The organism is Roseimicrobium gellanilyticum (genome assembly GCF_003315205.1).
Lineage (GTDB): Bacteria > Verrucomicrobiota > Verrucomicrobiia > Verrucomicrobiales > Verrucomicrobiaceae > Roseimicrobium > Roseimicrobium gellanilyticum.
This window is the reverse complement of record NZ_QNRR01000002.1, coordinates 908,857-966,527: the sequence shown is the minus strand read 5'-3', so window position 1 is coordinate 966,527 and position 57,671 is coordinate 908,857. Positions and strand designations below refer to the sequence as shown.

At 60.1% G+C, this 57,671-nt stretch carries 45 protein-coding genes (1 of these 45 running past the window's edge); 16 read left to right on the top strand and 29 right to left on the bottom strand.

The window, feature by feature from the left end:
* Positions 1 to 15,372: the 3' portion of an autotransporter-associated beta strand repeat-containing protein gene (locus tag DES53_RS09350; RefSeq protein ID WP_113957955.1), read on the top strand. Its footprint begins 2,661 nt before the window's first position; the window shows 15,372 of its 18,033 coding nt (coding positions 2,662-18,033); its start codon lies off the left edge, out of view; it ends in the stop codon at positions 15,370 to 15,372.
* A gap of 325 nt (positions 15,373 to 15,697) precedes the next feature.
* Here the strand turns inward: DES53_RS09350 and murA are convergent, their stop codons facing one another.
* The 4 genes from murA to DES53_RS09330 form a co-directional block, all read right to left on the bottom strand.
* Positions 15,698 to 16,966, bottom strand: a complete 1,269-nt coding sequence (gene murA / locus DES53_RS09345; protein ID WP_113957954.1) for a UDP-N-acetylglucosamine 1-carboxyvinyltransferase — start codon at positions 16,964 to 16,966, stop codon at positions 15,698 to 15,700.
* A gap of 31 nt (positions 16,967 to 16,997) precedes the next feature.
* Positions 16,998 to 17,876, bottom strand: coding sequence for a peptide chain release factor N(5)-glutamine methyltransferase (gene prmC / locus DES53_RS09340; RefSeq protein WP_113957953.1), 879 nt, complete (start codon positions 17,874 to 17,876; stop codon positions 16,998 to 17,000).
* Entirely contained in the window at positions 17,873 to 21,091 is a 3,219-nt protein-coding gene (secA, locus tag DES53_RS09335; protein ID WP_113957952.1) for a preprotein translocase subunit SecA, read from the bottom strand. The genes prmC and secA overlap by 4 nt, the downstream gene beginning before the upstream one ends.
* A gap of 306 nt (positions 21,092 to 21,397) precedes the next feature.
* Entirely contained in the window at positions 21,398 to 21,793 is a 396-nt protein-coding gene (locus tag DES53_RS09330; protein WP_113957951.1) for a hypothetical protein, read from the bottom strand.
* 290 nt (positions 21,794 to 22,083) lie between these two features.
* Between DES53_RS09330 and DES53_RS09325 the strand changes: the two genes are divergently transcribed.
* Positions 22,084 to 23,301 carry a low temperature requirement protein A gene (locus DES53_RS09325; RefSeq protein WP_113957950.1) on the top strand — a complete coding sequence of 406 codons (1,218 nt, stop codon included), beginning with the start codon at positions 22,084 to 22,086 and terminating at the stop codon, positions 23,299 to 23,301.
* 208 nt (positions 23,302 to 23,509) lie between these two features.
* On the opposite strand, the gene DES53_RS09320 is transcribed toward DES53_RS09325, so the two are convergent.
* The 3 genes from DES53_RS09320 to DES53_RS09310 all read right to left on the bottom strand — a co-directional run bounded on the left by DES53_RS09320 (position 23,510) and on the right by DES53_RS09310 (position 27,856).
* Positions 23,510 to 24,298: a tRNA nucleotidyltransferase/poly(A) polymerase family protein gene (locus DES53_RS09320; RefSeq protein ID WP_113957949.1), complete on the bottom strand. Its 789-nt coding sequence runs from the start codon at positions 24,296 to 24,298 to the stop codon at positions 23,510 to 23,512.
* Between the two features lie 63 nt (positions 24,299 to 24,361).
* Positions 24,362 to 25,747 carry an exosortase/archaeosortase family protein gene (locus tag DES53_RS09315; RefSeq protein ID WP_113957948.1) on the bottom strand — a complete coding sequence of 462 codons (1,386 nt, stop codon included), beginning with the start codon at positions 25,745 to 25,747 and terminating at the stop codon, positions 24,362 to 24,364.
* On the bottom strand, positions 25,748 to 27,856 hold the full coding sequence (locus DES53_RS09310; protein ID WP_170156974.1) for a VIT and vWA domain-containing protein: 2,109 nt from the start codon (positions 27,854 to 27,856) through the stop codon (positions 25,748 to 25,750).
* A gap of 209 nt (positions 27,857 to 28,065) precedes the next feature.
* Here DES53_RS09310 and DES53_RS09305 point away from each other — a divergent pair, with 209 nt between their 5' ends.
* The 5 genes from DES53_RS09305 (at position 28,066) to lysA (ending at position 35,438) form a co-directional block, all read left to right on the top strand.
* Positions 28,066 to 29,727 (top strand): NAD(P)/FAD-dependent oxidoreductase, encoded by a 1,662-nt coding sequence (locus DES53_RS09305; protein ID WP_113957946.1) that lies wholly within the window; start codon positions 28,066 to 28,068, stop codon positions 29,725 to 29,727.
* 201 nt (positions 29,728 to 29,928) lie between these two features.
* Positions 29,929 to 31,872: an asparagine synthase (glutamine-hydrolyzing) gene (gene asnB / locus DES53_RS09300; RefSeq protein ID WP_113957945.1), complete on the top strand. Its 1,944-nt coding sequence runs from the start codon at positions 29,929 to 29,931 to the stop codon at positions 31,870 to 31,872.
* Positions 31,873 to 32,031: 159 nt separating this feature from the next.
* A complete protein-coding gene (gene rplS, locus DES53_RS09295) occupies positions 32,032 to 32,403 on the top strand; it encodes a 50S ribosomal protein L19 (RefSeq protein WP_113957944.1) in 372 nt (123 codons plus the stop codon).
* A 164-nt stretch (positions 32,404 to 32,567) separates the two neighbouring features.
* Positions 32,568 to 33,887 carry a glycosyltransferase family 4 protein gene (locus tag DES53_RS09290; RefSeq protein ID WP_113957943.1) on the top strand — a complete coding sequence of 440 codons (1,320 nt, stop codon included), beginning with the start codon at positions 32,568 to 32,570 and terminating at the stop codon, positions 33,885 to 33,887.
* 264 nt (positions 33,888 to 34,151) lie between these two features.
* Positions 34,152 to 35,438, top strand: coding sequence for a diaminopimelate decarboxylase (gene lysA, locus DES53_RS09285; RefSeq protein ID WP_113957942.1), 1,287 nt, complete (start codon positions 34,152 to 34,154; stop codon positions 35,436 to 35,438).
* A gap of 10 nt (positions 35,439 to 35,448) precedes the next feature.
* Here lysA and DES53_RS09280 read toward each other — a convergent pair whose 3' ends face one another.
* Positions 35,449 to 35,694 (bottom strand): hypothetical protein, encoded by a 246-nt coding sequence (locus DES53_RS09280; protein WP_147263304.1) that lies wholly within the window; start codon positions 35,692 to 35,694, stop codon positions 35,449 to 35,451.
* Between the two features lie 581 nt (positions 35,695 to 36,275).
* On the opposite strand from DES53_RS09280, the gene DES53_RS09270 reads away from it, so the two are divergent.
* A complete protein-coding gene (locus tag DES53_RS09270) occupies positions 36,276 to 37,613 on the top strand; it encodes a hypothetical protein (RefSeq protein ID WP_113957939.1) in 1,338 nt (445 codons plus the stop codon).
* A 36-nt stretch (positions 37,614 to 37,649) separates the two neighbouring features.
* On the opposite strand, the gene DES53_RS09265 is transcribed toward DES53_RS09270, so the two are convergent.
* On the bottom strand, positions 37,650 to 37,865 hold the full coding sequence (locus tag DES53_RS09265) for a hypothetical protein (RefSeq protein WP_113957938.1): 216 nt from the start codon (positions 37,863 to 37,865) through the stop codon (positions 37,650 to 37,652).
* A gap of 92 nt (positions 37,866 to 37,957) precedes the next feature.
* The gene (locus DES53_RS09260; protein WP_113957937.1) at positions 37,958 to 38,506 is read right to left on the bottom strand and encodes a hypothetical protein; all 549 of its coding nucleotides are present in this window, start codon (positions 38,504 to 38,506) and stop codon (positions 37,958 to 37,960) included.
* Positions 38,507 to 38,727: 221 nt separating this feature from the next.
* Between DES53_RS09260 and DES53_RS09255 the strand changes: the two genes are divergently transcribed.
* Entirely contained in the window at positions 38,728 to 39,039 is a 312-nt protein-coding gene (locus DES53_RS09255; RefSeq protein ID WP_147263303.1) for a hypothetical protein, read from the top strand.
* 28 nt (positions 39,040 to 39,067) lie between these two features.
* Here DES53_RS09255 and DES53_RS09250 read toward each other — a convergent pair whose 3' ends face one another.
* Both DES53_RS09250 and DES53_RS32475 read right to left on the bottom strand, forming a co-directional pair.
* The gene (locus tag DES53_RS09250) at positions 39,068 to 39,544 is read right to left on the bottom strand and encodes a DUF2726 domain-containing protein (RefSeq protein WP_170156973.1); all 477 of its coding nucleotides are present in this window, start codon (positions 39,542 to 39,544) and stop codon (positions 39,068 to 39,070) included.
* A 733-nt stretch (positions 39,545 to 40,277) separates the two neighbouring features.
* Positions 40,278 to 40,502, bottom strand: a complete 225-nt coding sequence (locus tag DES53_RS32475) for a hypothetical protein (protein WP_147263302.1) — start codon at positions 40,500 to 40,502, stop codon at positions 40,278 to 40,280.
* A gap of 181 nt (positions 40,503 to 40,683) precedes the next feature.
* Here DES53_RS32475 and DES53_RS09235 point away from each other — a divergent pair, with 181 nt between their 5' ends.
* Both DES53_RS09235 and DES53_RS34025 read left to right on the top strand, forming a co-directional pair.
* A complete protein-coding gene (locus DES53_RS09235) occupies positions 40,684 to 40,998 on the top strand; it encodes a hydrolase (RefSeq protein WP_113957932.1) in 315 nt (104 codons plus the stop codon).
* An 80-nt stretch (positions 40,999 to 41,078) separates the two neighbouring features.
* Entirely contained in the window at positions 41,079 to 41,369 is a 291-nt protein-coding gene (locus DES53_RS34025) for an HflX-like GTP-binding protein (protein WP_113957931.1), read from the top strand.
* 66 nt (positions 41,370 to 41,435) lie between these two features.
* On the opposite strand, the gene aspS is transcribed toward DES53_RS34025, so the two are convergent.
* The gene (gene aspS, locus DES53_RS09225) at positions 41,436 to 43,259 is read right to left on the bottom strand and encodes an aspartate--tRNA ligase (RefSeq protein ID WP_113957930.1); all 1,824 of its coding nucleotides are present in this window, start codon (positions 43,257 to 43,259) and stop codon (positions 41,436 to 41,438) included.
* A gap of 194 nt (positions 43,260 to 43,453) precedes the next feature.
* Between aspS and DES53_RS09220 the strand changes: the two genes are divergently transcribed.
* On the top strand, positions 43,454 to 43,666 hold the full coding sequence (locus DES53_RS09220; protein ID WP_113957929.1) for a hypothetical protein: 213 nt from the start codon (positions 43,454 to 43,456) through the stop codon (positions 43,664 to 43,666).
* A 65-nt stretch (positions 43,667 to 43,731) separates the two neighbouring features.
* Here DES53_RS09220 and DES53_RS09215 read toward each other — a convergent pair whose 3' ends face one another.
* The 9 genes from DES53_RS09215 to DES53_RS09175 form a co-directional block, all read right to left on the bottom strand.
* Complete coding sequence (locus DES53_RS09215; RefSeq protein WP_113957928.1) at positions 43,732 to 44,196, bottom strand: hypothetical protein; 465 nt, start codon at positions 44,194 to 44,196, stop codon at positions 43,732 to 43,734.
* Between the two features lie 42 nt (positions 44,197 to 44,238).
* A complete protein-coding gene (locus tag DES53_RS09210; protein WP_113957927.1) occupies positions 44,239 to 44,889 on the bottom strand; it encodes an SIS domain-containing protein in 651 nt (216 codons plus the stop codon).
* A 129-nt stretch (positions 44,890 to 45,018) separates the two neighbouring features.
* A complete protein-coding gene (locus DES53_RS09205; protein WP_170156971.1) occupies positions 45,019 to 45,543 on the bottom strand; it encodes a dephospho-CoA kinase in 525 nt (174 codons plus the stop codon).
* 13 nt (positions 45,544 to 45,556) lie between these two features.
* A complete protein-coding gene (locus DES53_RS09200; protein ID WP_113957925.1) occupies positions 45,557 to 46,021 on the bottom strand; it encodes an NUDIX domain-containing protein in 465 nt (154 codons plus the stop codon).
* 7 nt (positions 46,022 to 46,028) lie between these two features.
* Entirely contained in the window at positions 46,029 to 46,697 is a 669-nt protein-coding gene (locus DES53_RS09195; protein WP_113957924.1) for an HAD family hydrolase, read from the bottom strand.
* Positions 46,694 to 47,155, bottom strand: coding sequence for an NUDIX domain-containing protein (locus DES53_RS09190; RefSeq protein ID WP_170156970.1), 462 nt, complete (start codon positions 47,153 to 47,155; stop codon positions 46,694 to 46,696). The genes DES53_RS09195 and DES53_RS09190 overlap by 4 nt, the downstream gene beginning before the upstream one ends.
* A 50-nt stretch (positions 47,156 to 47,205) precedes the next feature.
* Positions 47,206 to 47,658 carry a GNAT family N-acetyltransferase gene (locus DES53_RS09185; RefSeq protein ID WP_245958127.1) on the bottom strand — a complete coding sequence of 151 codons (453 nt, stop codon included), beginning with the start codon at positions 47,656 to 47,658 and terminating at the stop codon, positions 47,206 to 47,208.
* Between the two features lie 13 nt (positions 47,659 to 47,671).
* Positions 47,672 to 48,373 carry an HAD family hydrolase gene (locus DES53_RS09180; protein WP_113957921.1) on the bottom strand — a complete coding sequence of 234 codons (702 nt, stop codon included), beginning with the start codon at positions 48,371 to 48,373 and terminating at the stop codon, positions 47,672 to 47,674.
* Positions 48,370 to 48,816: a GNAT family N-acetyltransferase gene (locus tag DES53_RS09175; protein ID WP_113957920.1), complete on the bottom strand. Its 447-nt coding sequence runs from the start codon at positions 48,814 to 48,816 to the stop codon at positions 48,370 to 48,372. The genes DES53_RS09180 and DES53_RS09175 overlap by 4 nt, the downstream gene beginning before the upstream one ends.
* Before the next feature lie 121 nt (positions 48,817 to 48,937).
* On the opposite strand from DES53_RS09175, the gene DES53_RS09170 reads away from it, so the two are divergent.
* On the top strand, positions 48,938 to 49,231 hold the full coding sequence (locus DES53_RS09170; protein WP_113957919.1) for a hypothetical protein: 294 nt from the start codon (positions 48,938 to 48,940) through the stop codon (positions 49,229 to 49,231).
* 30 nt (positions 49,232 to 49,261) lie between these two features.
* Here DES53_RS09170 and DES53_RS09165 read toward each other — a convergent pair whose 3' ends face one another.
* The 4 genes from DES53_RS09165 to DES53_RS09150 are packed head-to-tail and all read right to left on the bottom strand — an operon-like array spanning position 49,262 to position 51,041.
* Positions 49,262 to 49,669 (bottom strand): tautomerase family protein, encoded by a 408-nt coding sequence (locus tag DES53_RS09165; RefSeq protein WP_113957918.1) that lies wholly within the window; start codon positions 49,667 to 49,669, stop codon positions 49,262 to 49,264.
* Positions 49,645 to 50,208 carry an AAA family ATPase gene (locus DES53_RS09160; protein WP_113957917.1) on the bottom strand — a complete coding sequence of 188 codons (564 nt, stop codon included), beginning with the start codon at positions 50,206 to 50,208 and terminating at the stop codon, positions 49,645 to 49,647. Before DES53_RS09160 ends, DES53_RS09165 begins: the two co-directional genes overlap by 25 nt.
* Before the next feature lie 10 nt (positions 50,209 to 50,218).
* Positions 50,219 to 50,626 (bottom strand): cytidine deaminase family protein, encoded by a 408-nt coding sequence (locus DES53_RS09155; RefSeq protein WP_113957916.1) that lies wholly within the window; start codon positions 50,624 to 50,626, stop codon positions 50,219 to 50,221.
* Entirely contained in the window at positions 50,598 to 51,041 is a 444-nt protein-coding gene (locus DES53_RS09150) for an ASCH domain-containing protein (protein ID WP_113958147.1), read from the bottom strand. The genes DES53_RS09155 and DES53_RS09150 overlap by 29 nt, the downstream gene beginning before the upstream one ends.
* A gap of 81 nt (positions 51,042 to 51,122) precedes the next feature.
* Here DES53_RS09150 and DES53_RS32890 point away from each other — a divergent pair, with 81 nt between their 5' ends.
* Positions 51,123 to 51,278, top strand: coding sequence for a hypothetical protein (locus DES53_RS32890; RefSeq protein ID WP_170156969.1), 156 nt, complete (start codon positions 51,123 to 51,125; stop codon positions 51,276 to 51,278).
* On the opposite strand, the gene DES53_RS09145 is transcribed toward DES53_RS32890, so the two are convergent.
* From DES53_RS09145 to DES53_RS09135, 3 genes are read right to left on the bottom strand one after another with little or no spacing between them, the layout of a single operon-like run.
* A complete protein-coding gene (locus DES53_RS09145; protein WP_113957915.1) occupies positions 51,269 to 51,514 on the bottom strand; it encodes a hypothetical protein in 246 nt (81 codons plus the stop codon). The genes DES53_RS32890 and DES53_RS09145 overlap by 10 nt on opposite strands.
* A 19-nt stretch (positions 51,515 to 51,533) precedes the next feature.
* Positions 51,534 to 51,932: a hypothetical protein gene (locus tag DES53_RS09140; RefSeq protein ID WP_113957914.1), complete on the bottom strand. Its 399-nt coding sequence runs from the start codon at positions 51,930 to 51,932 to the stop codon at positions 51,534 to 51,536.
* A 41-nt stretch (positions 51,933 to 51,973) separates the two neighbouring features.
* Positions 51,974 to 52,768, bottom strand: a complete 795-nt coding sequence (locus tag DES53_RS09135) for a ParA family protein (protein ID WP_113957913.1) — start codon at positions 52,766 to 52,768, stop codon at positions 51,974 to 51,976.
* Positions 52,769 to 52,836: 68 nt separating this feature from the next.
* Between DES53_RS09135 and DES53_RS09130 the strand changes: the two genes are divergently transcribed.
* A complete protein-coding gene (locus DES53_RS09130) occupies positions 52,837 to 56,382 on the top strand; it encodes a DEAD/DEAH box helicase (RefSeq protein ID WP_113957912.1) in 3,546 nt (1,181 codons plus the stop codon).
* 414 nt (positions 56,383 to 56,796) lie between these two features.
* Entirely contained in the window at positions 56,797 to 57,483 is a 687-nt protein-coding gene (locus DES53_RS09125) for a hypothetical protein (protein WP_113957911.1), read from the top strand.
* Positions 57,484 to 57,671 lie beyond the last annotated feature (188 nt).

Below are 57,671 nucleotides of genomic sequence, written 5' to 3'. Positions count from 1 at the left end.
ACGGTCATCATCACCAATGGCACGACAGCGGCGAATGCGCTGACCGTGAACTCACTGATTGGCAGTGGCACGGGCTCGCTTACGAAGTCCGGCACCGGCACTTTGATCATTGGTGGAGCAAACACCTACACGGGTAATACGAACATCAATGAGGGTACGGTGATTCTCTCCGGGGCCACGGCCTCGCTTGGCGTCATCAGTACTGCTGGTAACGTCACAACCCTGCGCCAGGGAGCCACCCTGGACATCAATGGTGCGGGTGTTGCAAACACCGTGGGCATTGGCGCGTTGAATGGTGCAGGCACCATTACCAATAGCGGTGCGGGTACGGCGACAGCTGGCACCCTCGCGATTGGCACTGCTGCCACTACGGGCAATGGCGTGTTCTCCGGTCTGTTGAAAAATGGAGCCGGCGTACTGCACGTCAGGAAGGATGGCACAGGCACACAGACACTGCTGGGCGCGAACACCTATAGTGGCGTCACCACCATCGGAGGCTCAGGATCCATCATCGTCAATGTGCTGGCGAATCTCGGACAAGCCAGCGGCATCGGCACGGGGAACATGTCGGACAATGCCGGCAGCCTGATCTTTACCGGGAGCACGGCAGGCCTCACCTACACGGGAGCGCTTATGAATGGCGCACTCACGGTCGGAGCCACTTCGGCTTCCACAGATCGTCTCTTCACCCTGGCTGGCACCGGAGCCACCTTGACGAGCAACGCCGCAAACAACAACTCGGTGGTCTTCACCAACACGGGGGACATTGTCCACGGCGTCGTCGGACCGCAGTCGCTCATCCTTCGTGGTTCATCCACCGGCGACAACCGGCTCAATCTGCGCATCACGGACAGCGGCACGGGTGCAAATATCACCAGCGTGACCAAGATGGATGCTGGCAAGTGGGTCCTGGGCAACACCAACACCTATACCGGTGCCACCCGCGTGGAGAACGGCACCCTCGAACTGGCCGCAGCCAACAGCATCTCTTCTGACAGCGCCCTGATTCTCGGCAGCATCGCCGGCAACGGTATTCTGGAAATGAGTGGAAACTTCACCCGGACACTTTCCACCATGGGTGGCGCTGGTCCGGGAACGGTCACGTGGAACAGCAACCTCACCACGGGTGGCGGTGGTTTTGCCGCATCCGGCAGCAAGCTCGTCGTGGCCATCGGCGGCATCGGCACTGAGACGGCCTTGAAGTGGAATACAGGTGGTTTCGTGAATACCGGAGCCACTCTCGTGTTGGGCTCTACCACGGCCTTGAGCGAAGTTGAGTTCCGCAATGCCATCGACCTCGATGGCGCGATTCGCACCATCCTGGTGAACGACAACGTCAATACGGGCGCTGATTTTGCCACCATCACAGGTGCGATCAGCAATAGCAGCGTTGTCCTCTCCGGATTGACGAAAACAGGCGGAGGCATCCTCCAGCTCTTCGGCAACAACACCTATACCGGTGGTACTGCTGTGCAGGGTGGGGTGCTCACGGTGCTTTCCCTGGGGAACAGCAGCGTGATAGGAGGTAGCTCAAGTGTGGGTCTCACCACCGATGCCAATACGCAGAATGGTGCCATCGCCTTGGGCAATGGCGGCACGGGTGGCGTCATTCTCCAGTATGTGGGCACAGGGGAGGTGAGCGACCGCATGATCCGCCTCAACACCACCACGGGTACAAATCAGATCCACGCAGATGGCACCGGAGCCCTGGTGCTGACGAATGTTCTCAATGACATGACGGGAGGAGCGAAGGTGCTGAGCCTGCGCGGCAGCAACACGGCAGGGAACATGATCACCAGCCAGCTCAGCGACAACGGCGGCACGCTCGGCATCACTGTGGATGGCAGTGCGACCTGGATTCTGAGCAATGCGGCGAACAACTACACCGGCGCTACGGCCGTGAATGCGGGGGCACTGGGCATTGGCGCGGATACGGCGTTGGGCACTGGCAGCCTCACCCTCAGCAACAGCACGGTCTTCGCCTACGGCGCTGATCGCACGGTGGCGAACGCGGTCTCCCAGGGCAACAATACCACCCAGGCGTTCAGTGGAGACTACAACCTGAACTTCACCAGCACCTACGTGTTGGGGGTCTCTGCCAACAACATTGCTATCAACAATACCATCGCGTCTGACAAGACCCTCATTCTTGGCAACATCACGGCCAATGCCCTCACCGGGAACCGCAACTTCACCATCGGTGGCACAGGAAATACGCGCATCACCGGTTCGATCACCACGAGCACGTCAAACAATCTCAACATCATCCTCAATGGCACCGGCACAGTGACGCTGGAGGGAACAAGCTCGGATTGGAATACTGGCAGCCTCACCGTTTCCAACGGCACCCTGAAGCTCGGAGCGAGTGAAGTCATCCCGGACAGCTCACCAACGGACAGTGGCAACGTGGTCTTCAATCCGGGTGCGGGAGTCACCGCAACCTTCGATCTCAATGGCAAGGTCGAGACGATCAACGGGTTCTCGGCAAACAGTGCCGGCAACATCGTCATCGACAACACGTCCAGCACTGGAGCATTGCTCACTTTTGGTGCGAATAATCAGGCGGTGGACATCGGCAGCTCGGGGACGGGCACTTACACGGTCACGGACAGCGGGTCAGGTGCGCTCTCCATCGTCAAGACCGGCAGTGGCGCCGGCATCATCGGACCGAATGTCGCTCTTACGTATCAAGGAACCACTTCGGTGACGGGAGGCAGTCTGACCATCAATGCGACACTGAACGGAAGCACTGGCTTGAGTGTGACGAATAGCGGTAGTGTGTTGACTCTTAATGCAGGCATCACCACTCCCAGCGTGGTCTCCAGTGTGACGGTGGGGAGCGGCTCGACGCTGAGCCTGTGGGATGGTGGTGGCAGCAAGCTGAACCAGCTCACCTCGCTGTCGCTGGGCGATGCGGCTGGTACTTTGACCACACTCAACCTGAATGTGGGTGACGGCGGCACCGCTGGTGACAATGCGAATACGGACCTGCTCGCCCTGCTGACCGGAGGTTCGCTCTCGCTCTTCGCTGGAAACCAAATTCTGCTCAATCTCAAGGATGCGGGTCTCAATGAAAATACCACGTACACGCTGCTCACCTCGGCCGTGGGTGGTTTCACCACGGGTGCTTTGACGGACGCTGACTGGCTGCTGGGAGCGACTCCGGGCGGATTCACCGGCATCACGCTGAACAGGACGGACACGACCATTTCCATCACCACGGGTGCGCTCCTGGTGTCCGCGCTGTACTGGAACGGCAACGGCGGCGTGGATACCTGGAATGACCTTGCCAACTGGAGCTCGATCAAGGCCGGCACGACTCCTGCCATCACCTATCCCGGCGCGGGCACAGATGTGGTCTTCATTGCCAACAACATTACGGGTGGTGCGGCCATCACCACCACACTGGAGCAGAACTTCAAGATCAACTCCCTGAACTTCGAAGCCAGCGCCGTGCCGGCAAACACACCGGTCTCGGTCACCATCAACCCCGGTGCTTCCACCGCGAACCGGCTGGAGATTGCTCCTTCAGATCCGAACTTCGGCATCACGATGGCTGCGGGTGCGTCCCCGACTGTGACCATCGCCGCACCTCTCCGGCTGGGTGCGAACCAGAGGTGGAATATTGTCGATGCTGCGGCGGTGCTGACCATTTCCGGTGCGCTTCAGGGCACGGCTGACGTGACCAAGGACGGCCTGGGTCGCGTCATTCTCTCCGCCGCTGCGGATGCTCAGTTCAATGTGGGGCTTACCTCGGATTTCACCATCAATGGGGGAACTCTGGAACTGAGGAACGCAGGTGCACTGGGCACGGTGGCGAACAACAATCTGGCCAACGTGATCTTGAACACGGGGACGGCATTCCTCTACAACAACGCGACAGCCGGTACGGTGGCGAACAATCTGACGCTGTCAGGTGCCACGTTGTCCGCGGGCGGAACGGGACATACCTACAGCGGAGCGGTGAATGTGAGCGCGGACTCCGTCATCAACATGCGGGATCTGAATTCCGGGACCCTGACCACAGCGGCGCGCAACATCACCCTGAGCGGCGCACTGACTGGCACGGGCAAACTGACAGTCGACAGCACCACGGCTTCTCCTTCGGGTGGAAACCAGATTGCCGGGACATTGACGCTCAGCAACAACAACAGTGGATGGAGCGGTGGCTTCGACCTACTGCGTGGCACCATCACCGCAGCGCATGCCAATGCGCTCGGCACAGGCAATATCAACGTCAGCCTTGGCAGAATCATCTTCAATGCCGCTGGTGGAACGACTTTCAATCTGAGCCAGAACATCACCCTGGATGCGCCTGGAGGAATTCTCGAGATCCAGGCCGACGCCTCCGGTACCCCGGTCAGCGACATGGTGGTGAACTTGAATGGCACTCTCAAGCTGGGTGGCACCAATGCCAACATGGCCCTTCGTCTGCTCCCGCAGACCGACAACTTCAGTGTGCTCAACATCAATGGCCCGGTGATTCTCGGCGGCAACGCCAGCATCAGCACGGCTGGTTCCACGACTCGCGCCGCTACCATCAGTGGGATCATTTCGGAACTGGGCGGTTCCTTTGGTCTGACCATCAATGACGACCTTGGCGGATGGGGGCAAACGAACCAGACGCTGCGCCTCACCGGAGCGAATACCTTCACCGGCGGCGTGAACGTGAATTCGGGCACGCTTGCTTTCACGACCGTGAGCAACAACGGCGGTCCGGCCAGCAGTCTTGGCATGGCCTCGGATAATATCACCCTCTCCGGCGGCACACTGAGCTTTGTGGGTGACGGCGTGGCCAGCAGTCAGACCACCAACCGCGCCATCTCCGTCACGGCAAGCAGCGGACTCGCCGCAAACGGTACCAATGGGGCGACCATCACCTACACCGGTGCTATCACCAGCACGGCCAATACTTCGCTCACGCTCTCCGGAACCGGCGCTGGATTCATCACCGGCGGCTATACACAGCCTCTGGGTGCTGGAAGTGCGGACCTTTCGGTGACTGGCGGTACGTGGACGCTCTCCGGCACCCCCTTTGTCCTGGCTGACGACATCATCGTCTCTGGAGCTACCACGGTGCTGAATCTCAACAGCACGGGCATCTGGTCCACGGCTAGTGCCGGTGGTACCACCAGCAACCTCTTCATTCGCGGAAATTCCACGGTCAATCTGAATGCCAATGACGTGAACGGCGCGAGCAACGCGAATGGCGCCGACGTCATTCTCGTGGGAGACGGGACGAACAGTGGCATCGCCACGCTGAATACGAATACCTTCAACATTACCATTCCGCGCCTCGACGTGGGAGCCATCGCTACGGGTTTTGAGGGGAATGTCATCGGCACCGGCACCATCACCGGTAACGGCACTGCGACGGATTGGAGCACTGGGTTCCGCCTCTTCCGCGGTACCATTTCAGCAAACCTTGCCGGTGGCACGACCTTCCTGAAGCAGGGCCTGGGAGACGTGACCATTTCCGGGAACAACAGTGGACTCACTGGCACCGTTACGGTATCGACGCGCATCGACGCGGGCAACCTTATCCTCGACTACACGGCGAGCAATACGATGAAGATCCCAACAAATCGCGCTGTGGACATGCGCGGGGGCAAGCTCACCATCGTTGGCAATGGCTCTGCCAGTACCACCGCCAATGTCAATGGTCTCGTGCTGACGAGTGGCGGTTCCAGTCAGATTGAACTGGTCAACAATGGCTTTGCCACGACCCTCAATCTTGGGGCCATCAGTCGCAGCTCGCTAGCCAGTGATGGTACGATTCGTTTCCTGCTTCCCTCACTCGGCGGTATCACCACCACCACCGCAAACACCAACGGCATCCTCGGTGGCTTCGCCACGGTGACCGATGCCGGTGGCGTGACCGGCTTCGCAGCCAACGATGGCACGGGCAACATTGTCAGGAACGCTGGCATCGCGCAGGATGATGTCTCGCTCTGGGGCCTCAACCAGCACATCACTGACTCGACGGGATTCACCGGATCCCGTCTCATTGGGCATGTTGGAAGCCTGCGCTTCAATGCGAATGGCAACTCCACTGTCACGATTCAATCCGGCGGTGTGCTGAGCATCTCATCCGGCGGCATTCTCATGACCGCCAATGCCGCGACTGGCTCCCACTCCATCCTGGGTGGGTCGTTGGTCTCGGGCATCAATGAAGTGATTGTCATCCAGGATAGCACCACCCAGGCGCTTACCATTTCCTCGAGCATTGGAGGCACTCAGGGGCTGACAAAGTCCGGTGTGGGTGCACTCATCCTGACCGGGGTGAATCACTATAGCGGTGTCACCGAGTTGCAGGGCGGCACGCTTCGCGCCGAGGGTGGCTCTGCTCTTGGCGATGGTACTACTGTCAATCTCTCTGACGACCAGGCCACGACGCTGGAGATTGTGGGGGATGAGACTGTCGGCGCCATTGCGGGTGCCAATCCCAACAGTGGAAGCATACTTGGAGTGGTGGATATCACTGCTGGCAGCTCGCTGACAATTCGCGGTGGCAATACGGTCAACTGGACCCTCGCTGGCAGCGGCACTCTCATCAAGAACAGCACACTCAATGCCACCAACTTCAACATCGTCAGCAGCACGACGAGCGCCTTCACCGGAAGCGTGATTGTGAATGGTGGGCTCTTCCAGCTCTCAGGTGCCAGCGCGCGTCTGAATGGCGCGACGTCTTTCACGATCAACAAGGGTGGCTCCTTCCTTATCGACAATAATGACGACAGTTCTACCAATGATCGCCTGTCTGACTCTGCTGCATTCACCCTGCATTCAGCGGATGGGTCCGCCACCGGGACCCCTATCGCGCGCGGTCTGTGGATCCGCTCGGACAACAACGGCACTGAGAATGAGACCATCGGCGTGCTGACCTTTGGATCCGGTGGCAACTACCTTACGAGCGAAGGTAGCGGTGGCACAAGTAACCAGGCATTCCTGATCGCTTCGAACTTTGTCCGTTCCAATGGAGCGACCGTCAATGTCCGGGGCAGGAATCTCGGCTCTGCCACCAATGAAAGGAGCGGTTTCCGCATCACGACGGGAACAGCGGAGAATGACTTCATCGCCAACAACCTCGTGGGGGGTGGTGGTACCGCGGCTACGGCCAAGAACGTGAGCATCGTTCCTTGGGCTATCGGTGAACTCACCACGACCGCGAATATCGCCGAGGGCAACATGGGCAACTCGTTCGTGACTTATGTGGCGGGCAGTGGTTTCCGTGCGCTCGACCTGACCAACCAGTACAGCACCTTCGCCACGCTGGCAGGTGCCACTGACCACAACGTGCGCGAAGTGCTCGAGGCCGACCTCAGCGGGCTGACAGGCACTACCGTCAACTCACTGATCCTTCATAACAGCACTGCCACTTCGGCCACTTACAATGTCACCGGCACCGGGACGCTGACGCTCACCTCGGGTGCGCTGCTCTTCACGCTCAATCCAAGTGCGACTGCGTCCACAGCGAGCGGCATCAATCTGGGAGGTTTCAGCGGCATCGCAGCCGGTGCGACGAATGAGTATGTGATTCATGTGGTGAATCCCTCGTCACTGGCTACCACGCCGACGCTTACGGCCACCATCAGCTCGGACCTGACTTCCGCGGCGGACATCACCAAATCTGGTCGAGGCACTTTGGTGCTTAGCGGAACGAACACCGCGGGCGGTAATACTCGGAAGACCACCATCAACGAGGGTATCCTGGAAATTGCTGAACTGGGCAACATCGGCGGCAACTCGGGCGGCCTCGTCTTTGCGGGCGGCACGCTCCGCCTTGCCACGGGTTTCACGGATGATATCAGCCAGCGCAGCATCTCCATTCTCAACGGCGGTGCGACCTTGGATACAAATGGCGGAAACTTCGTGCTGGCCAACAGCATCGGTGGCGGAGGTTTGGGTGGCTTCACCAAGATTGGGTTGGGCGACCTCACCTTCATGTCCACGGCTGCGTATGCAGGCCCCACCACGATTGTGGATGGCCGCGTGATCCTGAATGGTGGTGGAAACAACCGCATCTCCTCCACGGGCGCACTCGTGCTCGGCGGCGGCACGACATCAGGCATCCTGCAGTTGGGCAATGTGAATGGTGCCACCACGCAGACCATCACGGAGCTGTCCATCTCCGGCACCGGCACGGCCAATGCCATCGTCGGTGGTGGTGCAACAGCCTCCACTCTGATCATTGATCAGGATACTGTCACCACGTTCGCGGGTGCCATCGGGGGAGCGGGGACCAACGAGAACAACCTCAACATCGTGAAATCCGGTGTGGGCATCCTCACCCTTTCCGGCACCACCATTTCGTTCAATGGAACGACCACCGTCAGTGGCGGCACGCTGAACATCACGGGCTCCACGGCTACGGCACTTGCCACCTCAGGCCTCACGGTCGCGGGAAGCGCCACGTTGAACCTGCTCAACGGTGTTGGCCAGGCCATCAATGTTGGTCCTGGTTCGTTGAACCTTGGCAGTGGCACGGGAGCGACCGTTCTCGGGCTTGAGCTGGGATCCACCAGCGCGTATGACAGCATCAGTACGTCAGGCACCGCAACAACTACGGGCGAGGTGGTGCTGAACATCACCGGCCTCAGTGGATTCGGCTTGGGGAACTACGACCTCCTCACTGCCGGCAGCGGCCTGAGTATCGCGAATTACAAGATTGGAACCGTGGGTGGAACGCTTGCCAGTGGCGTAACCTTGGGCTTGACCGTGACGGACACCTTCGTGCGCCTTGGTGCTGTTGCTTCCACCGGGGACTTCTATTGGAGAGGTGGCATCAATAACAGTTGGATGGGCTTCAATGGCATGCTGACCAATTTCACCACGGACCTTGCCGGCACCATCAACGCCAATGGCACTCCCGGGGCGGTCAGCACGGTGTACTTCAGCGCCCAGAATGCGTCCGGGCCCACCTTCACGACTACGCTCGATGCGAGCTTTACCATCAATGACCTTCGCTTCCTTGCGAGTCCGACCGGAGTTACCTCCGTGAGCATTGCGCCGGGCACTCCTGCCACCAACAGCCTTACCATTGCTCCGTCCTCCTCGGCGGATGGCATCAATGTCGCTGACAACGCCGGTGCCATCACCATCTCTGCTCCGATTGTTCTCGGGGCGAACCAGACCTGGACGGTTGCTGGCACGGGTGCGAATGGATCCTCGCTCACGGTGAGCGGTAGCGTCACTGGCAGTGGCACACTTACCATTGCCAGCCATGGAAGTGGCATCGTGACTCTGTCGAGCACGGCCAACACTTACAATGGCGCCACCACCGTGAGCAGCGGCATCCTGCGCAGCGGTGCGACCAACAGCTTCAGTGCCAATTCCGCCTACACGATCTCGAGCGGAGGCATCCTTCGGCTCAATGGATTCAGCAACGCCATTGGTTCACTCGCGGGTGCGGGCATCGTGGAAAACGGGGGCACCGCAAACATCACCCTCACAGCCGGTGCGAACAACACCAGTACCACCTTTAGCGGTATCCTTCGAAATGGCTCCACGGGTACGCTTGCGCTGACCAAGGTCGGCAATGGCAAGCTGACGCTCAGTGGAACCAATACCTTCACTGGCTCTGCCACGATCAATGGCGGCAAGCTGGAAATCACGGGAGATACCAACAACGGAGCCGGTCAGATCAACCTTGGCACGGGAGCAGGGACACGTGGCATGCTGTTGGTGGGGCCCGGCGCCATAGTTACCACGACGGATAGTGACATGGGTACCAATGCCACAGGCGCGGGCGCTGGCTATCAGACGGACGGTACCGTCACTATTACCGGGGCGGATGCGACGAATCGCTTCACCTTGGGTGCTTCTGCGGGCGGCTACGGCTACTACAAACTCTCCGGTGGCACGCTCAATAGTGCCCGTCTCACTGCCGCGGGCAACAACTTCGCCGGGGCCACCGGTGTGTATGAGCAAACAGGCGGCACTGCGAACTTCACCACGTGGGCCATCGTTGGCCATGGCAGCGGCAATGCCCTGGTGGATGTCTCAGGTGGCAACTTCAATGTCGGCACGGATTTCGCACTCAACCACGTTTCCGATGCCTACTCGGTGGTTAATGTTCGCGGCACGGGTGTCATCACCAAGGGCGGCACCACGGCCATCTCCCTGATGCGCGGCAACGCGAATTCGTTGAACAACGTCGGCATCTTCAATGTGCTCTCTGGAGGCGTGCTGGCCACCAGCAGTGGAGGCATCACGGCCGGCGGTGGCACGGGAAGCCTCAACAACGTCGCGCTGCTGAACTTCAATGGCGGCACACTGAAGACAAACGCCGCGAGCAGCAATCTCATCAATATCTCCGGTGCAACGCTCACTGCGAACAGCGGGGCCTACATTTACAGTGGTGGCATGACCGTGGATACGAATGGTTTTGATTCCACCATCAGTGGCCCCTTGCGTGCCCCGGAGGGTTCCGGGGTGCAAAGCGTCGCGGTGAGCAACGGCGGTAGCGGCTATATTGGTGCCCCCGTGATCAAGATCTCCGGCGGCAGCGGTGTGGGCGCCACGGCCATCGCCAATATGGTAGATGACGGTACCGGCAACGGAACCTACATGATTGGCAGTATCACCATCACGAATCCTGGCACCGGCTATCTGCCCACGGACGTCCTGACTCTCACGTTCGGAGACAATACAAGTGTGTACACCACTCAGGCGACACTGGGTGCGGTCACATTCAATGCCGGCAACGTTTCCGGCGGACTCACGAAGATTGGAGCCGGCAAACTGACGCTCTCGGGCGTCAATACCTACACCGGTGGCACCTCGGTGCAGAACGGTACCCTGGCACTGGGCGCCGCCAATGTGCTGGCAGACAGCGGTGCGGTGACCGTGAATGGCGGCATCTTCGACGTCGCCACCTTTAGTGAAACGGTCGGCACGGTGACACTCCAAAATGGTTTCATCACCGGTACTACCGGTGTGCTGACTGGTACCAGCTACCTCGTCGAGAGCGGCAGCATCAGTGCCATTCTTGCCGGTACGGCAAGCCTCACGAAGAGCACGGCGGGCACTGTGACCTTGAGCGGAACCAATACCTTCAGCGGGGCAGTGAATCTCAATGGCGGAACCCTGGCCTTCTCCACGGCGGCCAACCTGGGGAACGGATCTGCAACGAATTCCTTCAACTTCAACGGGGGAGCCTTGCGCTACACTGGCACAGGAGCCGCTGCGTTGGCGGCTGTTCAATCAGTGAATGTGGCCTCCGGCGGCGCTACCTTTGACGTGAGCAGTGCCACTGGCACACTCACGGTGGCTGGGAATGTCACTGGCAGTACGGGCGGTGATTTGACGAAGACGGGAAGCGGCACTCTTGTGCTGACCGGTACCAACAATCTGGGTGCGGGTGGCGCGACCAATGTGGTAGCCGGTACGTTGAGGGGTGGATTTGGAACCGGCGGCACATCGGCCATTACGGTGAGCGGAGCGGGTACGCTGGAGCTCTATGACGGAGTGGCTCAGTCGCTGACCCTTGGCGGGACAGCGGGCGCACTGACCCTGAGCGATGGCGCGACCATTGGTTTTGAGCTGGGCGCACCGGGGACGAATGATGCTCTCATTATTGCCGCGGGAGGCACGGCCATCACCAGTGGCACCATCTTCCTGAACCTGCTTGATTTGGGCGGCATTGCACCTGGCACCTATGATCTGATCTCGATCCTCGGGGGTGGGGGTGGACTCAGTTCAGCGAACTTTGTGGTGGGCAACGCACCCACTGGGTTGAACTACTCCATCAACAAGACGGACAACCTGGTGCAGTTGATCGCATCCACCCTGGTGCTGCGCTACTGGACGGGCGATACCTTCTCGGCATCGTGGGCCACGAACAACGTCGGCGACACCAACTGGGCGAGCAACGCCTCCGGCACTACGGATGCGGGCGCCACTCCTGGAGCTGCGGACACAGTGATCTTCAGCGCCACGAACGCTGTCGGGCCGACCATCGGGACAACCTTGGATGGCAATCGTACTATCGACAGCCTGCAGTTCCTCGCTGTGCCTGCAGGGGTAACTGGGGTCACGATTGCACCTGGTTCTGGCGGTACACTTACCCTGGCACCTGCCACTCCATCCAACGGCATCTTTGTGGACGCCAATGGGGGCAACATTTTGATCTCTGCCCTGCTGCGCGCCTTAAATACACAAACGTGGAATATCGACGGCACGGGTGCCTCCTCTTTGACCGTAAGTGGCAACACCATCTTCACGGGCCGGGTGACCAAGACTGGCGCAGGCGTCCTGACGCTGAGTGGGACCAACTCTGGTACGGGCGGCATCACGCTCGCCGGAGGCACCTTGAACATCAACAGTGGTACGGCTTTGGGCACGGGCCTCTTCACCATCGGAGCGGGCACGACCATCAACAATACCAGTGGCAGCTCCGTCTTTCTCACCACCAATAACGCCAAGGTGTTGGAGGGTGACTTCACGTTTACGGGCTCGAATGGACTCGACATGGGCGGCGGCGCCGTGACTCTCGGGGCATCCCTGGTGCTGACGGCCAATGCGAGCACATTGACCATCGGCGGATCGATTGGTGATGGGGCTGACAACTTCCTCCTCACCAAGTCCGGTGCGGGGGCACTCACCCTTGCCGGGGCCAATACGTGGAGCGGAGGCATGACGCTTAATGGTGGCACGCTGAACATCAACCATGCGAGCGCTTTGGGCACCGGTACCTTCACCATCAATGGTGGCACCACCATCAACAACGACAGCTTCAGCACGGTCACCTCGACCACGAACAACGCGATGATCTGGAATGGTGACTTCACCTTCACGGGATCGTTCGACCTGAATCTGGGCACTGGGGCGGTGAACTTCGGCTCGGCTGCTGGCACCTCACGCACCGTTACGGTGAGCGCAGGCACACTTACGGTGGGTGGAGCCATCACCGACGGCGCTGTGGCGAACAGTCTCGTGAAGCTGGGTGGGGGCACACTCAGACTCACTGGGCTGAGCACGACGGCAGCAAACAACTATACGGGCGGTACGACGTTGGGCGGTGGCACGACGATTCTCACTTCCAGTGCGAACTTCACTGGTGGCCTGACCATCGGATCCTCCGCGGGCAATACGGCGGTCAGCACGCTCGACCTCTCCACGGCCAGTGCCACCTTCGGTGGCCCCATGCTGGTGCAGACGAACAATGCCACGGCGAACACCATCACTCTTGGAAGTGGACAGACCCTGCAGGTAAACGGCAGCGTCATGGTGGGGTACAACCCCACTGCTTCTGGAGGATCGAACACCCGTCTGACGATCACGGGTGCCAATAGCGCGTTCCGCGTGGGAGGAGTGGGGGCTCCCACCAATGCGAATTTCTCCTTGGGTGGTGGTCTCACCGACAACTTCAGCAACACGGCTGTGCTGGATATGAGTGGGCTGGGAACCTTCTATGCCAACTTGGGTTCAGGCACCTTCCGCGTCGGCGATGCTACCAATGGGTCTGGCACATCGCAGGGGGGCTCGACGCTCATCCTCGCTGCGGACAGCACCATCATTGCCGCAACCATCACTTCAGACTCCCCGTCCAGCACCGTGACCCAGGTCATCAAATTGGGCAGCGGCTCGAATGTCTTCAATGCGAACACCATCAACATTGGTGCGTCTAGCAATCGTTCGAACGGCACCATGGACTTCAATGGGGCAACAGGCACGCTGGTAGTACGTAATCTCGCTGGCAATGGCCGGGCCAACATGAATATCGCCAGTGGCGGGAGTGGAACGGCGGCTACCTATACCAGCACGGTAACGCTGACAGGTCACAACGCAGACCTTTTCCTGGGCACGCTTGCTGTGGGCGGTCGCAGCTCAGGCAACACGGGAAGCGGCACTGGCAACTTCAGCTTCAACACCGGCATTCTCGACGCCACCACGGTCAATGTGGGCTCACGCACCGGGACCTCGCTCACCACCGGCTCGGTCACAGGCAATGTCACCCTCGGTGGAGGCACCAGTATCATTGGCACGATGACGCTGGGCACGAACTCGGTGACAACTGCTGTGAACAATGCCACCGGTGACGCAAATGCCACGCTTGCCATCAGCGGTGGTACTCACACCATCACCACGATGACGATGGGTACTCTGGCGGTGGGCAATGCGACTGCGCTTACGTCCGGCAGCAGCGATTTGACGTCCACGGCAAACCTTTCCGGCGGAACGATCACCATTGGTTCGCTGACCATGGGTGTCAACAACACCACAGCGGCCACGGCCACGGCAAACACTGCCACTTCCACGATCAACATCAGCGGCACCGCTGCCGTGAGCGTGACGGGCAATCTCACGATGGGCGCCACCACGCTCCGTGCGTCGAACACGGCCACGGCCAGCATCAACATCACGGGTGGCTCGCTTACCGTCGGAGGCAACATCCAGTACACGGATGGCCTTGGCACGGAAAACAACACGGTGACCCTCAATGGCGGCTCGCTGGATATGACGGATGGAAACATCGGATCTGGAACCGCGCTGGTGACCTTCAATGCCCAGTCGGGTACGCTTGCCAACGTCAACGAAATCAATGGCGGTGCGGGCCTCACCAAGACCACGGCTGGTACGTTGATTCTCGAGGGGATCAACGACTACACCGGTATCACCACCATCAGCGCAGGGGTGCTTCAGGTGGGTAGCGGTGCGGGCACTGGCACACTCGGTGTCGGCAATGTGACGAACAACGCCACGCTGCGCTTCAACCGCAACAACAGCTACACGGCTTCCCAGAACATCACCGGTACGGGTGCGGTGCAGCAGGTGGGAACTGGCATCACTGTCCTGAGTGGCGCCAACGCTTATGCGGGTGGCACGACGGTGAGCGCAGGTACTGTGGTGGCCAACCACACCTCCGCGCTTGGTACGGGTGACGTGAGCGTGACCTCCTCTGGTACGCTCTCCGTTGGTGACGGTGCCCGGTTGAGTGTAAACATCGGAGGCTCGCTCAACAGTTCGGGCAAGCTTGAGTTCGATATCTTCGGACGTCAGGCGGGATCGAATCCCCAGCTCAACAATGACATTCTGGTCCTGACCAGTACCGATCCGCTTGATACCATCACGCTCACGGGCACGCTCAAGGTGAACGATACCACGGGGACGAGCGCTTCCACCTGGGCTCTCAACGACATGTGGCAACTCATCGACTGGGCTGGATTTGCAGGGACGCTGCCTCCGGCGAGCACCAACTTCGCTGGATTCACCTCGCTGGATCTGCCGACGTTGGGTGCAGGCATGAGCTGGAACGTGATCACCAACACCACCGGCTTGTACCTTGCTGTGGTCGTGCCTGAGCCTTCACGCCTGCTGTTGCTCGGCCTCGGCTTCATGCTCATCTTCTTCCGTCGTCGGAGGAGGTAAGCAGCAAGGTGCGTTTCGTAATCCGAATCGGCTCACGCGGGTGTCTCCGCGTGAGCCGTTTTGATCTTGTCTCGCATCACATCAATCTCACACCGCTCCCATCCACATGGATGGGAAGCAGATGGTGAGACAGCGGCGAGTCTGGCAACCTGCGTCGGTCTTGGAAGGCAACGTCCTCTCGGAGTGACTTCTGTGCCGACCTGCCAGTCAAAGCGGGGCAAGAATGCCTCCAATCCTTGAAGGCTGCCGCCGGATCGTCACCGCGCAGGCGAACGCTACCTGACCCGGCAGGAAACGTGTGCAGTCGAACAAAAGGACTCTGCCGCTATTCCTTGGCTCGCTGTAGCACCGCGCCCAGAGTGGCCAGCTTTTCATCAAGGTGTTCGTAGCCGCGGTCGATGTGGTAGAGGCGGTGCACCTCGGTGGTGCCTTTTGCGTTCAATGCTGCCAGCACGAGGGCAGCAGAGGCACGCAGGTCGCTCGCCATCACGGGAGCGCCGCTGAGTTGTGGGACGCCCGTGATGCGGGCGGTGTCACCTTCCATTTCGATGCTGGCGCCCATGCGCTTGAGCTCGGGCACGTGCATGAAGCGCTGGGGGAAGATGGTCTCACGCGCGGTGCTGAGCTGGCCCTGAAGGGTGCAGGCGAGCGCGCAGAACTGTGCCTGCATATCCGTGGGGAAACCAGGGTAGGGACGCGTGGTGAAGTGGAAGCCCTTGGGGTCGCCACTGCCAGGCATCACCGTCACGGTGTCCCCGGAGATGGCGATATCATAACCGCAGGCCAGGAGGGTGTCCGTGGTGGTCTTGAGATGGGCGGGATCCACCCGGCGCACCATGACGCCATCGCCACAGATGGCGCCGGCCACGAGGAAGGTGCCTGCCTCAATGCGATCCGGAATGACGGTGTGCTCCGCGCCATGGAGCTCTTCCACGCCTTCCACCACAATGCGTGTGGTGCCTGCGCCTTCAATCTTTGCCCCCATCTTGATGAGGAAGTTTGCGAGGTCTTCCACTTCAGGCTCGGCAGCGGCGCCCTCGATGATGGTCGTGCCCTTGGTGAGCACAGCAGCCATGAGCACGTTGTCTGTACCCAGCACGGTGGAGCCGAACTTGCCGGTGAGATTCATGGTCGTGCCCTTGAGCGGCTCGGTGGCTTCGATGTGGATATTGCCACCATCCATCTGGACCTTCGCGCCGAGGTACTCCAGACCCTTGAGGTGCAGGTCCACGGGGCGGTCACCGATCACGCAGCCGCCAGGCATGGACACCACGGCCTTGCGCAGACGACCGGTGAGAGGGCCCATCACGCAGATGGAGGCGCGCATTTTGCGAACGAGATCGTAAGGCGTATCGGAAACAATCTTCTCCGCCTTGATGTGCATGGTGCCGCTGGCACGCTCCACCTCGGCGCCGAGCTCACGCAGGATCTGCAGCATGTAGTTCGTGTCACTGAGATCCGGCACCTGGCGGATGATGCACTCGTCCTTCGTCAGGAGTGTTGCCGCGAGAATGGGCAGCGAAGAATTTTTCGATCCGCTGATGGTGACCTTGCCGCGCAGACGGGTGCCTCCTTGGACGATGAGCTTTTGCATGGGATGGTTTTCCGGAAAGGGTTGGGAGTTGTCAGGGTTCTATCGCCGCGGGAGGCGTGCCGGGATGGCGGGCGAAAACAAAACGCTCGATACCCGGGAGGTCGCGGTGTGTCTGAATGTCCGTGAAACCAAGACTTTGCAAGCGCTCGCTGACACGAAGTGCCTGATCGTGGTGCAGCTCCAGGGCCAGAAGACCACCAGGGTTCAAGTGCTGGGGGGCCTCTGCGACCAGACGGAAGATGATGTCCAGCCCGGAGGGGCCGCCATCCAGTGCCAGCACGGGGTCACGGCGCACTTCACGGCTCAGCTCCGCCAGCTCTCCGGCGGGGATGTAGGGGAGGTTGGCCACGATGACGTCGAAGGTGGCGGAGGGAAGTTTCTCAAACAGGTCGCTGCGCACCAGCTTTACCGCATGGGCGGAGAGGCCGGCGCGTTCGGCATTCAGCCGGGCCAGTTCGAGAGCGTCCTCAGAGACATCCACCAAGGTGACAGCCGCGCCCGGCCATGCCTTTGCCAGCGAGAGCCCGATGCAGCCGCTGCCGGTTCCCACGTCCAGTACGCTGGCGGGGTGGTCCTTGGAATGATGATGCTCCGTGAGCAGGTGCACGAAGTGCTCTGTCTCGGGGCGGGGGATGAGGGCACGGTGATCGCACACGAACTCATTGCCGTGAAACTCCACCGTGCCCAGCAAGTGCTGGAGAGGCTCACCCTCACCACGCCGCTTCGTGAGCTCACGGAGCGGCTGCAGCTCCGACTCAGTCAGGGACTGGTCGAAGCGCAGGTACAGATCGAGCCTCCGGCACCCGAGGACGTGTGCCAGCAGGTGCTCCATGTTCAGCCGGGCCTCTTCCACGCCGCGCTTGGCAAGGTAGTCAGTGCCGGATTGCAGCGTTTCGAGGAGAGGCTTCATGCGGCGCGGCCGCAGCAGGACTTGTATTTCTTGCCGCTGCCGCAGGGGCAGGGGTCATTGCGGCCCACCTTGGGCACTTCACGCTTCAGCGGGATGGTGATGCGTGGACCTTGCTCGACAGGTTCTCCTCCCTCTTCGCCCTCGCTCGCGGCGGCGGCTTGGGGACGGGGGCTCTGCACGGACTGGGTGTCCGGACCTTCCTGTCGCGCGCGCATCATGCTCTGGCGCAGGTGCTCCATGAACATCTGCAGGCGCTCGTGGCTGCGGAAGAGATTGCCCAGGGCGCGGTTCTGGATGTTGCCCATGAGCTCCTCGAACATGACGTAGGCTTCCTGCTTGAATTCCACGAGCGGATCCTTCTGGCCGTAGGAGCGCAGGTGCACCCCTTCACGGAGACCGTCCATGGCATAGAGATGCTCCTGCCAGAGTTCATCAATGGCCTCGAGCAGGATGATGCGCTCACTCTCCTGAAGGAGTTGCGGCAGGACACCGGTGGTCTTCAGATCGTAAGCACGCTTGATGCGCTCGATGAGGAACTGGCAGATGCCATCGAAGTCCTTGGTCTCGAGGGCTGCCTCCTTCTCGGTGATGCCGAGGGGGAAGGTGTTGTTCGCCCAGTTCAGCAGGGCTTCGTAGGCGGGCGGTTCATCGCCGGACTTCTCCTTGGGCACGAACTCCTCCACCTTCGCGGGGATGGCCTTTTCCACCACTTCGTCCAGCAGCAGGCGCGGATCCGGGCTGGTGAGAACTTCGTTGCGATAGGTGTACACCACATCGCGCTGGTTGTTCATCACGTCGTCATACTCCAGCACGCGTTTGCGCGAGAGGTAGTTCCGCTGCTCCACGCGCTTTTGCGCGGTTTCCACGGACTTGTTCAGCCACGGATGCTCCAGTTCCTGGCCTTCCTCCATGCCGAAGCGTTCCATGATCTTCGTCATGCGTTCGGCGGCGCCGAAGTTGCGCATGAGATCATCTTCGAAGCTGATGAAGAACTTGCTCTGGCCGGGGTCACCCTGACGCGCGCAGCGACCGCGCAACTGGCGGTCCACACGACGGCTTTCGTGGCGCTCGGTGCCGACGACGAAAAGACCGCCGAGTTCGGCGACGCCTTCGCCCAGCTTGATGTCCGTACCACGACCGGCCATGTTTGTGGACACGGTCACAGCGCCACGCTGACCCGCGCGAGCGACGATCTCCGCCTCCTGGCGGTGATACTTCGCGTTCAGCACGGAGTGGGGAATCTTCTGCAGTTTCAGCAGACGGGAAACGGTTTCGGACGTTTCCACGCTTGCGGTACCGATGAGCAGCGGCTGCCCCGCAGCGTGACGCTCCTGGATGAGCTTCAGCACGGAGTTGAACTTCTCACGGCGCGTCTTGAAAATGGCGTCGTTCGAGTCCTTGCGCTGCACGATGCGGTTTGTCGGGATGCTCAGCACGTCGAGTCCATAGATGTCATGGAATTCTGCGGCGTCCGTCTCGGCAGTACCGGTCATCCCGCCCAACTTTTGATACAGACGGAAGTAGTTCTGAATCGTGATGGTCGCCAGCGTCTGGGTTTCCTGGTCGATGTGCACGCCTTCCTTGGCTTCCACGGCCTGGTGCAGGCCATCGCTCCAACGGCGTCCAGGCATCTCACGGCCCGTGTTTTCATCCACGATGATGACCTTGTTGTCATGCACCACGTATTCCTTGTCCTTTTCGTAGAGGCAGTAGGCGCGGAGCAGCTGGCTGATGTTGTGGATGCGCTGACCTGCGACGTCGAGCCTGGCCTGCGTGTCCTGGCGCTTCTGCTGCTTCTGGGAGTCGCTCAGGCTGGTGTCATTGTCGATGTCCACATAGGCGCTGGCCAGGTCTGGCAGCACGAAGGCATCGGGATCATCGGGATTCAGGAAGGAGCGGCCCATTTCGCTGAGGTCAGCGTCGTGGGTTTTCTCTTCGATGGTGTAATAGAGCTCCTCCTTCAGGGCGAAGAGCTCGGTCTTCTGCGTGTCCTGGTAGAAGCTGAGCTCACTCTTCTGCATGGCCCTGCGCTTGTCCGGGTCCTCCATGGCGCGCAGGAGGGCGCGGTTCTTCGGCTGGCCGAGGCGCACCTGGAAGAGCTTGCGACCACCGAGGTCAGTCTCGCCCTTCTCGAAGTGTTCATTGGCTTCCGTGGCGAGGCGGGTGCAGAGCGCATTCTGCCGGCGCACGAGCTGCTCCACGAGCGGCTTGAAGCGGTCATACTGGTGGGAGCTGGCGGTGGCCACGGGACCGCTGATGATCAGCGGCGTACGGGCTTCATCGATGAGCACGGAGTCCACTTCGTCGATGATGGCGAAGTAGTGGCCGCGCTGCACCTGGTGGTCCTTGCTGCGGGCCATGCCATTGTCGCGCAGATAGTCGAAGCCGAACTCACTGTTCGTGCCGTAGGTGATATCCGCCTGGTACTGCTGGCGGCGCACATCCGGCGCCTGGTCGTTCTGAATGCAACCCACGGTGAGGCCAAGGAACTTGTACAGCGTGCCCATCCACTCGGAGTCACGTCGGGCGAGGTAGTCGTTCACCGTGATGACGTGCACGCCACGTCCGGTAAGCGCATTGAGATAGACGGGAAGGGTGCCCACGAGGGTCTTGCCTTCACCCGTGGCCATTTCTGCAATCATGCCGCGATGCAGGGCGGTGCCACCGATGAGCTGCACGTCGAAGTGCACCATCTGCCAGGTCAGCGGCTGGTCGCTCACCAGGATCTCCTGGCCGCAAAGACGGCGCGCGGCATTCTTCACCACCGCGTAGGCCTCGGGCAGGATCTCATCGAGAATGGTCTTTTCGACTTCTGCGAAACGCGGGGCGATTTCCACATAAGCTTCGCGGGCCTTCTCGATGCGGGCCTTCTTCTTGTCGAGTGACTCACCAGACCAGGAGCGTTCCTCCACCAGGGACTGGTCCAGGGATGGGAAATGATCCTTCAGACGGACGAACTTTTCGCCAACTTCACGGAGGCAGGCGTCCACCTGTTCTTCGTCAGCAATACGCAGCCATACGCCGGCAAGGAAGTGCGGTTCGTGGAAGGCGCGGAAACGTTCCTGAAACTGGGCAGTACGCTCACGAAGGTATTCCTCAGGGCGTCCCTTGAGGGCTTCTTCGTGCTTGTTGATCTCGTGGACGACGGGCCAGAGTCTTTTGACAGCACGCTGGTTTTTCGTGCCGATGATCTTCTTTAGAATCCATTCAAACATGACTGAGATAGGGAAAGGGGTGGAGAAATGGGAGGGTAGGTTGACTGAAAACCGGGGCCGCGCAAGTCACGCGGACGGCAGTTCGCCATCGTAAAAAACCGGCGGGAACCCCGGTGCCTCGCTGATCCCATGGAACCGGCGATGGGTGTGCTGTCGATTGCTCTGTGGCATCTAAAATGCCCGGCTCAGCACACCGTGGGGCGGTGCATTTCCCGCATGGTCCGGGCCCAGAATTCCGGCGAAGGTTGGATGAATCACGAGGGATCCGTCTCAGCCGATGGCGATTGGGCCCATTGGGCTTTCCCTTTACCCGACGCGTTCGCGGCAGTAGTCGCTGGTGCGCACGACGCGTCTGTCGTCGATGCGGTTCCTGAGTAATTCATAGACGCAAGCTGGGGCCAGAGCCTCATCCCGTTCGGGCGTCACTGCCGGAGCGCTGGCGAGGCAGAAGGGCTTCACCTTGGCGAAGTGCCAGGCGGCACCGGTCTGCTTGCGCTTTTGCTTTTCGCTCCAATAGGAGCCTGCAACCTGCTCCCCGCTGGACTCCGTGCCGGCCTGATGGGAGGAGGGCCTCCTATGTGGCATCTGCACCGGGGTACCCCAGTTTGTCTGCACCAGGTGCGTGGCAAACTGCTCCGCGCATCCGCTGACGAGAATCGTCGCGAAGGTGAGGAGGGCAAGTCTGAGCGCAGGCTGCTGCATGAAACGGGATACGACTCTACAGCACATTTTTCAGTGTGCAGGAATAAATTACGTTACGAAATGGAAGGGCGGGGAGTTGCCCGGGAGAAATGCAGGGCAGGCCGGGAAAACGCACCCCGGTGCACCCACGGCCGCCGGTACGATTCCGGGCAGAGAGGGCTGAGGCGGTCTCTCATCTTCCTTGCCGCCGTGCAATACCGGATCTACGTCGTTCGCAGTACCTTGACCCCCAGACTATGAGCAGCAGCGAGCCGGCAAGTCCTGAATCCCTGAGTCACCACAGGAGGCGCATGGGAGGGCGTGACCGACACGAGACGCATCGAGTGGCCACCCCGCTGGAGCTTCTCTTCGATCTGACCTTCGTGATCGCATTTGGCCTGGCGGCATCCCAGTTTGCCCATGCGATGGCTGAGGCGCACTACGGCGCTGGTCTGCTTGGTTTTGGATTTGCGAGTTTCGCCATCAGTTGGGCGTGGATTAACTTTTCATGGTTTTCCTCAGCCTATGACACGGACGACTGGATTTTCCGGGTGGTGACCATGGTGCAGATGATTGGTGTGCTCGTGCTTGCGATTGGTCTGCCGCCGATGTTCGCCTCCATCGAGCATGGCCATCATCTCGATAACTCGACGATGGTGCTCGGCTATGTGATCATGCGGGTGGCCATGGTGACCCAGTGGTTGCGCGCCGCGAAACAGGATCCCGCCCGGCGTCGCGCCTGTCTCACCTATGTCACGGCCATCTCGGTGGCGCAGGTGGGCTGGCTGGTGCAGATTTTCCTGGATTTTTCCGTGGGAGTATCCGTGGTCTTTGCGGTGATACTTGCCACCGTCGAGATGCTCGGGCCTTACATCGCAGAGCGCAGGGACGGAGGAACGCCCTGGCATGCGCATCACATTGCCGAGCGCTACAGTTTGTTCGCCATCATTGCGCTGGGAGAGGGGGTGGTGGGCACGGTCGCGACGTTGTCGGCAGTGGTTGAGGAGCATGGATGGACCATGGACACCGCCTTGGTCGGCATGGCCGGCACGGGGCTGACCTTTGGCATGTGGTGGGTGTATTACATGCTGCCTTCCGCCCAGATCCTGCATACTCATCGCGAGCGCTCCTTTGTGTGGGGCTATGGCCAGATACTGGTCATCGCCTCGATCGTGGCGACGGGTGCCGGATTGCATACCGCCGCCTATTTCATTGAGAACAAGGCGCATATCGGGGCGGTGGCGACCGTGCTCACTGTAGCGATCCCAGTGGCGGTGTTTCTGGCGGGGGTCTATGCCCTCTATTACTACATCGTGCGACGCTTTGAGCTCCTGCACATCTTGCTACTGACAGGGACGCTGGGAGTGATTGTAGTGGCGGTGATTGCGGCAAGTCTGGGAGTGGGCATGGCCACGTGCCTGGTGATCGTCATGCTGGCTCCGGCGGTAACGGTGGTTGGCTATGAGGTGCAGGGACATCGCTACCAGGCGGAAGCCGTGGCGGAGCAGACGGCATCAGCGAGGCACTAGAGCGGTTTAAGTTACAGTGTAGCCATTTTCGTATTGGGGCGCACCCACCCCAACCGCGACCAGCGGTCGCAGCCACAGCCACGGCCTGAACCATCCGCCGCGGCAGTAAGTCTTGGTACCACTGTGGCTGCGACCGCTGGTCGCGGTGCGGCAAGTCACCCCTGATCCAAGGCCACGACTTTGTTTAAACCACCTAGTCAGCGCGGACCTATTGGGATCCAGGCGTCACCGGCCACGCAAGGATCCACATGGCTATTTCCTCAGGAGTCACCTGGTAGTCACGCGCTTCGATTTTACGGCGGATGGCTTCTTTGACGCGACCCACTTCTTTGCCAGCAAGATCAGGCCGGGTCTCCATGATGCGCCTGCCATCAATGAAGGTGGCGAGCCGTGACTCGCGCTCCTGCTCTGCCTGCACTCTGACGTAGATCTCCTCCACACGCTGCATGCGAGCGGTGAAGGCGGGCTCATTCCAGAGATGCATGCGCACTTTCTCATCCGCCTTCACTACATGGAAGAGCGTGAGCCAGTCCGGGTGTGAGCGCAGGGGCAGCAATTTGCGACCGCTGAATTGATCCAGCTTGTGGCCCACCATGTGCATTTCCATGGCGAACTCGATGGCCCGGCGCTCGTCGCGGGTGAAGCCAACGCGTGCCGCGATGCCTGCGAATACTGGCAGGCCGGCAGCCTCGTGGCCGTAGTAGTGCACCCGGCCATCGTCCCCGTAGGTGCGTGTGACGCCCTTGCCAATGTCGTGGAAAAGAATGGCGAGATTCGTCACCGGGTCATGGGACTCGGATGCCTCCACGCACAGCAACACATGCTCCCACACGCCGCCCTCGGGATGATGAATGGGATTGTGCTCCAGTCCCTGCAGGGCCTTCAGTTCAGGAAGCTGCAAAGCGAGGGTGCCGTTCTCATCCAACAAGCGCACATGCTCCGCCAATCGCCAGCCATGGATGGCGGCCGTGAGCAGAGTGGTGCGGGTGAATTCCATGACGAGGGAAGCCGACAACGTATCATTAGATGTATTTGCCTGCAAATGATGGTGGGATATCCATCAGTCCGCGGATACATCGGTCGCTCGCACAATAGTCACCGCGAGCCAGGGGCCGGTGTTGGGATTCCACAGGGCATTCCAGTACCAGGCGGAGACATCGGTGAAGGCTTCTGTAGAGGTTTGTGAGGATGGTGTCATGCGTTCAGTGACAATATAGGTGCCGCTGGAGGTCAATGCCTCGAAGTGGCCCCAGATGCGTCCATCGGCATCGCGAAGCACCGGCTGGTGCACAATCTGCCAGCCCATGGCCCGCAGGCAGTCGGCGCTGGAGTGGAGGCGGCGTGTGGGACGCGTCACGTGCCGCATGATGATCTCCGCGTCACCACAGCGGAAGCGTGCGATGGCTCCGGGAAATGAGTGGGCAAATTGTTCCTCGCGAGCGGAAAGAGGAAGACGCTGCAAGGGCACGCCATCAAAAGTGGCGGGCCACTCGTTGAACGTATGCGTGACCGGGTCAGGCCTTGATGGGAAGGGTGAGTCGACAAGGAGGGCGCCCATGGCGAAAGGAATGCCGATGGCCAGTGCGAAGGCTCCAGCGATGCTGCTGATGAGCAGCTTGCCTGAGCGGATTCTCTGGCGGGAGAAGCTTTCGCGACGCGATGTCTCATTGCGAAGGGCAAAGGGCAGTTTGCGTGCCAGCCAGCCATCGCTCAGAAGCAACAGCGCGAGAAGACAGCCGTACGAAGCGAGGCCGACGGCTTCGTGAGTCCAGTGTGGCCAGGTGACGATGCCTGATTCAGGAAAGAAAAGAATTGCGGCCCGGAGGGCATTGGCCAGCAGCACGCCCACGAAGGCCACTGCCACGAGGCTGATGGTGTGCCACGGGGTGGCATGCTGCCGTGTGGCAAGGAACGCTGCGACAAAGAGTCCCATCCACAGCATGCGCACACCGGCACAGGGTGGGTCGACTCCAATGAGCGCGTCGTGGTACTGCAGCATCACACCCTCCCGTGTGACATCGAGACCGGTGCATTGGAGTGCGCCAGCGCTGATTTCTGCCGTGACCAATCGGAGTGGATAGCCTGCATAAAAGTCGAGCGAGGCGAGCAGTGGCAGGGAAAGCAGGAGCAGCAAGACAATGCCGCTCCGACCGCGCTGCATCGATACGCCGCATGAAACGAAGAATGCGGTGATGGCTCCGAGCAGCAATGGCGCCCGGTGCAGGAGGGCGAACTGGGTGAGTACGAGCACGGCTGCGCCCACGCCCAACACCCACGGGTTGAGTTTCAGGTCACGGCGCTCGCTCCAAAGGAAATAACATGCGGCTGCGAGTGCGAGAAGACCGAGAGGCTCGTCTGACCCATCTGCAGTGCGGCGAATGTACCACGCGGCTACGGGTGCATTCGCCAGGAGGAACGCCGCAAGGAGGAGTCGCCGGAGGTTCATTCAGACAATCCGGATCTTCTTGCTGCCAAACTCGCGATGACGATGCAGCAGCACAGCCGCGAGGGCGAGGATGAGGAGGAGGGTGGTGCCGGGCTCGGGCACGGCTCCCGCGACCGTACCGCCGTTCGCCGCCACTACCACGGGTTGTGCTCCACCACCTCCGATCGCGTTGTTGTTCACACCTTGTGGCAGGGAAATCGGCTGCTGCACCGTCTGGGCATCGGCGCTTGCCAGTGCGGGGCGGGGCGTTTCATCCACGCCGACGAAGGACGTGTACTCGGTGAGCAATTCATAGGTCACACCGAGATTGGCAATCTGAAGGGCGGCTTCGCTGTCCGTGGCGCTCTCACGGGCATTCTTGGCGATGGCCGCTTCATCGGAAAGCGTGCGCACCTTTTCCCGGGCCCAGAGGGGACGCAGGGCGGGATTGCTCAGACCTTTTGCGGCTTCGGTGCTTACATCGAATGCTGCTTCATACGGAGCGCCGCCGGATTTGCCCTTGATGACGATGCGTCCTTTGGGCTCGCCCTGCCACTTGCCAATGACCTCGATGGCACGGTTCGCGAATACATCGGGGATGGACTCAGGTTGCGATTGCTGGGCGTCGAAACCTTCGTAGCGCACCTGGATGTCGGTGAGCAGGGGAGTGCTCACATATTCCTGGAAGCGTTTCGCTGCCTCGGCCGCGTCTTCCTTCTTCAAGACCACAAAGGGCTCTCCCATGCCGGCATGAGCCAGGCCTTCGATGAGCCACCGATTCACTGCCGTGCCGATGCCGAAGCTGAAGACGTTTGCCCTGCCCAGTTCGCGGCGCACGAGGCGGAACGCCTCCTTTTCAATGTCCACATAACCGTCCGTCAGAATGATGATGCTTCGTGATACACCCGCGGGTTGAGGCAGTTCGACGGCAAGTTGCAGTGCGTTGAGCAGGTTCGTGCCACCTCCGCTCTTCTCATGGTCGATGAGGCGGATGGCGCGATCAATGTTTGCCTGTGTGGCAGGTTCGGAGGCGTTTGCCATGACACGGCTGCCGGTGGCAAAGAGCAGGACATTGAAGGTGTCCTGCGGACGCATGCCTTTCAGGAGGCCACGCATCAATTCCTTGGATGTTTCGATTGGGAATCCGTCCATGCTGCCGCTCACGTCCACGACAAAGAGGTAGTCGCGAGGCGGCACCTCGGAGGCCTGTACGCGGGCGGGTGGTTGCATGTTCAGGAGGAAGAAGTTCTCCGTCTCACCCTTGTGCAGCAGCAGTCCACTGGCCACCTGCTGACCGGCGAGTTGGTACCGAAGCACGAAGTCACGATTGCCGGTCTCGTTGCTGGCCGCGAGTGAGACGGTGGCCTGATCCTTGCCGGTGAACTTCACCTCGGCGGTGTCATGACTCGGTGAAGTGAGGGATTGCAGAGGCATGCCTGCACGCACGTCCACTTGCAGTGCAAAAGTGGTGGGGTTCGGCGTGCCTTCACTGAGATACGGATTCTGCACCCACTTTTCGGTCTGAGCGCCTTTGCTGGAGTAACGCGGACCCACCACGGTGGGAAATACAAACTCATGCACATGGTTCGTGGCAGGCAGCTTTTCGCTGTAGTGCAGAATCACGCGCACCTGGTCCCCGGGCTGGATGTTTGCCACGCTCATCTGGAAGACATTGGGCCGATGCTGCTCCAGGAGGGAGGCGGTCTTGTTTTGACTCTTGGCCTTTTCGTAGGTGGTCTTGGCCTCCTGCTTTTCCTGCACCTTCGATTTGATGACTCGTCCACCGATGTGCATTTCCACGCCATGCACGGCGGCGCGGGTGGAGGCGGGAAAGACGTAGATGGCCTCGATGGGATTTTTCCCGGTGTTGGTGTAGACCTGTTCGACCTGCACATCCGCAATGACACCGGCGATGCTGGCCTTCACATCCGTGGACTTCAGCGGAAAGGCCTCCGCATTCGGGTCTCCGCCCACCACCTTGAAGTATGGGGAAAGCGTCTTTTCCGGCGGGCCATCGCCATGGGGGTGTGGCTGGGGTACGGCGATGGCGAGGCGTGTGAGACACAGAACAGCCAGCGTAAGGACTGTGAAAAAGCGGGGGATGGGCGGGGGCAGGCTTCGAGGTTGCATGGGGAGAATCCGGGTTGTTTGCATGGCCAGTGTGTCCGCCTGCCATGAAACGAGTGTGAAGCCCGGGTGAAACTGTGGTGAATTGGGCGTGAAAGGATTCTTTCTCAGCGACTTTCAACCCTGCCTTTGGACTAGGCCCAATCTGTGCTATCCCAAACGGGAACGTCCCCATCTCGCCGCTCCCACGCGAGTTCTCCCATTTCCTCCTAATGCTTCAAGTCAGCCAGCTTCGCCTTCCCGTGGACCACTCCGACAAGGATCTGCGCCGGGCGATCTCCAAGATCCTGGGTATCAAACCGGACTTCATTCGCCGCGTCAAAGTCAAGCAGCGTGCTGTGGATGCTAGGAAGCGGGATGAGGTGCTCTTTTGCTACACGCTGCTGGTGGACGTGGATCGTGAGCAGGGCGTGCTCAAGCGCGCCGGCAAGCCGGGTCGCGTGGAACTCGTGCCGGATGAGACGTATCGCGAGCTTCCGGAAGCGCCTGCATCGGAACAAGCTGAGAGTGGCGAGGGCACGCCGGCGGTGGCCGCCAAGCCTGCCATTCACAAAAAGCCGCGTGTGGTCGTGGTGGGCACCGGTCCTTGTGGATTGCTGTGCGGGTTGCTGCTGGCGCGACAGGGGTTCAAGCCCATCCTGCTGGAACGTGGCAAGGCTGCAGGCCCTCGCGCCCGTGATGTCACCGGTTTCTGGCGGCGCGGACTGGATTTCAATCCGGATTCGAACGTGCAGTTCGGCGAAGGTGGTGCGGGCACGTTCTCCGATGGCAAGCTGTACACGCAGATCCGTGATCGCGAGCACCGCATCCCATGGATCCTGCGCGAACTGGTGAAGGCCGGGGCACCGGAGGACATTCTCGTGAAGAGCCGTCCACACATCGGCACGGATCGTCTTATAAAGGTGGTACGTACCATTCGTGAGGAGATCATCGCGCTCGGTGGTGAAGTGCGGTTTGAGACGCGGGTGAAGGACGTGGTGATTGAAAAGGGCGTCATGCAAGCGGTGGTGACAGCGCAAGGCGAGACCATCGAGGCTGACAAGTTCGTCTTCGCTGTGGGACACAGCTCCCGGGACACGTTTGAGGCATTGCACGCGCGCGGTGTTCCTTTTGAGGCCAAACCCTTCTCCGTGGGCGTGCGTATCGAGCATCCCCAGGGACTGGTGGATCGGTCGCAATTTGGGCAGTGGGCGGGCGACCCGAAGCTGGGCGCAGCAGCGTACAAGTTTGCCGTGCATGCCGCCACCGGCCGCACCGCCTACAGCTTCTGCATGTGTCCCGGCGGTCTTGTCGTAGCCGCCACCAGCGAGCCGGACATGGTGGTGACCAATGGCATGAGCAGCTACGCCCGCGCCGAGTCAAATGCGAACGCCGGCTTCATGGTGGACGTGAGACCGGAAGACTTCCCCGCGAATGACCCGCTGGGTGGCATCAAATTCCAGCGCGCTCTGGAAAAAAAGGCGTTCGCAATGGGTGGGTCAAACTACCGTGCGCCAGCGCAGCTCCTGGAAGACTTCATCAAGGGGAAGGCGAGCACCGGACAGGGAAAGGTGAAGCCGTCCTATGAGCCAGGCGTCACATGGGGAAATCTCCATGACTTGCTGCCGGACTATGTGTGCGAGACGTTGATTCAGTCCGTACCACTGATTGAAAAGGGACTGCGTGGGTTCTCTTTGCCCGATGCCGTACTCACTGGAGCGGAGACCCGAAGCTCCTCTCCCGTGCGCATCCCTCGCGATCCGGAAACGTGCGAGTGCATCAGCGTGAAGAATTTCCTGCCCGCGGGCGAGGGCGCAGGCTATGCCGGCGGCATCATCTCCGCAGCGGTGGATGGCATGCGGGTGGCGGAGATGCTGATACACCAGGCGGTCTAGGCCTGAAACAAGGCTTCGCCAAAGTGGCTCACGGTGACCCCTGCGTGAGCCACATTGGCGAAGCTCCCTTTCAATCCGCGCCTGAATGGTTTCCTAAAATTTCCATAGCGCGATTGGCCTTCCACCCTTTCATTTCCGGGCACGCGCGTTTGTACTCGCCTCATCCTGACGCTTCACCCACTCGCTTTCTCCACCTCTCCCATGTGCGGATTCATCGGCTGGTTCCAATCCAAAGGCCCACTGGGGCAGGGGAGGCGTGCGCAGCTTTCGGAGGCGTTGAAGCTCATCACGCATCGCGGGCCGGATGATGGCAGCGAGGCGGTCGGTGGGGAGAGTGAAGGCCTCGGCTGGTACATGGGCTTCCGCCGTCTGGCCATTCAGGACCTGTCGCCGGCTGGTCGCCAGCCGATGCAGTTCGGCGGTGGCAGGTACACGCTGACCTTCAATGGCGAGATCTACAATCACCACGATCTGCGCCATGCGGAGTTGAAGGATGCGGCCCTGTCCTCGACGGGAGACACCGTTGTGCTCGGTACGCTGCTCGCACAGAGAGCACCGGCACAGGTGCTTTCGCTGCTGAGGGGCATGTTTGCCTTCGCCTGGTGGGATGAGCAGGAGGAGTCGCTGGTGGCCGCTCGGGACCACTTTGGCATCAAGCCTCTCTATTACGTGGAGGTCGATGGGGCGCTCTTCCTGAGCTCGGAGATCAAGGTGATGCGGAAGCTTCTGGGCGACCGGGCGACCGTTTCCCAAGCGGCGCTGGCGCAGTATTTCCGGTGGGGTTCCATCCAAGGGCCGGATACCATGCTGGAGGGTGTACGCTCGCTACCACCCGGGCATTTGTTGCGGTGGAAACAGGGCAAGCTCAGTGTTGAGCGGTATTTTATCCCGCAGTGGCCGGGAAAAGAAGCGTGGGTCACGGACCCCACCGAAGCCCGCAAACTGGTGCGAAATGGCATCACGGAAAGCGTCCGGGCCCATCTCATTAGCGACGTCCCGGTGGGCGTCTTCCTCAGCGGCGGGCTGGATTCCACCCTCATGGCCGCCATCATGCGGGAACAGGGGATGACCGGCATCCAGGCCTTCAGCATCGGGTACGAGGAGAATGCGGGCGTGCCAGATGAAAGTGACACCGCCTCGCGCACGGCGGCCTTCCTCGGCTGCAAGTTCACCCGCGAACGGCTCACGGCGGATGGCCTCTTCGACAAGCTGGATGGTTACCTCGGCAGCCTCGACCAACCCACGGGCGACGCCCTGAACACCTGGCTGGTCTCTCAAGTGGCCGCCAAGGACGTGAAAGTCACCCTGAGCGGTCTGGGGGCGGATGAGTGGTTCGGCGGGTACAACTACCACCGCCTCATCAACCTGGCCCTGCGTGTGCCTGCCCATGCCACTTTTGGCAAGGTCGCAGGTCCTTTGGTGAAGCTCGCGGAGAAGTTCCTCCCGGCCGGGGTGCAGGGGCATAAGTCCTGGAAGGCCCTGTCCTATGCCAGCGGTGCAGCCGGTACCGAGCTGGCCGCGATGCACGCTCATGCGCGGACTATCTTCAACCGCTCCGAGATTGCCGCCCTGCTGACGTGTCCGGAAGCCAAGGTGGACGCCATCAGTCTCCGCAACGATCTGCGGGACACGCTCATTTCCAAACTCTCCGAGCGCGCGCCTGACGCATGGCTGCACCAGCTCCTGCTACTGGAAACGGAGACCTACCTCGCCAACACCCTGCTGCGGGATAATGACGTCACCAGCATGGCCCACTCTCTGGAGTTGCGCGTGCCTTTGGTCGACCGCGAAATCTTCACCCTTGCGGGCCGCATCGCTCCCGAGGCCAAGTTGAACATGCAGGGTGGGAAACGCATTCTCCGTGAGGCCTTTGCAGACCTGCTGCCCGAGTGGATTGCCAGAGACACGGCCAAGAAGACCTTCACCCTGCCGCTTATGAAGTGGATGCGCCAGCCCCGCTGGAAGGATCGCATCATGGACACCCTGACCAGCCGCACCGCCCGCGACCGGGGCTGGTTGGATGCCGTTGAGGTTGATCGCCATCTGAAGCGCTATTACACTGCGACTGTGGACGACAAACGTGCATGGAGGCTGAGCCAGACGGTGTGGCTCATGTTTGTTCTGGAGTCGTGGGCAAAACGATAGTTCGTTTGGCGGGAAAACAGTTTTTTCTCGTTCCCGCCCGCCGACCGGTTCCTTCGTCTTTCCAAAACAAATCACTTGCACGGACCACAATCTCTGCCACCATCTCGGCCCCTTTCCCCACTTGCGGGGGCAATATTCTTTCCGACACAGAACCGCTCCATGAACCCTATCATCAGCAAAATCCAGGACGAGCAGAAGAAGTCCAACATCCCTGACTTCGGCCCTGGCGACACCGTCAAGGTTCACACCCGCGTGGTGGAAGGTGACAAGGAGCGCGTGCAGATCTTCGCCGGTATCGTGCTTGCCCGCCGCAACGGCAACAACCTGAATGCCGCTTTCACCGTTCGCAAGATTTCCTACGGCGAAGGCGTGGAGCGCGTGTTCCCCCTGCACACCCCCCGTATCTCCAAGATCGAAATCGTGAAGCGCGGCAAGGTCCGTCGTGCGAAGCTCCACTACCTCCGCAAGCGCCAGGGCAAGGAAGCAACGCTCGTGAAACTTCTCGACGAACGCCAGGACGACCAGGCCTAAGCCTCGCGACATCCATTTCGAAGAAGCCGGACGGGAATTTTCCCTCCGGCTTTTTCTTTTGTGCTCGTATACAGCAAGTAGGGAAGGGGACTGCGTTTTGCTGCGTTTCCTATCCGCTCCTGCACGCATTCACCATCCCATCACGCTGTCTGTCCTCGACCCCCATGCGCGTCCTCCAACTGACTCCCGGTACCGGCTCCTTTCACTGCGGAAGTTGCCTGCGTGACAATGCCCTCATCAAGGCGCTGCGTACGCGTGGCCATGATGCGCTGCTGTTGCCGCTCTATCTCCCGCTGGTGACGGATGCGGACGAGGCGAACCCGGAGCAGGGCGTGCGTGTGGGCGGCGTGGGGCTGTATCTCCAGCACAAGTTTCCCTTCTTCCACAAGCTGCCCAAGTTCATTCATCGCTGGGTGAACAGCGAATCCACTCTCCGCTGGGCGTCCACGAAGTTGGGCATGACCAGTGCTCGCGACCTCGGTGAGATGACAGTGGGAAGCCTGGAGGGGGAGAAGGGCAGGCAATGGCCTGTGTGGAATGAACTCGTGGACTGGATCTGCGAGGGGGCAAATGCGGACGTCATCTGCCTCTCGAATGCTTTGCTTATCGGTTTGGCGCCGGCACTGAAGCGGCGTACTGGCAAGCCCATCGTCTGCGCATTGCAGGGGGAGGATGCGTTTGTGGATACGCTGATCGAGCCATACCGCAGCCAGGCTTGGGCATTGCTTCAGGAGAATGCGAAGCACGTGACGAAGTTCATCTCGCCCAGCAAGTTCTACGCAGAGGTCATGAGCAAGAAGCTCGCCGTAGGACCGGAGGCGATGACTGTGGTGCCCAACGGGATCAACTTCGAGACGTTCCTGCCCGTGCGTCCCACACAGGAGCCACCCAGCCCGACCATCGGCTACCTCGCACGGATGATTCATGGGAAGGGCCTCACCACGCTGGTGGATGCTTTCATCTTGCTGGCGAAGAAGAAGTCCATCCCCGGCGCCCGCCTGCGCATCGCAGGGACGAAGACAGAGGCAGATGACAAGTACATTGCCGAATTGAAGAAGAAGATTCGTGAGGCCGGATTTGAGAACCGCGTGAGCTGGGAACCGAATCTGAGCTTCGAGAACAAGGTGCAGTTCCTGCATGAACTTTCCGTGCTGTCCGTGCCAGCCACCTATGGAGAGGCCTTTGGCCTGTACATTGCCGAGGCGCAAGGGGTGGGTGTGCCCGTCGTGCAGCCGCGCCATGGAGCCTTCCCGGAGATTTTGGAAATCACGCAGGGCGGAGTGATTTGCGATCCGGATGATCCGCAGGCACTGGCCGTCGCACTGGAGGAACTGCTCCTTGATGACGCCCGCCGCCACAAGATGGCTGCCACGGCGAAGGTGAATGCTCGGGCGCACTTCTCCGCGACCAAAATGGCGGAGAACTTTGAGAAGGTCCTGCTGGAGGTGACGACGACAGCGGCGAAGGCACCTCAACCGGCGTGAACGAATCCGGAAGGAAATGGCCGCAAAAGAACGCAAAGGACGCAAAAGTCTGATTGCTCTGGGTGAGTTGAAACCACAAGGACGTTTGGGACCAAGCCAGAACATCGTTGCGCACTTCGCGTTACCCCTGACCAGTCCTTTTGCGTTCTCTGCGTTCTTTTGCGGCCATTCCTTTCCGCTTCCCACCCACTTCACCCCACACTTGCACGCCCCGCCACCCCGGCTTAACTCACAGGCCGCATTTGCCCCTGTCTCCCGCTTTCCATGACACTGAATCCTGAGCTCCTGCAAAAGCTTGCCAACACGGCAGGCACGCCCTTCTGGCTGTATGACGCCGCGACGCTGCGCCAGCGCATTGCCGACATCAAATTCATCACCGACAGCCCCGGTGTGCAGGCTCGCTTTGCCATGAAGGCCTGCCCGGCTACGAAAGTCCTGCAGGAGATGCAGAAGGCTGGCATCTGGATCGATGCAGTGTCCGGCAATGAAGTGCTGCGTGCCCTGGCGGCTGGCTTCCAGGGGGGCCAGGAGCCGGCGCAGGTGTGCCTGACTTGCGACGTCTTCCGCGACAATGCCCTCGATGTGGTGCTGAAGCACGGCGTGCTGCCGAACATCGGCAGCCCTGGGCAGATTCAGGATCTGGTGAAGGCGGGATACAAGGGTGCGATCTCCGTGCGCGTGAACCCAGGCTTCGGCCATGGGCACGTGAACGCCTGCGATACTGGCGGTCCCAGCTCGAAGCATGGCATCTGGTTTGAAGACTTCGCGGAAATCAACAAGGCGGCACAGGCCGCGGGTTTCCCGATTCACATGCTGCACGCGCACATCGGCAGCGGTCCGCAGTTTGATGAGTTGGTGGACAACCTCACGCAGCTTGCCGAGGAGTTCGCCTCCTTCCTGCCGCAGCTTCCCTACCTCCGCTCCGTGAGCCTCGGTGGTGGTATCCCACACAACTACCGCGACCCGCAGGCGAAGGTGCCTCTGGAGCGTCTGAAGAAGCTCTTCGCGGATTGCCGTGAGCGCCTTGTGGCGGCTGCGGGACGTCCCATCGGATTGGAAATCGAGCCCGGCCGCTACTATGTGGCGCCGACCTGCATCCTCGTGGCCAAGGTCACGGATGTGAAGCGCACACGCGACAACATCAAGGGCGCAGGTGCGACCTTTGCCATGGTGGATGCTGGCTTCGTGGATCTCGTGCGTCCCGCGATGTACGGATCCTACCATCGCATCACCGTGCTTCCGCATGATGGTGCTCAGCGTCCGGAGGTGCCCATCGTGGTGGCTGGTCCGCTGTGCGAAAGTGGCGACGTCTTCACGCGTGATGACCAGGAACTCCTGCAGCCCCGCGATCTTCCGCAGCCGGAAGCAGGCGATCTGCTCGTGCTCCATGATGCCGGTGCGTACGGCTACGCCATGAGCAGCAATTACAACTCCATCGGCCGTGCACCCCAGCTCTGGCTGGAGGAGGACGGCTCGGTGCAAATGATCTCACGCCGTGAGACGTTGGCCGATCTGCTGAAGGCAGAGTGCTCGGAGAAGCTGTCCGTTTAGACGGTATTGGTCAGTGCTGTTTGTGATGGGGGTGGTGGCCGTGACTGGTCATCACCACTTCATACAGCAGCGTGTCTCCTGTGTAGCAGACGCGCACTTTCTTTCGTCGTACCAGATCTCCCCAAACGCTGGGGAATTCCTCAGTGAGTTCGGGATGCAGCTCGTGGATTCGAGAGACGATATCCCTCAGGCTGAACTGCCTCCCTCGACTCCGGCAGATCTCGAGCACGTAAGAGGCGGCTGATTTCTCATGCATGGCACCCTCCAACAAAGGGATCGCGAGCCGTCAGCCGCGTGGTTCTTGGAAAGTGGCTGAAATTGGTCCTGAAAGGGAGGCAAGCTGATTCTGGCTGGCTTTCCTTCGCTGAGAACGCCACAATCCCTGGCATGGACGGTCCGGAACACTGTGATGCAAAGGAGGTCAGCAGGTCCCACACCGTCCTCTGGGTCTTCTCGATCGTCGCAATGTTCGTGCTGTACCTGCTGACCGCACCACCGGTGTATTTCCGAGCATTGTCCAAGGACCCCAAGCATGTTTCATGGATGACGACTGCCTATATCCGACCCTATGCATGGCTGTCTGAAAAGACCCCGCTGAAGGTGCCCCTGGACGCTTACAGTCGCATGTGGAGGAATCGGTTTTTGGGAAAGAGATGATCTTCTGTTGATAGCGGGTGACCCTGAAGAGAAATGCTGCCGGTGGCCTTGCCGGAGAATTGGCGTTCTGTTATCTTAACAAGCAAAAGGCCTCGATCCCGTGCGCTCTCCCCCAAGCGCCCGCCAGATGATTTTCGAATTCAAACAGCCGGCATCACCGGCAATGAAAGGGATGGCCTTATGAAGACGCTTTCGTGGTTGGGTGCCTGCCGCCTTGGAGTCAGCAGATGGGTGGCCATGGGCAGTGTCGGCTGCCTCCTGATCGGGATGCACCAGATCAAGGCACAGGACGCCAATGCTGAGGTGCAGGCGGCTTTTCGCAAACTCGCGGAAGCGTCCAACCACAGCTTCCAATGGCGCACGGAGACCGTACCCGGGACACCCCAGAGCGCTCTGGACATACGTGGCAAGGCGGAGCGGGATGGCTGGGCGTTTCTTACGCAGGCCTCGTCGAACAGCACGTACGAGATTGTCTTCAAGAAGCGCAAAGGTCTGATCAAGCTGCCCGAGGGGTGGAAGAGCGTAGGAGACCTGCTACACCCGCAGGGTGAAGAGGAAGCCCGGGGACAAGGGCCCAGACCCATGCGCAGAGACCTCATGCTGCTCACGGGCGGGAAGCTGCCCATCCATATGGCAGGGGACATTTCAGGCAGGATCACCGCCTTCAAAAAGGAGGGAGACTTCTACACTTGTGAGCTGGCACCTGTGGAAGCGGCAAAGGCTCTCGGTGTGGAGAAGCGGAAGGGGGTGACCATTCCCGCAAAGTTGCTCGTACGCGTTCAAGTCGTGGAGGGAGTCCCGGTACTGTTCGAAATGCAGCAGCGATTTGAGGAGGGTGGAAGAACGCAGGGGTTCAATGTCACTGCGACGTTTTCGGACATTGGCAAAGCGGAGGTGGAGGTGCCTGAGATGGCAAGACGACGCATGGAGCAGCCTCCGAAGACTCCTGCAACAGCGCCTCAGCCTGCAGGGGCGAACCTGAGCCGTGAAGAGGCTCTTGAGGTGGCGAAGAAAGTGCAGGGGCAGTTCATGCTCATCAACGCAACGCTCCTCGTCTATGCCATGGGGAACGACGGCAGGTATCCCGAAGGAAAAACCTCGAATGAAGTTTTCCGCGAACTATTCCAGAGCGGACTCTGCGAAGATGAAATGCTCTTCGCCATCCCCGACACCAGAGCGCGTAACACGGGAAAGTTGCCTGATGGACAGGTGGGAACGGTGGACGATGGCTTCTCCAAAGCGCTGGTGCCGGGCGAGTGTGATGTCACGCTGGTCACCCCACCACCTACCGGCACGCCATCCTCTAGAAACAGGCCGATCCTGCGGGCAGACATCAAGGCATCTGACGGCACTGTGGTGACCGTCTTCACCGTCACAACTGGCAGGCCGTACGTGGTGGAGACGCGCGATGGCATCCTCTATGATGAGCCGCCCAATGACAAGGTGGACCTCTTCAGCACTGCTGCCGGTGTGGAGCCTGCGCACATCCTGAAGCCTGCACCAGCTGCCACGCCATGAGGGCCGCAGCCGGTGCTTGTTGGATAAAGGCTGGCGCTACAGGGAGTGCCTGTCATCCACCACCGTAGTCGCGGGTGGAGTGGTCACTACGTGAGCCGTGCGCGTCCGCGTAGCGGCGCCGATGAGACCAAGGCCCAGAAAAATGACCGCGGCAATCTGCACGTACAGGAGAGGCACACCAATGACGAGCGCGCCCCAGGCGAGGCCGCCGATGAGGAGGAGATATCCAAGGATGTAGACGAAGATTCTCATGGGATAGCAGTGGGGGTTGTATGTCCCATGAATCGCCCGCGGGAGGGGGTGTGGTGGTGCGCCTCCAACGCTCAGCCAGTTGCCTCGAATGACTACCCCTTCTTCACACCTACATACACACCCAGGCCGGCATCATCGTAACCGTAGCTCCATCCATCCAGCGTGGCTCCCACATACTCCACCTTGATGCCGTGGGTACGCAAGATGTGCGCGAAGGCCTCACGATAGTCCGCATCGCCGGTGATCCACACGTTTACCGGCACGGGCACACCCACGACGGGATCAATGATCTGGAATGAAGACGACCAACCCTGCGCATAGCACACCTTCTGAAGAGACAGAGCGAAGGTCACTGTCTCGCGATGATTTTTCAACGCGCCAAAGTGCAGAATCACGGGCGGATGCGCACGGAGAAAATTTTTCAGGTCCCGCTCCAGGCCCTTGGTGATCCAGCGGGGTGCATTCGGGTCATCGAGGTGGTCCCGAGCCCGGTCCGCTTGAGCACGCAGGACCTTCTCCTGGATGCGGAACACGGCCTCCTCTTTTCCCTTGAGGTAGTGCATGGCCACCATGCCCACCATGACGAGGAGCAGGCCCAGCAATTGCACCGCCACAGCAATATTGTAGGAGGGGAAACTCATGGTGAGGGGATGGGGTGGAGACGTGGATCTGCGCTGGAGGGTGAGTGGTCGTTTCCGGGGGTCAGGGTGGGAGGCGATGAATCCCAGCCCTATGGGAAGTTGGTAAGCGCCTCACCAGTTGTGACGCTCCTTTTGTTTTCACGTCATCGTGGACCCGTGGAAAATCCCCCCGACGCCAACTTTGCAGTGGCGGTCAGGGGCTTCTGGGACACCATTCCTTCATGCCGAGGTGGGTTCTGCCGGTATTGATTCTGATTGGCCTGTACGCGCTGAGCGTGAATCCGCTTGTCGCGTATTTCTCCCGTGGAAGCGGGGGCCAGATCATGGTGCCCAGCTGGCTGCGCAGCTACGGCAGCCCTTATCTCTGGGCCTATGAAAACTCGCCCAAGCCAGTGCAGAAAATTTCGGACTCGTATTTCCGGTGGTGCAAGGGATACCTGGCACAGGCCGAGGAAGACATCAAAGACATGGGTCGTAGCTCAAGCGGCGGCATCCCTTTGAAGCCGCCACCCATCCTGCCGATTGCCCCGTGAGTTTGGGAGTGATGGGCCTGCACCTGCCTCAGGGCACATGGGCTCCAATCGTGAGCCAGAACTTCTCCCGAATTTCATGGGAGTTGATGCCCTTGGACGCCGCAAAACGGAGGAACGGAATGCCTGCGGCCGCCAAGGTGGCGTCTACAAAGCCATCGCGTCCCTTGCGGTCATCCCGTTCATGGGAAGCGTCATCCAGCTCAATGCAGCACACCAGGGCGAGGCTGGCCGGATCGCAGATCACGAAATCGATGTGCTTCGAGGAAAGCTGGTGAAAGGCGGTCCACCAGGAAGGGCCATCGACGGACACGGGCTTCACGATATCCGCAAGGCGTACCTTGGAGAAGACGACGAATTTGCCATCCATCTGCTCCTGCAGGGTTCCAAAGAACGAGCGCTCCGTCTTGGACATCAGGTAGACCTTCGAGCGGTAATCTACGGTCACGCCCTTCGACGTGGAGGCGCTCACGACGGGAGCACTGGAATCCTGATTGCGCTTTGCCATGCCGGGAACTTTACGAACCAGCAGAAACAGGAGCCCTATAAGGGCCAATGCTCCAAGGACTGAGAGTGCTTGCCACAATTCCATATGAGGGCCCGGTTGGAAGAAGATGGTTGGGCAGCTGAACTAGACCAGGAAGTTTTTGTGTGCATACAACCGTGTATGCACAGCAGCACGGATCGTAGGCACGCACCGCTTCCCGCGCAAGCGGGTCATGAAACTATTTCGTCTTGAGGTGAACTCTGATAGGTGGATAAATGGATATTAAATAGCTTCGACAGGCTATGCATGCATGTAAGCACGGAAGCTTGCCGTGGTTGCATGCTGGAACAATAGTAAGCAGCATCCACGCATGTCCTCCTCGTCCAGCAAACCGTCTGTGACCTGCTGGAGTCTTGCGGTCCTGTCGGTGCCTTTTCTTTATCTCCTGAGTGTACCGGTAGTGAGCGGGATCATGCTTGAGCCGCAGTGGGTGACCAGGAGTACGTTTAAGGGGACTGCATTCGTGGCGGACGGATGGATGCTCAACGAGATGCCGCCTGGGTGGCTACAAGCCTACAGAAGACCCTATCACTGGCTGACGTACAATACGCCCTTGCGGATTCCCCTGGAGGGATATTCGGACTGGTGCTGGCGGATGCTGGAGAAGAAGTCGCCATGAACATGGCGCACTGGCCGCACCGCACTGAAATTCCCGTGTACGGAACGGAGGCATCCATGACCTTATACTCCGTCCTCAGGGTTGGTTCGTTCCCGCAGGAGTGTCTGATGGACTGCCCATTGCTTTGGAGAGCATGTTATTTGAGGACAGGAGGCACCCCAACAGCAGGAGAGGGATGATGATGGGCCAAGGGAATCGAGTCGAGCCGAGAGCTATGTGGAAGATGCCCGGCGCGACCATGGCCACGAGCCACAGGATGGTATTCCGCTTCAGCATCTGTTTTCTTTCAGAGGTGGTCATAGGTCAGGCGAAGCTGATGTTACGGAGAGCGTCTCCCGAAATGAATCCGGACACGGTGGGCAAGGTCATCGTCTAAAATTCCTCCGGAAGACGCAAGCCAAATCCAGGCACGGAGAGGGGATGGGATTGGGCGGACGGGCATATGCTGGACGGCTCCTGCATTCCCCTGTATGGCGACTCCATGATCTTCTTCATCGACGTCGACGGCACGCTGGTGACAACCGTCGGAACCACGCGCATCCCGATGACGGACGTGATTGAGCACGTTCGGCAGCTCAAGGTCGACGGAGCACAGCTCTACCTGTGGAGTGCGGGCGGAGCGGACTACTGCAGGCAAACTGCGATAGAGCTTGGGATCGAGGAGTGCTTCGTGGCCTTCTTGCCGAAGCCGAGAGTCATGATTGATGATCAGGAAATGCAGGACTGGGTGTTCTGCACGACGTTTCATCCGTCCACCTGCGCTGGGCGGACGCTGAACGATTACCTCATGCCGTGAAAGCGATTCGAAACAAGAGATGTTTCGTTTGTGCTCTCTTGTCCGCACGGCATGAGACCCCCGAACGAATCCTGGAGAAAATGGAATCTGCGGTCCGGCAGTTGGGGGGATTGACAGTTGGTCGGCTCCTGCAGCGCAGGGGAGTTTCCCGCTCGAAGACGCCAGGAGGGGCGAGTCGCATGGACCGGCCGCTAAGTCAGCGCACACTCTTCAGTACCGGAAAAGTGGAGGAGTTGGTCTCTCAGATCAACGCTAGCGAGGCGGAAGTCCTGCTGGTTCACAACGCTCTGACTGATGGTCAAAAGAGAGCGCTGAGTGAGTTGACGGAATGCACGGTGCTTTCGTTCACAGATGACTTTGCAGCCTTCTGACCGAGCGACGGCCAGACGTCAGGCCGGAGGCCCAACGTCCACTGTCAGACCAGAGGTCTAACCTCCTTAAACTGCCGCAGGCGCCTTCTGCTCCTCTTCCTTGGTCTTCGGTTTGAAGGTGCTCTGGATGTAGATTTCGCGGAGCTGCTTGAAGTCGGCGGTGCTGGGGCTCTGGGTCATGAGTTCCTGGCCGCGGTTGTTCTTCGGGAAGGCGATGACTTCGCGGATGCTGTCTTCACCAGCAGCGAGCATGACGAGACGGTCGAGACCGAGGGCGAGACCACCGTGGGGAGGCGCGCCGAACTGGAAGGCCTCAAGAATGTGGCCGAACATCTCCTGCTGCTCGTGATCATTCACGCCGAGCACGGTGAACATCTTTGCCTGGAGATCGCTCTCGTGGATTCGCAGGGAACCTCCGCCGAGCTCGGTGCCGTTCAGCACGACGTCGTATGCAACGGCGCGGACTTTGGCGTATTCACCCGCTTCGAGAAGGGGGATGTCCTCCGTCTTGGGACGGGTGAAGGGATGGTGCACCGCGCACCACTTCGCATCCTCCTCGCTGTAGGCGAGCAGGGGAAAATCGACGACCCAGAGGAAGTTCAGTGCGTCGCTGTCCTTCAAAGTCTCTTGCATGGCGGCTGCTTCGAGACGCACACGACCAAGGATGGTGCAGGTGCTCTCCCAAGGGCCGGCCACGAAGAAGACGATGTCGCCTTCCGCCAGGTTGGTCTTCGCGATGACGGCAGCCTTCTCCTCCTCGGTGAAGATCCTCCACAGCGGGGATTTGTACTCACCGTTCTCCAACTTGATGAAGGCCAGATTCTTCACCGGCAGACCCGCCTGGACGGCAATCTCGTTGAGGCGGTTCATCTGACCCGTGGTCAGGCAGGCAAAGCCCTTGGCATTGATGGCACGCACTACACCGCCGCTCTGGAGGACATTGCGGAAGATCTTGAACTCGGTATTCGCGAAGACATCGCCGAGGTCCACGATTTCGTTGCCGAAACGCGTGTCTGGTTTGTCGATGCCGTAGCGGTCCATCGCCTCCTTCCACGTCATGCGGGGGAAGGGGGTGGGGATGTCTACACCGCGAGCCGCCTTGAAGACGCTCTGCAGCAGGCCTTCCACGAGGGAGTACATGTCTTCCTCCGTGATGAAGCTGGCCTCAAGGTCGATCTGGGTGAACTCGGGCTGACGGTCCGCGCGCAGGTCTTCATCGCGGAAGCAGCGGGCGATCTGGAAGTAGCGCTCCAGGCCGGCGACCATGAGCATCTGCTTGTACTGCTGGGGAGCCTGGGGCAGCGCGTAGAACCGGCCCGGGTTCAGGCGGGCCGGCACGAGGAAGTCACGGGCGCCTTCCGGCGTAGACTTGGAAAGGATGGGGGTCTCCACCTCCACGAAGCCGGCAGAGTCCAGGAAGTCACGCGTGGCCTTCACCGCGCGGTGGCGCAGGCGGAGGTTCTTGTTCATTCGCGGACGGCGCAGGTCAAGGTAGCGGTACTTCAGGCGCAGGTCTTCGTTGCTCAGTTCCTTGTCGATCTGGAAGGGGAGCACTGCGGCCTTGTTCAGGACCTTGAGGTCGGAGACCACGAGCTCCACGTTGCCGGTCGCGAGCTTGTCGTTGTCCGTGCCTTCGAGGCGCTTCACCACCTTGCCGGAGACCTGGATCACGTCTTCGTCGCGCAGTTTATGGCTGGCTTTGGCGGCTTCCGGGTTCTCTTCCGAGCGGAACACAATCTGCGTGACGCCTTCACGGTCACGGAGGTCCACGAAAATCACACCGCCCTGGTCACGAGCCGAATTCACCCAGCCAGACAGCGTCACATTCATCCCGATGTGCTCGGGACGGAGTTCGTTGCAGTGATGGGTACGGTATGGGGTCTGGCTCATGGAATTGAGGTGAAAAAGCGGGCGGTCTTCATGCCAGAGAAAGAGGGCGGGCGCAAGGGGGATTCTGAGGCGGCAAGGGCCCCTTCGAACCGGGGTCCAGACCCTTCCCGTCCCGCATTTTAGCTTTGGACGGGATTCTGGAGAAGAAATGAACCTGTGCTAAAAATAAACTCACCGGAGCCGTAACCTTCGCGATGGGTTGGCGAAAGCGCCTTGAGGAGGTGGCCATCGAGAAGGTGGACGCGGAAACGACGGTCAAGGCAACCAAACAGCAGAGAACCGAGTTTGATCAGCACACGCAGGAACTCGATGGCCTCAAAAAGAATGTGTCCGTGCGGGAGTCTCTGGGCAAGAAAACCGAGGAATCCGTGAAGCAGGATGCTCCGAAAGTGAAGGTCAGCGTGTAGTGCAGACTCGCCCGTGCAAGGGGGCACTTCGATGACCCCTGCCGGAGACATCATGCGGCAGCAGGCTAGGAGCCCAACAGCATCAGAAACACTGCTACGGCTACTGCAATTGCTACCGCCACCACCACGTGGGACCATGCCAGTGCGGCGATGCCGACCGCGAGTGATGCCCAGGTCCACCGGTAGCGCTCGCCTTTCAGCCACGACAGGCAACCCAGCACCACGCCGAGGAATCCGCAGATGGAGGCTGCGAGTCCCATCTTGCGGGAGGCCGTCCATTCAGGTGCAGCTTCCGTTTGGCCCTTCTTCCCCGTCAGCTTCTCAGCCGTCTTTTTGATAGTGTTGGACAGCACTTCCGCGATTTTTTCACTCTTGGGCGGTGGCGGTGCTTCGGACTCCACTGACATCCGGTAGGCTGCGATGCCAAGGCCCAGGAAGCCAATGATGAGCCCCGCGAGAGCGAAATGAAAACCGAGGCGGCGTTTGACGCGGGCAGGCGAGGGGGAGGGCGTTGCGCTGTGGTCGTTCATCTTTGGAAAGGCAGGCGTAATGGCATTGCCAAAAACATGCGCTCAGGAGCCCTGTGAACGGGAGTAGTTTTGCGGAAAGAAGTGCCGCTCGACCAGCTCGATCAAAATGTGCAGGACTTTGATGTGCAGCTCCTGTACGCGGTCAGCATACTGACCGCCGGGAGTACAGAGGTAGACATCGCTCAAGTGTGCCAGTTCCTCACTGCGTTTTCCCGAGAGGACGATCACGGACATTCCGATGAACTTTGCCTGAATCGCTGCCTGAATGATGTTCTCGCTGGTGCCACTGGTGCTCAACGCCACGAGGCAATCACCCTCGCGGCCATGTGCTTCCACATAGCGTGAGAAAACCCGCTCGTATCCCATGTCATTGCTGACACAGGTGAGGTGGCCCGCATCGCTGATGGCGGTGGCGCCCAAGGCAGCGCGGTCATGGCGATACCGACCGGTGAGTTCCTCAGCGAAGTGCATGGCATCGCACATGGAGCCACCGTTGCCACAGGAGTAGACGCGGCCACGCTTTTCAAAGGTGGCAATGAGCAGGGTCGCGGCACGCTCGATTTCCGAAAGGGTCTGCTCGTTGGAGAGCAATTGGGTGAGGGCATCCTGCGCCTCACGAAGACTGGATTGAATGTGCGCAATCAAGATGCGTCTCTGGTAGGGCGTCGTGACGGGGACGTCAAGTTGCGGCATGACACGCAACGAACACTTCTTCCTGAGGCAGAGCGTACCACTGGCTCGGGGTTGTCATGATCTGGACCTTCACGGCGGTGGAATTCACCAGACTGCTATCAAGGTCGAGGAGACGAACGCGGAATGATTTCAGAGGCGGCGGCAGTCACCCCCGCTCCGTACGCCACTGTTTGTGAGCACGGAGAGCATCTGGTGGTGGACCCATGTTTCATCACCGGTGTTTTCAATCACCTGATGAGCATGGGCGGGTTCCTCGAAGTTTGGGTTCACCATCTGCGCGTAGTACTGGCTGGCAACGTGCCCGGTACGCTCATGCAGTCGCGTATGGATGAGTATGTCGTTGCTACGGACCCAGACCATTTGCAGGTCCGGGAAGGCCTCCAGTATCCGCAGCCGATGCCGGTTCTTGAAGAGAGCCTGTGCGATGCAGAACTGCGCATGCAGCTGCGATAGCTCATGCATGCGTCCGATGATCCTTTCCACAAAGTCATCCCGCATCTCCTCGGTGATCGGCTGGTGGTTGCGGATGGCCTCCTTCATCTCCTCAGGCAGGTCCCGGTCCGCATCGTGATAAGGAATCTCAAATTTGCGCTGGAAGAGTTCTCCCACATAAGATTTCCCTGAGCCGATTTGACCAAAGAGCAGGAGCTTCATGATCGGGGCCTGGTCAGTGGGTGCGACCGAGATAGTGCGTCTCCGGGAAACCCTTCGCATGATGTTCCCAAAACACATCTTTCAGCTCGGCCGGATACACCGTGAGCGCAGCGAGTTCCTCGCGCCTGACGAAGCGTGATTCCTTGATCATGTCCGAATCGGGCTGACCGGGAGGCAAATGCTCAATGGTGACGCTGCCTTCAGCAGATTCGGCATAGAGGAAGATTTCCATGTGCATGGTATCGGTCGCCGGTTCGGAGAACTCGCGGATATAGGCGATGCGCGAAAGCGTCACGGTGATACCGGTCTCCTCAAAAACCTCACGGGTGGCGCACCCGAAGATGGAGTCATCCACATCCTCCATCCCTCCACCCGGTGGCACCCAGAAGGATTCACCCGTGTCCGGATACACATGCTGTACCAGCAGGATGCTGTCTTCCTGCACAACGAGGGCGGCGGCACGGATGCGATGCTTCATGGGTATCTCACCTTCGCGAGTCCAGTGTCTTCAGCAAGGAAGGAAGCTCCTCAAGACGATCAATGATGCCATCGGCCCCAGGCTCGGCAAAGGCGGCGTTGCGTTTCCAGATGGCTTTCCATCCCGCGGCACGGGCGGCCCGCACGTCTGCTTCAGGATTGTCTCCCACGTACACGGCCTCCGAAGGCCTGCATCCAAGATGGGCGACAGCGCGGTGGAAGATCTCAGCCTCCGGCTTCCGCACGCCTTCCATCTCTGAAATCAAGAGGGTCTGAAAGTAGTGGCCGATGCCCAGCGCACGAATCGTGCGCTGCTGGAATTCACCTTTGCCATTGGTGATGATGCCCAGTGCGTATTCCCTGGAGAGCGCTGCGAGCACCTCGCTCAGGGCGGGGAAAGGGACATAGTGCTCCGCGATGTGCGCATCGAAGTCTGCAAACAACTCCTCCCATTCGACACCTGCGATGCCAAGATCGGGGATGAGCCGCTGGTACACAACATCCTTCCACACCGAGCCGAGCGCATCCAGCGAGACGAGACGGTCCACATAAGTCCGCACATCGATCCCCGGCATCCGGTGCGCAAACCGGCCGTGCTGCGCTGAGGCAAACGCTGCGAATGAGGTGTCACGATCCAACAGGGTGCGATCCAGATCAAAGAAGACAGCGCGAATCATGATGCATCCGTGGGTGACTGCGACAACGACAGGCCTGCGCAGTACTTCTGCACGGCCAGCAATACCTCATGCCAGTAATGCTCGAAGCTCTCGAAGGAGGATTCGATGGGAAACCAGAAGTAGGCAAACGGCAGGCCCTGCTCATCTGCGCTGCCTTCCGCCGCGTGAACCCAGTGCTCGCGCGTAGTCACTTCCTGCGGCACTTCCAGGTGGTAGAGATGCCAAGATTCTAGTCGCGGGACCTCCTTGTGAGGATACAGAGACGTCGTACGCAGAATCTCCATCTTCGCAATGCGGCTCAAGATGCCAGCCGCCTTGATGCCTGACTCTTCCTCCAGTTCCCTCAGGGCCGCGAGGCTGGGATCCTCCCCGGATTCAATCGTGCCTTTGGGAATCTGCCGGCCGGCCAGTGGGTGCTCAAAGACCAGCAATTCGTAACCTGAAGGGCCCTTTCGCAAGACACAGGGGCACGCCTTTTGAACAACGTTCTTGGAAATTGATTCCCTCATCACAGCTTCGCCACGAACCCGGTTTTCACGCCTGACTGAAATCCCGCCTGCTCATAGAAGCGGAGCGTGGCTTCGTCCTTGCGGCTGGTGAACAACATCACTTTGTAGCAGTTCTCCTTTCTGGCGAAATCAAGAGCGTGCCTCAGCAGGGCAGTTGCGAGGCCGCGTTTCCTGAAATCCGGATGCGTGACCACATTCTCCACGACGCCATAGGGCCGAGCCGCACGAGTGAGATTGGGGATGATGGTCAGCGTGCAGGTGGCAAAAAGTCTGCCGGTCACCTCCGCGCCAAAGTAGTGGAGCAGGGGATTCGCACAGATGCTTTCCCACACCTGCTCATAGCCGGCTGGAGACGGAAGCCAATCATCGTCCTCATGGAGATGCCGGTACAGTTCCAGCAGTGCCGGCAGCTCATCAGGCCGGAGTTTGCGAAGGATGGATGTCTCGTTCACAAGCGCAGCGTGTTCACATCCTCGATTGCCCGCGGGCCGTTTCCAGCGCTGCGCGGAAGGCATCTCTCTGCGTGAAGTCCGGGAAGATGACGCTGGCCCCTTCATCCCGCAGCCGCTGGATGCGTGACTGCTCGCTGGCGATGCCGATGAATCCAAAGCCCAGATTGCGGGAGGCGCGTACATCCCACACTCCGTCTCCAATGTAGACCCTGGAGTCGAATTCCTCGCGGCCATGCTTCTGCGCGACACGCTGCAGCGAGGCCTGCATGAAGTCCTCCCGGGCATGCGCATCATCGGCAAAGGCGCCGGGGATGTGAGGGAAGTCCAACCCCGCGCTTCTCAGCTTCAGTCGTGCAGAGCATTCCCACGCACCACTGGCCAGCGAGATGGCCACACGGGACTCCGTCAGCAGCACCTCCAGCAGTTCCTTCGCGCCTGGGATGGCCTTGAGTGGCTGCGCGGCGATGGAAGCTTCCATCAGTTTCACAAAGTGGGCCTGCACCTCGGCAACCTCATCGGGCTGTGGGGCACGCCCTACGCGTGTGTGGAACAGCTCATCCAGCACACCCGAGTCACTGCAGTGCCGGTAGAGGCTCCAGTCGGAACTCACGTCTTCGAATCCAAATACGTCCCGCACCGCCTGCACAAAGCATTCGCCGTCCATCACGTCACTCGCGGTGAGCGTGCCATCGATGTCGAACATGATCAGGTTCATGATGGGGTCTTCTCAAGTCTCTTCAGGAAGCGGCGGCAGTCGGAGGCATAACCCAGTTTTGCGTAAAAGACATGCGCATCCTTCTCCCGGCGATCTCCGCTGGTCACCTCCACGCGAAGGCAGTCGCAGACGCGGGCAAACTCCTCCGCAGCGCCCACCAGCGCGGTGCCGATGCCCTGGCGCTCGTGCTCCGGATCAATGGCCATCGCCGTGATGCGTCCCAAAGCACCCGGCTCATGGAAGAGGGGAATGGCGTGGAAACTCAGAAAGCCCACGAGCGCACCTGATTCATGCACGGCCACAAATACACGGCTGGCGTCGTTGGCGTAGTCTTCCAGACGTGCGGGCACGTCATCGGCTTTCAACCCGTAGCCGAGTACTTTGATGAGATGCGCAATGCCTGCTGCGTCTTCTGATTTTGCCTGACGGATGGTACACTCCATGGCTCTCCGAGAAGCTATCCCATCGTCACCTTTTAGATGAAATCAAGAGGCAGAAAAGCGTTCTCCCGCTCAGAGCTTTCGAAGCAGCTTGCAATTCAGATGCTACCCCTACATTGCCAGCATGTCGCCACGCAAGAGAGGTTCCCTCACCTTGTGGATTGTCGCGGCCCTTGCTGTGCTCATGATTTACACGCTGGCCATTCCGGCCCTTCGGGGGTTGTTTTATAGACCTCCCATGTTCTCCAGCGGTCCAGATCGACTCTCTGAACGCGAAGGTATTCCTCCATGGCTCACCCAAGGTTCGCATCCTTACGATTGGGCAGCGACCAACATTCCTCCCCTGAAGCTGCTACTCCGCAGGTATCAGCAGTGGTACTTGGAGTGGGGTTACAATTTCACACACGAGCAACCGTGAGCGTCACGCGTCTCACCACACACCGTCCCCTCACTGCCCCACCGTCGCACCGACCTCTTCCTCGCTCCACTCCGGGCTGAAACCTCCCAAGGTGGGATGATACATCTCATCTCCCGTGTGCTGGGTGAATTCCACATTCAGCCGATCCTCATGCAAGCCCAGGACCTCACAGCAGTCCTGGCACAGAGCCTTGGCCACCTCCATACGCTGTTCAGCCGAGCGGCCACGGCGAATGTCGCACATGAGCACGGATACGGGCACCGGCTCACCTTCAACGATGCGCCACAGGCTTCCTTCGCCGGATTCACGGATGGCCACGCTCACGCGGCGGATATCCACCTGCATGAGGCGGGCGTAGGTTTCACAGAGGCGCTGCGCGAGCTGCCGCTTGTTGTGCACCGCATGGCGGCCGTTTACGTCGAGCTGAAGGTAGGGCATGGCGGTGTAGACGAAGACGATGGTTCTCCCAGGTGACAGAGTATTCGCGCCACGTTTGCCTCTATGGTGTAGTTGCCTGTAATTGGCAGGATATCACACGTCCGCTGCGCCAGCCACTCCCGATGCAGCGCGAGGCTGCGGGTGGTGGTGTCCGCCGTCTCATACGTCGCCGCCCAAGCGATGAATTCAGCGTCCGGCGTGCCGAAGCGCTCCGTCTCCCGTGCGATGAGCCGGGCCATGCGCACCTCATCCGGCACGTGGAGGAAGACGACCAGATCAAAAGCGTCATCGAGCTCCGAGTCCCACATCATGACCGAGCCGGAAATGACGCACTGCGCGTGGAGGGCCATATCACGCTTCAAGCCGGCATTCCGCTCCTCCCGGTCCCGCTTCTTCTGAAACAGAGGCACCGTCGCGTGCCAGAAATAGTCATCCGTATCCAGCAGCGGCACGCCCAGCCGTTCTGCCAGTGTCCGCCCAAGCGTGGTGCATCCCGAGCCTGAAGCGCCGGTGATGTGGATGCGGGTGGGGGAGGTCATGTGTCTCAGATCAGGAGGTAACCTCAGTGCCAGATACCAGCCAATGGTGGGGGAGCAAATCGCCGAGCTTCACCTCGCGACCACCCTCCAGCACCACATTGGCCTCCGCATTTGCCGGGTCAACCTGGATGAGAAACTCCCGGCACCGGCCACACGGCGAAAGGATGCAATCCTCCGCGACCGCCACAATGGTCTCGATGCGCGTCTCGCCCGCCTTGATCATCTCCGCCGCCGCCGCATGCTCCGCACAGAAGCCGAGGCCGCAACTCAGGTGGATGCACACGCCCGTGTAGACATTCCCGCTCGAAGTGCGAATCGCAGAGGCCACGGTGGCCGCAGAGAAATCGGAACGTCCCAAGGTGAGGTTCCGGACCAGCGGACGTGCGATATCAATCAACTCCTGGGTCCTGGGATTCATGGCTCGTTTTGGGAGAGGGCGTAGCCTGCATCACCTCGCCACGCAATGGCAATTCCACCGAATAAATCCTCAAGCGGGCAGGGCAGGGAATGGGTGGCGTGATGGGCCGCACATTCACCAACGGCCACGCCAGCCAGCCCGGTTCCCAGTAGGTCGCACAGGCAGGCTCGATCTCATCCTCCCGCCACGCTGCAACCGACTCCACATCCACGATCGCCACGGCCATGCCGTTGGGATCTTCGGCAGGTCCATCGCCACCCAGCTGGATGCTATTCTGCACAATCACTAGGTCCCGTAGTGGAAGCTCCTCCGGCTGCCAGCGCCGAATCTCCAGCGGCTTTTTGCCCGTGCGAATCCAGTCACCCGCAGGGGCAACAATGGAAAGGGCGGGGTGGGTGGTCGTGTTACCGCTCATGCTATCCAGAGGCATTTCTTTTCCACCAATCTCCATTGGTCATCTTCCCTCTGATAGAGGCAACATTCCCCAAATGGACCCATGACCGTGTACTCGATCATCGCCTGGCTGAAGTCGGGGGTGAATGCCGGGCAGCTCGCCTGCACGAGTCCCTTTGACTGGGGAAAACGGCTGCGAAATGTTTCCCATCCCTCTGCGGGATTGGCGAAGCAATCCTGGATGGCTTCCTACTCCTGAATGTCTAACTCCAGGCTGTCCAGATTGCCGAAGGCTTTTTCCAATCGACACCTCTGTAGGGCCACGTCGCGAAACTGCTGGACCACTTCACCCCTGGCCTTGGGCAGGATGATGAGGGGGATATCCTCTCCGCGTTCCCGGTAGTCCATGCTGCGGCTGCGCGTCTCCGCACCGATGACCTGTCCCGGACCGCAACCCTGATCCTTCAGCAGTTGAGCGAGAAGTTCCCCGGCCATGGACCTTTCGTCGTCACAGTTAGAGCCTGACGAGCTCATGGAAGTAACCACAGTTGGGTTTTGCCAGTTCCGCTATCCGACCCTGCCAGGTGCTTACGTCTGCGCATAGCGCGACTCTCAGCAGCATGGTCTCTGCGTTGTAGATCACGCATTTGTCCAGCGGTCCGGTTACGACCCACGAGTTCGGGTTCTCGGTATTCCGCCTGGCGCTCCATTTCCAGAGAAAGCTCCTGGTGACGTCATAGGACGCCTCGAACTCATGCGTGCCCAGGGCCAGCTCAGCCATGTAAGCCTCCTGTATCGTCTCGCCAATGGCATCTTCACCACCATCGCGGGAAAGGCTCCTGCCATCGTACCGCCTTGCCTCACTGTAGTAGTGGCCTGCCGAAAGTTCTTTGGCCGTGAATGTCCAGAGCATCGCATTCTCACAAGAACCACCGCCGCACCACTCACCGGAAACTACGCCGCGCTCGCCACCGCTGCCGGCGCGCCATGCCTTGCGAGAAATTCCTCCGCCAGCGACGTGTACGCCTGGGCGCCCTTGCCGGAGGGATCGTACTCGATGATCGCCTTGCCGAAGCTCGGGGCCTCGCCCAGGCGGATGGTCCGCGGGATGATGGTTTGATAGACCACGCCTTCGAAGTAGCCGCGCACGTCATTCACCACCTGCTGGGAGAGATTCATACGCGAGTCGAACATCGTCATCACGATGCCCTCGAGCGCCAGGTTTGGGTTCGCCCCGCTCTCGCGGATTTGTTGCACGATCTGCACAATCTTGGAAAGACCCTCCAGCCCGAAGTACTCACACTGGATGGGCACCAGCAGTTCATCCGCCGCGGCCAGCGCCCCGGTCATCAGCACGCCCAGGGAGGGCGGGCAGTCCATGATCACATAGTCGAAGTGGCCTGTGTACCGCAGCGGGTGCAGCACATCCCGCAGGCGGGTGAGGTGGTGGCCGGTCTGGGCCAGCTCCACTTCGCAGCCCGCCAGCTCCTGATGGCTGCGGATGATGGAGAGATTCGGCAGGCGTGTGCTGCGGATCACGGACTGTGGCTGGGCGTCACCGACCAGGCACGGATACAGGCTGCCTTCCTCTTCCTGGGCGATGCCCAAGCCGCTCGTGGCATTCGCCTGTGGGTCCAGATCAATCAACAGCACCCGGCATCCCTTCGCCGCGAGACACGCGGACAGATTCAGCGCCGTGGTTGTTTTTCCCACGCCTCCCTTTTGGTTCGCAATCGCAACAATCCTCATACGGCAGCTTCAGCTTGCACAAGCGGGGCATTCCACCACAATCCACCTTCACGGCAAGACAAATCCCCATGGAGGTAACGGAAAAGTGGTTAGGAGACATCGGTGGCTGGCAGGCAATGAAAGCGGCCAGGGAATACGTGCGCACAGGCCAGGTGGCCAATGCGACGCGGGACGGCATCATTTTCAAAGGAGACGTGGGCCTCGGCCAGCGGGCTCTCCGCGCCACCCTGGTGGCTGCGGGCGGCATGCGGACAGAGGCGAAGTGCGGGTGCAATGACGCCCGCCGTGGTCTCATCTGCAGCCACGCCATTGCCGTGGCATTGTCCATTATCAGCCCTCATCTGGTGGGGAAAAGGCCCGAGCCTGTGGCAGCCGCAGGGCAGGGGGGGGCTGCTGGTTCGGTGCCCGGGCTCTCGCCGGCCACCGGCACATCACCCGGCAGCCGGGCTCCGGGAGCAGCCGCTCCCGCCGAACCCGCCAAGCCAGCTCGACCCGAGTTGAGCGAGGAGGACGTACCCGCTGGGACTTACACGGTCCACATTTCCACGCCGCACTTCACCCAGCTCACGGGGTCCAAGACCGCGTCCGTGCCGGTGACCATCCAGTTCAATCCGGACGCGGACGGACCTCGCGATCTTCCCGTTGCGAAGTGGCTGCACGATCATCAGTTGCCTCTTGGGCAGACCGCGCCCCAGCACCTGCGCCTTCCGGCCGATGACCTCAGCGACCTGCTGGAGGCTCTCATCGACCACCCGGATGTGCACCCGACCTTGCCCAGTGGGGCAGGGGTCAACAAGCCAGCGACGGTAGCCTCCACGGCAAAAACTTCGGATGTCTTAAGCATCAATAAAGATAAGTTAATCATTTCCAGTGCGGCACGCTGGATTCTCCATTCTGAAGTTGATAAGTTGAGACAATTCGTTGTGTTCCAGCTTTCTGACGCTGGTCACACACTGCTAACACTCGGCGAAACGCTCTGGCTCTACGACTCGGGGGCGAATGCACTCCAAGCTGTACCGCATGTCCCTGAGGCCCTGCGGCCCATGTGGAGCACACTCATTACCGGTGCTCCGGTCCGGCAGCCTATCGCCTGGGTCGCCAGCCACCTGACGGCGATCTCCGAGCTTTTCGAGCTCCCGCCAGGTCCGGACAGCGCGGAGAATATCCGCCTTATACCCGCCAACCCACGTTTCCAGTGCCGCTTGGATGGCTCCCAGCGCCAGCTCACGGCCCAAGTGTCCCTGCTGCACCCGCACTATGACGCCTCCCGGCATGCTGGAGTTTCCCCACAAGAAACGCCTCCGCCTTCCGACGCGACCTATCCCATTCAGGACCAGCAAAACACACTGGTATTTTACACCAGAAACTTCCCAGTCGAATTTGGTCTCCAGCGCCAGTTTCAATCCACGGGATTTCTGGCAACAAATGTGCCCAATCATTTTGAGATGAAGGGTGAGCGTGAGGTTTTACATTTCCTCTCATCAGATCTCCAAAAGCTCCGCCGACGGTTCGAAGTGACCGAGGCTGACGGGTTCCGGAACCTCATCAGCAATTTCGAAATCATCCGACCACACATCAAGGTCCCGCGGAAACCGCTCGCACCGACCCAGACCGCCTCCGGCCCGGCGCCTCTCGGTGCCAGCACCAGCCAGGACTGGCTGTCCCTTGAGGTGGCCTACGAGGCCTCGGACGGATTCCACATACCGCGGCAGGACGTCCTGCGCCTCATCCGCAGTGGCAAGCGCGACTACCAGGGCCGCGATGGCAAACGCTACCTCATTGACGTGGACAGCTGCGAGGAGCTGGAATCCACCCTGCAGGATGTGAATACCCGCTTCACTGGCGGGAACCATGTGGCCATCCGCAGCCGCCAGGTGGAGGCGCTGGAGGCCTTCCTGCCGGCGGGCAGCCCAGTACTGCTGGACCCGGTGCCGTTCCTTGAGGAAGGCGTCATCCGCAGCCGTCTCGGCCGCTTCGGGGAGATGCTGCGACCCTACCAGCTCGAGGGAGTCCGCTGGCTGGAGCGCCACAGCCGGTCCGGCGGTGGGGGGCTCCTGGCGGATGAAATGGGTCTCGGTAAGACGGTCCAAACCCTTGCCCTGCTGAAGCTCATCCTCGCCGCTCGTGCAGGTGACCCCACGCTCGGACCCGCCGTGGTCGTTTGCCCGACCTCGCTCCTGGGGAACTGGTCAGACGAGGCCGCCCGCTTTACGCCGGAGCTGAAGACGCACATTTCCCACGACTCGAAGCGCTTCGCCGCCCTGAGGAAGCTTGCCGAGTTCGACGTGATATTCACCTCTTACGCGCTCATCCAGCGTGACTTGGACTACTACCGGGACATCCGGTTCGCCGCCATCGTACTGGATGAAGCCAGCTACATCCGGAATCCGGAGACGGAGTCTGCCCGTGCCGTCCGGCAGCTCGATGCCGCGTCCCGATTCTCCCTCACCGGTACCCCGGTGGAGAACTCGGTGAAGGACCTCTGGTCCATCTTCTCCTTCACCCTGCCCGGCTACCTGCCCATCTACGACGACTTCAACGAGCGCTTCGTGAAGCCCCTGGCCAAGGCCGCTGCCGCCGAGTCTGGGAACGCCGCTCCGACCTACACGCCCATGCGTAGCCGTGCTGGCGCCGGTGCTGCCTTCGGCCCCTCGGCCCCCACGGCCGAGTCCACCGAATCCGGCAGCACCAAGTCGCCCTCGGCCGTCATCATGGAGCGCCTCCGCCGCCTCATCCGCCCGCACATCCTGCGCCGGACGAAGCGGGAGGTGGCCAAGGACCTGCCCGAGAAGATTGAAAAAGTCCTCTGGTGCGAGCTCACTGCCGCCCAGAGCACCGTCTACCACCGCCTCCTCGAGGAAGGCCGCGAGGAAATCCGCGTCGCCCGCCAGCGCTCCGGCCAGGGAGGCAGTCGCATGACCATGTTCACGGTGCTGCTGAGGCTTCGACAGGTGTGCAATGATCTCAGTTTGTTGGGCATCAAGGCTGTGCCCAAGGCGGGAGCAGCTGCCGCCGCGCCCGCGGAAGTCGTAGAGGCACCCGCCACCAAGGGAGGTAAGGCCAAGAAATCCGCTGCCACAGCCAAGCCCAAGGCCCCGAACCTTTCCTCCGGAAAGCTGCCCGTTTACGAAGAACTCCTTCAGGAGTCCATCGAAGGCGGTCACAAGACCCTCATTTTCAGCCAATTCGTAGGCATGCTGAAGCTGTTGAAGAGTCACGCTGAGGCCGAGGGCATCCCGCATTGCTACCTCGACGGCTCCAGCACCGATCGACCCGCCCAGGTCGCCAGCTTCCAGACCGACCCGAACAAGAAGCTCTTCTTCATCTCCCTCAAGGCCGGCGGCTACGGCCTGAACCTCACCGCCGCCGACGAGGTCGTCCTCGTCGACCCCTGGTGGAATCCCGCCGTGGAAGCCCAGGCCATCGACCGTGCCCACCGTATCGGGCAGGGGAGGCCCGTCACGGCCTACCGTCTGGTCTGCCGCGGCACCGTCGAGGAGAAGATCCTGGCTCTCCAGCAGAAGAAACGCGCCGTCATGGACATGGCCTTGGAAGATGACGCCGCCATCTTCGCCGGCGTCACCGACGAGGAACTGGACGAGCTGCTGGCGTAGCCCGACAGACCCGCGCTCGGTGCCATCTGCCAACCGCAGATGGCGCAGAGAACGCAGAGGAAATTGCCATGAGGGAAGCACCGCGAGTTGCGTCATCCAACGTAGCTCGCGAGTCCCTTGGCGAGTCAGGAAAGTAGTCCGCCGAGCCTCGGCGGTCAGGAATCGGCTTGCAGCGAAATCGCACGAATTCGCTCAAAACGAGGGCAGAAGCGTGCCCTCTAGGCGTCCAGCCAACCGTTTAATAACTTGTTACAATGTATGTAATATGAAATAAGAATTGATTCAATTAGGTCTTGATAATCGCGGGTCTAACCCCTAACTGTATTCCAGCTTGCCCTCATCAGCAGCTAGGAGTCTTTGACCCCGCCCGTCGTTGCGGAAACAACGACGGGTTTTTTTTAGCTTTCTTGTTCTATGCTTGTAACGCAAAAAAACCAAGTTGCTGGGTGGATTCGAAACGCCGGATTTGACCTCGCGGACTTCAAGTACTCAAGCAAGGTGGAACGGAAGATTACCCACAGCTTGTGGAGATACCGGGACTCGCCGCTCTATTTTAAAGTTCTGGATAATCCGCTGAACTTCTACCTGTTTGACTGTGAGCGCACGTCGTTCGCTCCGGAATTCCCAATTATAGACAAAGCGGAAAAGGTCTTTGGCAATAAGAACGACGGGTACGACCTATCCATCATTGCCCGGCATTTTTTTTACTTTCTGGAGGATGTTCGCCTATTTGCTGAAGAGCAGGCTGCTCAAGACGAGTGGGTCAGTCTGGAAGAAGACGATAGCCCTGTGTGGGAGCATCCAGAGGATTTTGAAAACTGGTCTCCTGCAGAAAGGCGAGCATTGCGTGAAGCATTAACCGACCTCCAACACCATGTTGCTACCGAGAATGAAGCGACCGCAGAGCAAATAAAGGAGCTTCAACGACGAATCGAGTATCTCGCAAAGCAGGTCGAGCTCCTGAACAAGTTTAATTGGAAATCGGTCGCGGCCACGGTCTTCATGGGCGCTGCGAGGTATGTGATGAACAACCCAGATAAGGCGCAGGAATGGTGGGAGCATTTGAAAGTCTCGGTCGGCGGCATTTTGCGCCTCCATTAATTTTTGCGTTGACATCGTTAAGGTGATTCAATAGATGTGGCTCGCTGTTTCCGCAGCCCCGTTTTCCGACGGGAAGAACCACAACGATGAGGGCAAAGCGCAAAGCGCCGCAGGTGCAATACGTGCTTCCGTGTCTACGCACGGCTGACGTTTTTTGCTACATAGACGGCATACCGGCCACCGAACTG

What these genes read in the sequence shown, in the direction of transcription:
- DES53_RS32475 (WP_147263302.1), bottom strand. Translation starts at nt 40,502, where the DNA reads ATGACCACCTCTGAAAGAAAACAGATGCTGAAGCGGAATACCATCCTG.
- DES53_RS09205 (WP_170156971.1), bottom strand. Translation starts at nt 45,543, where the DNA reads ATGAAGCTCCTGCTCTTTGGTCAAATCGGCTCAGGGAAATCTTATGTG.
- DES53_RS09145 (WP_113957915.1), bottom strand. Translation starts at nt 51,514, where the DNA reads ATGGCCGGGGAACTTCTCGCTCAACTGCTGAAGGATCAGGGTTGCGGT.
- rplS (WP_113957944.1), top strand. Translation starts at nt 32,032, where the DNA reads ATGAACCCTATCATCAGCAAAATCCAGGACGAGCAGAAGAAGTCCAAC.
- DES53_RS32890 (WP_170156969.1), top strand. Translation starts at nt 51,123, where the DNA reads ATGACCGTGTACTCGATCATCGCCTGGCTGAAGTCGGGGGTGAATGCC.
- DES53_RS09180 (WP_113957921.1), bottom strand. Translation starts at nt 48,373, where the DNA reads ATGAACCTGATCATGTTCGACATCGATGGCACGCTCACCGCGAGTGAC.
- DES53_RS09320 (WP_113957949.1), bottom strand. Translation starts at nt 24,298, where the DNA reads ATGGAATTCACCCGCACCACTCTGCTCACGGCCGCCATCCATGGCTGG.
- DES53_RS09150 (WP_113958147.1), bottom strand. Translation starts at nt 51,041, where the DNA reads ATGAGCGGTAACACGACCACCCACCCCGCCCTTTCCATTGTTGCCCCT.
- DES53_RS09265 (WP_113957938.1), bottom strand. Translation starts at nt 37,865, where the DNA reads ATGAGAATCTTCGTCTACATCCTTGGATATCTCCTCCTCATCGGCGGC.
- DES53_RS09330 (WP_113957951.1), bottom strand. Translation starts at nt 21,793, where the DNA reads ATGCAGCAGCCTGCGCTCAGACTTGCCCTCCTCACCTTCGCGACGATT.
- DES53_RS09250 (WP_170156973.1), bottom strand. Translation starts at nt 39,544, where the DNA reads ATGGCAAAGCGCAATCAGGATTCCAGTGCTCCCGTCGTGAGCGCCTCC.
- DES53_RS09175 (WP_113957920.1), bottom strand. Translation starts at nt 48,816, where the DNA reads ATGGAGTGTACCATCCGTCAGGCAAAATCAGAAGACGCAGCAGGCATT.
- DES53_RS09255 (WP_147263303.1), top strand. Translation starts at nt 38,728, where the DNA reads ATGCCGAGGTGGGTTCTGCCGGTATTGATTCTGATTGGCCTGTACGCG.
- lysA (WP_113957942.1), top strand. Translation starts at nt 34,152, where the DNA reads ATGACACTGAATCCTGAGCTCCTGCAAAAGCTTGCCAACACGGCAGGC.
- DES53_RS09135 (WP_113957913.1), bottom strand. Translation starts at nt 52,768, where the DNA reads ATGAGGATTGTTGCGATTGCGAACCAAAAGGGAGGCGTGGGAAAAACA.
- DES53_RS09325 (WP_113957950.1), top strand. Translation starts at nt 22,084, where the DNA reads ATGGGAGGGCGTGACCGACACGAGACGCATCGAGTGGCCACCCCGCTG.
- secA (WP_113957952.1), bottom strand. Translation starts at nt 21,091, where the DNA reads ATGTTTGAATGGATTCTAAAGAAGATCATCGGCACGAAAAACCAGCGT.
- DES53_RS09130 (WP_113957912.1), top strand. Translation starts at nt 52,837, where the DNA reads ATGGAGGTAACGGAAAAGTGGTTAGGAGACATCGGTGGCTGGCAGGCA.
- DES53_RS34025 (WP_113957931.1), top strand. Translation starts at nt 41,079, where the DNA reads ATGGAATCTGCGGTCCGGCAGTTGGGGGGATTGACAGTTGGTCGGCTC.
- asnB (WP_113957945.1), top strand. Translation starts at nt 29,929, where the DNA reads ATGTGCGGATTCATCGGCTGGTTCCAATCCAAAGGCCCACTGGGGCAG.
- DES53_RS09160 (WP_113957917.1), bottom strand. Translation starts at nt 50,208, where the DNA reads ATGACCTCCCCCACCCGCATCCACATCACCGGCGCTTCAGGCTCGGGA.
- DES53_RS09305 (WP_113957946.1), top strand. Translation starts at nt 28,066, where the DNA reads ATGCTTCAAGTCAGCCAGCTTCGCCTTCCCGTGGACCACTCCGACAAG.
- DES53_RS09165 (WP_113957918.1), bottom strand. Translation starts at nt 49,669, where the DNA reads ATGCCCTACCTTCAGCTCGACGTAAACGGCCGCCATGCGGTGCACAAC.
- DES53_RS09290 (WP_113957943.1), top strand. Translation starts at nt 32,568, where the DNA reads ATGCGCGTCCTCCAACTGACTCCCGGTACCGGCTCCTTTCACTGCGGA.
- aspS (WP_113957930.1), bottom strand. Translation starts at nt 43,259, where the DNA reads ATGAGCCAGACCCCATACCGTACCCATCACTGCAACGAACTCCGTCCC.
- DES53_RS09235 (WP_113957932.1), top strand. Translation starts at nt 40,684, where the DNA reads ATGATCTTCTTCATCGACGTCGACGGCACGCTGGTGACAACCGTCGGA.
- DES53_RS09280 (WP_147263304.1), bottom strand. Translation starts at nt 35,694, where the DNA reads ATGCATGAGAAATCAGCCGCCTCTTACGTGCTCGAGATCTGCCGGAGT.
- DES53_RS09260 (WP_113957937.1), bottom strand. Translation starts at nt 38,506, where the DNA reads ATGAGTTTCCCCTCCTACAATATTGCTGTGGCGGTGCAATTGCTGGGC.
- DES53_RS09310 (WP_170156974.1), bottom strand. Translation starts at nt 27,856, where the DNA reads ATGCAACCTCGAAGCCTGCCCCCGCCCATCCCCCGCTTTTTCACAGTC.
- murA (WP_113957954.1), bottom strand. Translation starts at nt 16,966, where the DNA reads ATGCAAAAGCTCATCGTCCAAGGAGGCACCCGTCTGCGCGGCAAGGTC.
- DES53_RS09270 (WP_113957939.1), top strand. Translation starts at nt 36,276, where the DNA reads ATGAAGACGCTTTCGTGGTTGGGTGCCTGCCGCCTTGGAGTCAGCAGA.
- DES53_RS09315 (WP_113957948.1), bottom strand. Translation starts at nt 25,747, where the DNA reads ATGAACCTCCGGCGACTCCTCCTTGCGGCGTTCCTCCTGGCGAATGCA.
- DES53_RS09220 (WP_113957929.1), top strand. Translation starts at nt 43,454, where the DNA reads ATGGGTTGGCGAAAGCGCCTTGAGGAGGTGGCCATCGAGAAGGTGGAC.
- DES53_RS09215 (WP_113957928.1), bottom strand. Translation starts at nt 44,196, where the DNA reads ATGAACGACCACAGCGCAACGCCCTCCCCCTCGCCTGCCCGCGTCAAA.
- DES53_RS09170 (WP_113957919.1), top strand. Translation starts at nt 48,938, where the DNA reads ATGTCGCCACGCAAGAGAGGTTCCCTCACCTTGTGGATTGTCGCGGCC.
- DES53_RS09140 (WP_113957914.1), bottom strand. Translation starts at nt 51,932, where the DNA reads ATGCTCTGGACATTCACGGCCAAAGAACTTTCGGCAGGCCACTACTAC.
- DES53_RS09155 (WP_113957916.1), bottom strand. Translation starts at nt 50,626, where the DNA reads ATGAATCCCAGGACCCAGGAGTTGATTGATATCGCACGTCCGCTGGTC.
- prmC (WP_113957953.1), bottom strand. Translation starts at nt 17,876, where the DNA reads ATGAAGCCTCTCCTCGAAACGCTGCAATCCGGCACTGACTACCTTGCC.
- DES53_RS09195 (WP_113957924.1), bottom strand. Translation starts at nt 46,697, where the DNA reads ATGATTCGCGCTGTCTTCTTTGATCTGGATCGCACCCTGTTGGATCGT.
- DES53_RS09210 (WP_113957927.1), bottom strand. Translation starts at nt 44,889, where the DNA reads ATGCCGCAACTTGACGTCCCCGTCACGACGCCCTACCAGAGACGCATC.
- DES53_RS09125 (WP_113957911.1), top strand. Translation starts at nt 56,797, where the DNA reads ATGCTTGTAACGCAAAAAAACCAAGTTGCTGGGTGGATTCGAAACGCC.
- DES53_RS09200 (WP_113957925.1), bottom strand. Translation starts at nt 46,021, where the DNA reads ATGAAGCATCGCATCCGTGCCGCCGCCCTCGTTGTGCAGGAAGACAGC.